This is a genomic window from Tistlia sp. (assembly GCF_040905785.1).
GTDB lineage: Bacteria > Pseudomonadota > Alphaproteobacteria > Kiloniellales > DSM-21159 > Tistlia.
The window spans coordinates 1-55,880 of the sequence record NZ_JBBDQW010000012.1 but is presented as its reverse complement, the minus strand read 5'-3'; the positions used below and the strand labels follow the sequence as shown (position 1 = coordinate 55,880).

The following is a 55,880-nucleotide window of genomic DNA, read 5'->3' as shown; positions in this document are numbered from 1 at the left end:
TTCGTGGTTCGACAGGCTCACCATGAAGCGACGGATGGGTAGGCGCGGGCTTCAGATGGCGCTTCGTGGTGAGCTTGTCGAACCACGAAGCGCCCGGCCCGCTCACTCCACCCGGAACAGCGACGTCATGCCGGCCATCATGTGCTCGGGGATGTGGCAGTGGAAGGCCCAGTCGCCGGGGTTGTCGGCGACGAAGGCGACCTCGACCCGGCTGTCGGCCCGCACCGTCACCGTGTCGTGCCAGATGCCGCGCGTCTCCGGCACGCCGTCGCGGGCGAGCAGCTTGAAGTGGTGGCCGTGCAGGTGCATCGGGTGCGGGAAGGCGGTCCGGTTCTCCATGACCAGCCGGACGCTCTCGCCGAGCTTCAGTGCGGCGAGCAGCGGGTGCTGGTGGTCGCCGGCGACGACGCCGTTGAGCGCCCAGACCTTGCCCTGGCGGGCGAGGTCGCGCAGGCCCATGGTCCGGCCGTGCAGCCGCGCCTCGGCGAGGCCGCCCATGGCGCCGCCCTCCAGGGCGATCTCCAGGGTCCTGGCGGCGTCCAGGTCCGGCTCGGGCAGCGGGTTGGCGGGCAGGCCCGCCGGGTCGGGCGGCGGCGCGGGCCGCAGGGGCGACTCCTCGGCGTACGCGATCTCAAGAAGCTTGTAGGCCGAGCCGGCGTAGGCGTCGTCGGTCACGGTGAAGCGGCTGCCGGGCCGGCCGGGCAGGTCGACGAGCAGGTCGACCCGCCCGGCGGGCGGCAGCCCGACCCCCCCCACGCGGGCCCGGAAGGGCGTGCAGGGCTGGCCATCGACGGCGACCACCCAGGGCTCGTGGGCTTCGAAGCGCAGGGCGAAGAAGCGCGCGTTGGCCGCGTTGATCAGGCGCAGGCGGACCCGTTCGCCGGCGCGCACGGGCCAGGCTTCCGGGATGAAGCCGTTCAGCGTCACCGTGTTGCCGATCCGCCCGGCGTGGCTGAGATCCATCATGGTCGTCATCGGCTCGACGAGCTGCGCCTGCTCGTCCAGGCGCCAGTCGGCCAGCAGCCAGACCTCCTCGCGGTCGATCTGCAGCGGAGCGAGCGCCGCCGGCTCGGCCTCCTCGACGATCAGCGGGCCGGCGAGGCCGCGGGCGCCCTGCTCGGCCGAGGCGGCGTGGGAGTGGTACCAGAAGGTGCCGGCGTCGGGCGCTGCGAAGGCGTAGTCAAAGCCCTGGCCGGGGGCGACGGCCTCCTGTGTCACCCCGGGCACGCCGTCCATCGCGTTGGGCAGGCGCAGGCCGTGCCAGTGCAGCGTCGTCTCCTGCGGCAGGCCGTTGTCCAGCCGCACCGCCAGCCGCTCGCCCTGGCGCAGGCGCAGGGTCGGCCCCGGCACCAGGCCGTCGTACGCCCAGACGGCCGTCTTCGGGTAGGCCGGCCCGACCAGCTGCGCCTCGGCCGGCTGCGGGCGCAGGACGCGCGGCGCGGCGGCGCTCAGCTTCCGCAGGGGCAGGGGCAGGGCGGCGAGCGCGCCGGCGGCGGCAAGGCCCTGCAGGAAACGCCGACGTGGCTGTGACTCGATCATGGCCGCCAGAATAGAGCATGATCGCCGGCAGCTGCAGAGGAACAAGTCCGTGAGCGTCCTGGCCTTCCGCGAGATCCGCGCCCGGGAGGACCCGCCGGTCTTCGATGCCCGCTTCCGGGCCGATTTCGCGGCCCTGCTGCGCTGGCGCCGCGACGTCCGGCGCTTCCGCCGCGACCCGGTGCCGCAGGCGCTGGTCGAGCGGGCGCTCGACCTCGCCTGCCTGGCGCCGTCGGTCGGCAACAGCCAGCCCTGGCGCTTCGTCGCGGTCGACAGCGCAGCCGCGCGCGCGGCGGTGCGCGCCAACTTCCGCGCCGCCAACGCCGAGGCCCTGGCCGCCCAGCCGGAGCAGCGCCGTGCGCTCTACGCCCGGCTGAAGCTGGCCGACCTCGAGGACGCGCCGGTGCAGCTCGCCGTCTTCTGCGACGAGGCGACGGGCCAGGGCCACGGCCTCGGCCAGGCGACCATGCCCGAGACCCGGCGCTATTCCGTGGTGCAGGCGGTGCAGACCCTGTGGCTGGCGCTGCGCGCCGAGGGCGTCGGCCTGGGCTGGGTGTCGATCCTGGAGCCGGGCGCGCTCGCCCGCGACCTCGCGGTGGCGGCGGATTGGCGTTTCGTCGCCTACCTCTGCATCGGCTGGCCCGAGGAGCCGGCCGTCGTGCCCGAGCTCGAGCGCGCCGGCTGGCAGGGCCGGACCGGCGCGGGACGCCGGGTGCTGAGGCGCTGAGAGGGGAGGAGGCGATGGCGCGAGCCGGCGCGGCGGCGCGCATCCGAGGCTACGAGGACCGGGACGCCGAGCCGCTCGCGAGGCTCTACCGGCGCTCGGTCGAGGAGATCGGCGCGCGCCACTACGCGGCCTCTCAGGTCGAGGCCTGGGCGGCGCTCGCGCCCTCGCCGGCGCGGCTGCGGGAACTCGCCGGCGACGGCCGAGTCAGGCTGGTCGCCGTGGACGCCTCGGTTCGCCCGCTCGCCTTCGTCGACCTGGAGCCGGACGGTCACATCCACTTGCTCTACTGCGCACCGGAAGCCGCCGGCCGCGGCGTCGTGTCGGCGCTCTACGAGGTGCTGGAGAGCCTGGCGCGCGAGCGCGGCATCGCCCGGCTCTTCGCCGAGGCGAGCGAGGCGGCGCGGGGCTTCTTCACGAGGCAGGGCTTCGCGGTGACGGCAAGGCGGGAGTTCGAGGTCGCCGGCGTGCCGATCCACAACTACGCCGTCGAGAAGCTCCTGCCGGCGCCCGACCGAGGGGCAACCGGCCCTACTGCATCGCCTTGGGGCCCTTGAGGTCCATCGGGCCGGCCTCGGGCAGAACGCCGAGGCGGCGGGCGACCTCCTGGTAGGCCTGCTCGACGTTGCCGAGGTCGCGGCGGAAGCGGTCCTTGTCGAGCTTCTCGTTGGTCTGGACGTCCCAGATCCGGCAGGAGTCCGGGCTGATCTCGTCGGCCAGGACGATGCGCATCTGCTCGTCCTCCCAGAGCCGGCCGAACTCGACCTTGAAGTCGACCAGCTTGAGGCCGACGCCGAGAAACAGGCCGGTCAGGAAGTCGTTCACGCGCAGCGCCATCTGCAGCATGTCGTCGATGTCCTGGGTCGCCGCCCAGCCGAAGGCGGTGATGTGCTCCTCGGTGACCAGCGGATCGCCGAGCTCGTCGTTCTTGAGGTAGTACTCGACGATCGAGCGGGGCAGGCGCGTGCCCTCCTCCAGCTTGAAGCGCTGGGCCAGCGAGCCGGCGGCGACGTTGCGCACGACGACCTCGATCGGGATGATCTCGACCTCGCGGATCAGCTGCTCGCGCATGTTCAGCCGGCGCACGAAGTGGGTCGGGATGCCGACCTCCTCGAGGCGCAGCATCAGGTACTCGGAGATGCGATTGTTGAGCACGCCCTTGCCGGTGATGATGCCGCGCTTCTGGGCGTTGAAGGCCGTCGCGTCGTCCTTGAAGTACTGCACCAGGGTCCCGGGCTCGGGTCCCTCGAACAGGACCTTCGCCTTGCCTTCGTAGATTCGTCTGCGTCGCATTCCTGTCTCTTTGGGAAGGGGGCGGGAGCGCGCGTTCCGCCGCGCTTGGCTGCAACCGCCGAAAATGGGGATCGGATAGGGCCGGTATATAGCAGGGGGCCGGGCTCAAAACAATGAGGCGCCCCGTCGACCCCGCCCCCCGGCCAGGGTCTTCGCCGCGGGACGTCAGGTCGCCTTGAAGCAGTCCGCGACGTGGTCGTCGACCAGCCCCGCCGCCTGCATGAACGCGTAGACGATGGTCGGCCCGACGAAGCGGAAGCCGGCCTTCTTGAGCCGCTTCGACAGGATCTCGGCCTCGGGCGTGACGGCCGGGACTCCCGCCGAGGTGCCGGGCCGGTTGACCCGCGGCCGGCCCCCGACCGTCTCCCAGACGAAACCCGGGAAGCCGCCCGGGTAGCTCTCCTCCAGCTGCAGGAAGGCGCGGGCGCCGTCGATCGTCGCCGCGATCTTGCCGCGGTGCCGCACGATGCCGGCGTCGGTGAGCAGCGCCTGGACCTCGGGCTCGCCGAAGCGCGCTACCGCGGCGGGATCGAAGCCGGCGAAGCCGGCGCGGAAGGCCTCGCGCTTCCTCAGGATCGTGATCCACGACAGGCCGGACTGGAAGCTCTCGAGGCTCAGCAGCTCCCACAGCGCCCGGGCGTCGTACTCCGGCACGCCCCACTCCTCGTCGTGGTAGGCGACGTAGAGCGGGTCGGTGCCGCACCAGGAGCAGCGCTTCGGCATCGTCTCCCGCCCTCCCGACCTTTCCCCTTCACGAGCCGCTATGCTGGCTGATGTTCTCTTTTTGTTCAAGTAGGATCTCGTCCCGGAGCGGCGCGCTGGCTAGTCGCCGGCGAGCGGCGCGTACCAGTCGGCCGGAAGTCCCGCCTCGGCGCGCCCGGGCTCGTTGAAGGGCCGCTTGAGCTGCCCGCGGAAGTGCTTGCGGACCAGCGCCTGCCAGGTTGCGACCGGCTCCAGGCCGCGACGCTCGCAGAGCCAGGCGAACCAGCGCTTGCCGGTCGCGACGTGGCCGATCTCCTCGTCGTAGATGACCTGCAGGACCGCCGCGGAGTCCGCATCGCCGGCGTCGCGCAGCTTGCCGACCATGGCCGGGGTGACGTCCAGGCCGCGCGCCTCCAGCACCAGCGGCACGACCGCGAGACGCGCCAGCAGGTCGTGGCGGGTCTCGAGGGCGGCCTCCCACAGGCCGTCGTGGGCCGGCAGGTCGCCGTAGGCCGCACCCAGCGCCGCGAGCCGGTCGGAGAGCAGGGCGAAGTGCTTCGCCTCCTCGTCGGCGACCTTGACCCAGTCGTCATAGAAGTCGTGCGGCAGGTCCTCGTGGGTGAAGCGGGCGACGATGTCCCAGGCCAGGTCGACGGCGTTGAGCTCGATGTGGGCGAGCGCGTGCAGCAGCGCGACTCGCCCCGCGAGTCCCGGCCCGATCTTGCGCTTCCTGACCCGGGTCGCCGGCTTCAGCTCGGGCTTTCCGGGCCGCGCCGGACGGTCGGGCGGGGCGGCGCTGCCGATCTCGTGGATGCGCAGGCCGCGCCAGTCCGAGGCGATGGCGTGGCTGCGCCGCACCTTGCGCTCCGGCTCGGCGACGTCGAGCACCGCGAGGGCCGCGCCGGCCAGGGTGAACTGCATCGTCTCTTCCTATCAGGTTCGTCCGGCCGTGCTCCCACATCGTCCGGCGGGCTCAGGATGAAGCGGAGGCCGGCGCGAACGGCCGCCTTCCCGAGCCTGGCGCAGGGCGCGGGCTGCGCCGGCGGCACCGCTCCGGCGCCGCCCTAAAGCGCCTTCGCCGCCTTCAGCACGTCCTCGACGTGGCCGGGCACCTTGACCTTGCGCCAGACGCCGCGCACCACGCCCTCGCGATCGATCAGAAAGGTCGCCCGCTCCATGCCCATGTACTTGCGCCCGTAAATCGATCTCTCGACCCAGGTGCCGTAGGCCTCCGAGGCCTTGCCGTCGGCGTCGGAGGCGAGATGGAACTTCAGGCCGTACTTCTCCTTGAAGCGGTCGTGCTTCTTGACCGGGTCGCGCGAGACGCCGATCACCTTCGCATCGACACCCGAGAAGTCGGGCAGCGCTTCGTTGAAGCCGCAGGCCTGCTTGGTGCAGCCGGGCGTGTCGTCCTTCGGGTAGAAGTAGAGCACGACCGGCCTGCCCTTCAGGTCCCCCAGGGACACCGAGCCGCCGCCGTCCGTGGGCATCGAAAAGTCCGGCGCCTGCTGACCGACCTCGACCGTCATCTGAGCTCTCCTGCTGGCTGTCCCGGGCGGGAAAGGAGTCGCTGGGCGCGGCCCTGTCAAGCGCCGCGGCCAGCGCCCGGCTGCTCATCGCCCGCCTGTTCGTCGCCCGCCTCCTCCTGCGCCGCCTTGGCGCGCCGCGCCGGCTCGGCAACGATCTCGCAGTAGCACTGGGAGACGCCCTCGGCGGTCTCCATGAGGCGCTGCTTGAGCGACTCGAAATCCCCGGTGCCGGCGGCCCGGGCCAGGGCGGCCTTGAGGCCCGGCAGCGCCTTCGCCTCCTCGAAGCGGTCGCCGACGGTCAGGCGCAGGAAGCCCTGGACACGGCGCCAGAGCCGCGTCGCCTCGGCCAGGAAGCCGGCGCTCTCGGGCTTCAGCAGCCCGGCCTCCGCCAGCTGGGAGAAGACCTGGGCGGTCGAGCGGCTGAGCACCTCGGGATGCGCCGCGGCGTGGCGCAACTGCAGGTACTGGGCCAGGAAGTCGAGGTCGTAGAGGGCGCCCCGGAGGTACTTGCTGTCCCACAGCGAGCGGCCGGGGTGCTGCCTGGCGATGCGCTCGCGCATGGTGTCGACGTCGACGACCAGGCGGGAGGGGTCCCGCTCGGCTCTCAGCACCGAACGGATGTCCCGCTCGATCGCTTCGCCCAGCGCCGGCTCGGCGACCACGACCCGGGCCCGCGTCAGGGCCATGTGCTCCCAGGCCCAGGCCTTCTCGCGCTGGTAGCGCAGGAAGCCGTGGCGCGACAGGGCGATCGGGCCGGCGCTGCCCGAGGGCCTGAGCCGGGGGTCGACCTCGTAGAGCCGGCCCTCACCGGTCAGGGCCGACAGCGCGGAGATCAGCCGCTGCGCCAAGCGCCCGTAGTAGAGGCTGGGCGGGATCGGCTTGGCGCCGTCGGACTCCTGCTCCTCGCCGCCTTCGGCCCCGGCCTCGTAGAGGAACACCAGATCGAGGTCGCTGGAGACGGTCATGTCGCGCGCGCCCAGCTTGCCGAGCGCCAGCACCGCCAGGCCCGGCCCGGGCAGCCGCCCGTGCGTGCGTGCCAGCTCCTCGCCGCAGGGGCCGAGCAGGCCGGCGATGCAGGTCTCGGCGATGTCGCTTAGCGCCGCGCCGGCCTCGTCGACCTCGATGCCCTGGCGCAGCAGGGCGATACCGATCAGGAAGCGGCGGTCGTTGGCCCAGCGGCGCACGATGTCGAGGCTGTCCTGGAAGTCCCGGGCCTGGCGCAGCTCCCGCGCCAGTTCCTCCTCCAAGGTCTCCCGTCCGGGGTGCGGCTCCAGGAATCGGCCGTCGATAACCGCCTCCAGCAGGGCGGCGTTGCGGCCGAGGTGCTCGGCCAGCGCCGGCGCGCGACCCATGACCTCGGCGAGCAGGTCGAGCAGGCCGGGGTTCTGATAGAGCAGGCTGAACAGCTGGACGCCCTCGGGCAGCTTGCCGAGGAAGGCGTCGAAGCGGGCCAGTCCCTCGTCGGGCTCGCGGGTCTCGCCGAGCTTCTCCAGCAGCGCCGGCATCAGCTCCGTGAGCAGGCCGCGGGCCCGGCTGGAGCGGGTCGCCCGGTAGCGCCCGTGATGCCAGGCGCGGACGATGTTGAAGACGCGGGCGCCGTCCTTGAAGCCCATTCCGGCCAGGGTATCGAGCGTGCCGGGATCGGGCTCGCCGCCGGTGAACACCAGGTTGCCCGGCCCGGACAGCGGCGGCGCCTCCTCGAACAGCTCGCCGTAGTGGCTCTCGACGCAGCGCAGCGTCGCCAGCAGGCTGCGCCGGAAGCTCCCGGGCTCGTCGTGGCCGAGAAAGGTGCCGATCCGCTCGATGCCCTCGGCGGTGTCGGGCAGGCTGTGGGTCTGGCGGTCGTCGACCATCTGCAGCCGGTGCTCGATGCGGCGCAGCTCGCGGTAGGCCGCGGCCATCTCGTCGGCCGTCGCCTGGGCGATGTGGCCGCTGTCGGCCAGGGCCTGCAGCGCCTGCAGCGTGCGCGGGTCGCGCAGGCGCGGGTCCCGGCCGCCGTAGATCAGCTGTTGGGTCTGGCAGAAGAACTCGATCTCGCGAATGCCGCCGCGCCCCAGCTTGACGTTGTGACCCTCGACCGCGACGGCGGCGCCGCCCTTGACCGACTGGATCTGGCGCTTGATCGAATGGACGTCCTGGATCGCCCAGAAGTCCAGGTGCTTGCGCCAGACGAAGGGCTTGAGGTCGCGCAGAAAGGCTTCGCCCTCCTTGCGATCGCCGGCTGCCACGCGCGCCTTGATCATGGCCGCGCGCTCCCAGTTCTGGCCCGCCGATTCGTAGTAGGCGAGGGCCGCGTCGACGGAGATCGCCAGCGGCGTCGCGCCGGGGTCGGGGCGCAGCCGCAGGTCGGTGCGGAACACGTAGCCCTCGGCGGTCCGCTCGTCCATAAGGCGCGCCAGGTCCTCGGTCAGGCGCACCATGGCTTCCGAGAGCGTGCGCCGGCCGGCATAGGTCACGCGCTCGGGCTCGTAGAAGACGATGAGGTCGATGTCGGAGGAGTAGTTGAGCTCGCGGGCGCCCTGCTTGCCCATCGCCAGCACGAAGTAGCCGCAGCCTTCGAGCGGCGCCGCGGCGCCGCCGGGGAGCTCCAGGTCGCCGCGCTCGATGCGCTGGCGCAGCAGCCAGGCGAGCGCCGCGTCCAGGGCCGCGTCCGCCAGTTCGCTGAGGGCGCCGGTCAGCCTCTCCAGCTCCCAGAGCCCGCCGATGTCGGCCAGCGCGATGGCCAGGGCCGCGCGTCGCTTGGCCCGGCGCAGCCCGGCCGACAGCCGGTCGCGCGGAACTTCCGGCTCGCCCAGCGCCTTCACCTCATCGAGCAGCCCGGCGAGGACGAGGTCCGGCCCGTCGCGCAGCAGATCGAGGGAGAAGACCGGCTCCCGCAGGAGGGCGTCGGTGAGAAAGGGCGAATTGCCGAAGCAGGCCTCGAGCAGTCGAAGAGCGTCGGGATCCTCCGTCAGCCCGACCGCCTCGCGGTCGTCGGGCGGCTCGAGCCGCCGCGCTGCCTCGGCCCAGCGGGCGAGGGCGAGGTCCTTCTGGTGCGCGTCGGCTGGCGACGGCCAGTCTGCGGAGGCGAAATCGGCGTGGAGTTCCATGGTGCCGGCAAGGTCCGCCAGCCGGGATGGTGAGGTCAAGCGCGACCCGGCCTGGCCAGGCGAGGCAATGGACCCTGTCCCGGCCGGCGATCCAGGCTAGGATCGCCCGATGGTGCTCAAGAGCTGTCGGATCGCGCTGGAGTGGCTGGTCGGAATCCTCGCCGGCGTCGCCCTGCTGGCCGGGCTGGCGCTACTGTGGCTGAGCCGCGGGCCGCTGCCGGTCGACTTCATCGCGCCCTATCTCGAGGCCGCGCTGAGCAGGGAGGAGGGCGTCTCCGTCGAGGTCGGCGCGACCCAGCTGGCCTGGGCCGGCTGGGGGTCGCGCATCCAGGTCGAGGCGCAGGACTGGGAGGTCTTCGGCGCCGACGACCGCCGCCTGCTCTCGATCCCGCGCGCCTCTGTCGAGTTGAGCCTGAGCGCCCTGCTGGAGGGCCAGGTCGCGCCGACCCGGATCACGCTGCGCGACCTGCGGATCTCGCTGCTGCGCCGGGCCGACGGCAGCTTTGCCCTCGGCCGCGAGCAGGCCGAGGAAGCCGATGGGCCGGAGGAGGAAAGCGCGCCGGCGGAAGGCGAGGAGCCGGAGCCCGAGGCGACCGAGCAGTCGGTCCTGCGCTTCCTCTTCGCGCCGCTCGCCGACAAGCCGGATCCGAGCAACCCCTTCGCGCAGCTTGCCAACGTCTCGGTCCTTGATGCCTCGGCGGTGATGGTCGACCAGCGCCTTGGCGTGCTCTGGCGGGCGCCCTTCGTGGATCTACAGATCCTGCGCGATCTGGAAGGCGTCGTGGCGACCGGCTCGGCGACCGTCGCGCTCGGCGAGAAGCGGTCCCGCCTGGGCCTGACGATGACGCAGGTCGCAGGCGCCCCCGGCCTCGAGACGGTGGTCGACATCGAATCGCTGGAGCCGGCCGCATTGGCGTCAGTCTTCGAGGGCGCGCAGGCACTGGAGTCGGTCAGCGGGTCGCTGAGCGGGCGGGTCGGCATGACCATCGACGAGGACGGGCGGCCGAGCGCGACGGCGATCGAGATCGCCGGCGAGTCGCTGACGCTCGACCTGCCGGAGCACCTGGAACGGCCGCTGGTTTTCCGGGACCTGCGGGTTGAGGCGCACGGCGAGGGTTTGGACCAGAGCTTCGTGCTGGACCGCCTGAGCGGCTCGGTCGCACCGCTAGACGGCGGACCCGGTCCCACCTTTTCGGCCAGCGCGGTCGTCGAGCCGCGCGAGACGGCCTTCGAGGTCGAGATCGCGGCCGAGCTGGGCAGCGTGCCGGCTGCGGAGCTGGCGCTTTACTGGCCGAAGGGGGTCGGCGGCAACGGGCGGCCCTGGGTCGTCGAGAACGTTACCGGTGGCGCCGCAACCTCCACGACCCTCGCCGGGACCTTCACGGTCGAGCGCGAGGGCTTCGCGCTCCGCGCCATCGAGTCCTTCGGCGGCCGCTTCCTCTACGAGGACCTGGAGGTCCACTATCTTCGCCCGATGCCGCCGCTGACCGGCGCCACCGGCAGCGCCGTCTTCGACCTCGACGGCCTCGACTTCACGATCGCCTCGGCCGCTCAGGACAACATCGCGATCAGCAACGGCGGCATAGCGATCTTCGGCCTTACCGGCGAGGACCACCGCATTTCGATCGTGTTCCAGGCGGCCGGTCCCTTGCGCGAGGCTCTCGGCCTGCTCGACCACGAGCGGCTCGGACTGCTCGACAACATGGGCATCGAGCCGCAGGCGGCGAGCGGCAGCTTCCAGGCCGACGTGGAGTTCGCATTTCCCCTGGTCGGCGAGCTCGGCTTCGACGAGATCCAGATCGGCGTCGAAGGCAAGATCGCGGATGCCGCCCTGGAGAAGGGCGTCGCCGGGTACGATCTCGGGCAGGGGCAGTTCGACCTGGTGCTCGACAGCGCCGGAGTCACCGCGACCGGCACGGCTACCCTGGCCGGCGTCCCGCTGCAGGCGACCTGGAGCGAGAGCTTCGAGTCCGTGGAGTTCCCGACCCGGGTCAAGGCCACGGCGCCGCGCGTAGAGGTCTCCCAGCTCGCCACCTTCGGGCTCGATGCCGGCGAGTATCTCCAAGGGGCGCTATCGGCGACCCTGGACCTGGCCGCGAACTACCAGGGCGACGCGCGGATCGGCGTGACCGCGAACCTGCAGGAGGCACGGGCCGCGCTGCCGCCCCTGGGCTGGGAGAAGCCGGCCGGGCAGCCGGGCGAGCTGGGGGCGGTGCTGACCATCGAGGACGACGCCCTGGTCCGGGTCGAGGAGCTCTCCGCCAGCCTGGGCGACGACGAGTTGCAGGGCGAGGTTCTGATGGCGCCGGGCGGCGGGTTCGAGCGTGTCTCCTTCGAGCGCCTGCGGCTGGGCCGCAACGCGGTCCAGGGCCTGCTGGTGACGCCCTACCTGGAAGGCGGCTACGCAATCTCGGTGCGCAGCGGCCAGCTCGACCTGGCGCCGCTTCTCGGCGATGACGGCAGGGAGCCGGCGCCCGAGGACCCGGCCGCGCCGGCCGAGCGCTCCGGCCCGCCCTACACGCCGCTGCGGCTCGAGGCGCCGGCGCTCTCGCGGGTGCGGCTCGGCGAGGGTCGGGCGCTGGAGAACGTCAGCCTGGATCTGGAGCGCGACGAGCGGGGCTGGCAGCTGATCCGCGCGCAAGCCCAGGTGCCGCGGGAGCTGTGGCGACACGAGAACCGGCAGGTCCCCGAGGATGCCGCCGTGGCCGGGAAGACCCTGAGCGTCTTCTACCGCCCGGAGGGTGGTCTCTACCGCTTCGAGCTTTTCGCCGACGACATCGGCGCGGCCCTGCGCGCGCTCGACTGGGTCGACTCGATCGAGGGCGGCGAGGGCGCGATCGTCGGCACCCTGCCGGGCCCCCTGCCCGATGCGCCGCTCAACGCGCGCTTGGAGACCAGGGGCTTCCGCCTGGTCGACGCGCCGGCCATGGCCAAGCTGCTCACCGTCGCCTCCCTGACCGGCATCGGCAACGTCCTGAGCGGCGAGGGCATCGAGTTCGACCGGGCGGTCGGCGAGTTCGCCCTCGACGACGACATGATCCGCACGCCGCTGTTCCGCGCCTACGGTTCCTCGCTCGGCATCACGGCCAAGGGCCAGATCGACCTCGAGGCCGACCGGACGGACGTCGCCGGCACCCTGGTGCCGGCCTATTCGGTCAACCGCATCCTCGGCGAGATCCCCATCATCGGTCAGCTCCTGACCGGCGGGGAGGGCGAGGGCATCCTCGGCGTGACTTACCGCGTCACCGGCCGCATCGAGGACCCGGAGGTCAGCGTCAACCCGCTTTCGATCCTGGCGCCCGGCTTCCTGCGCGGCCTTTTCGGTGTGGGAACGTCGGACACGGGGGAACCGGAAGTCCTGACGGATGTCTTTCCGTCAGGCGAGGTCGGCCGCTAGCGGCTTGGCCCTCACTTGTGACCTGCGCGATTTCCTCCTAACGTCGGCAGCAGTTGTCGTGGAAGGTAAACATTTCGCCCAGAGGAGCGGATTCTTACATTATGGCCTCGTCCCTCCTCGCGAACCCAGGCGGTCATAGCCGACGGGTCGATCTCTCGCAAAGCGAAGCGCTCTCGCGGGGCGAACGCCGGCTGGTGTTCGAGCACCCCGACGATCCGGCCCTGCTCATCAAGGTCATGCGGCCGGATTTCTGCGGACCGAATGGGCAGCCGCGGCGCCGACGCCGCCGCAAGTTCCGGCGGCGTGAAGGCGTCTTCGTCTATTTCACACGCGAGATCGACGAGTACATCGCGGTGCGGATCAGCAGTGGTCTCGAACCGGCGCAGCTGCCGATCAGCCCGATCCTGGGTGTCGTGGAAACCAGCCTCGGCCTTGGCCTGGTGGTCGAGAAGGTAACCGACGGGCAGGGAGGGCTGGCGCCGACCCTGCGCCACCTGCTCGAGCGGGGCGACTTCGACCAGGGCAAGCGTCGCAAGCTGTCGGAATTCTTCGAGGCGCTGATCGCGCATCACGTCGTGCTCTACGAGCTGACGTCCGAGAATATCGTCTTCGCCGACGACGGGACCAACCCGCCGCGCTTCGTCTGCGTCGATGGCATCGGCTCGCGCACCCTTATCCCCGTCAAGAGCTGGTCGAAGGCGGCCAACACGCGGAAGATCCTGAAGTGCCGCCGGGAGCTCGAGGCCCTGATCGAAACCTCCGGAGCCGGCCTGTCCGGCTCCGCTGTTCCTTCGCGCCGCTGGCTAGCCCGCGCGCACCAGGGCGTGGCGCTTCTTGCCTGCGGACAGCTTGATGACGCCCTCGGGGCCGAGGTCCGCAACAGAGATCAGCCGGTCCTCCAGCTCGATCCTTGCGTCGTTGAGGCGTGCGCCGCCGCCCTTTATCAGGCGTCGCGCTTCGCCGTTTGACGACGCGAGGCCGGCCTCGCGGAGCAGCGCATAGGCCGGAACTCCCTCGGCAAGCCGCTGGCGCTCGAGGGTCAGCGTCGGCAGGCCGTCGCCCAGGCCGCCCTCCTCGAAGGTGCGGCGCGCCGTCTCCGCCGCGGCCTCGGCGGCGGCATGGCCCCGGCACAGCGCGGTCGCCTCGTTGGCCAAGATCTTCTTGGCCTCGTTGATCTCGCTGCCCTGCAGCGCCGCGAGCCGGGCGATCTCCTCGAGCGGCAGCTCGGTGAAGAGCTTCAGGAAGCGCCCGACGTCGGCGTCCTCGGTGTTGCGCCAGTACTGCCAGTAGGCGAAGTCGTCGAGCCGCTCGGGGCTCAGCCAAACGGCGCCGGAAGCGGTCTTGCCCATCTTCTGGCCGGCGGCGGTGGTCAGCAGCGGACAGGTCAGTCCGTAGAGCTCGCGACCCTCGACGCGGCGGGCGAGCTCGATGCCGTTGACGATGTTGCCCCACTGGTCGGAGCCGCCCATCTGCAGGCGGCAGCCGTGGCGCCGGCCCAGCTCCAGGAAATCGTAGGCCTGGAGGATCATGTAGTTGAACTCGAGGAACGTCAGCGGCTGCTCGCGGTCGAGCCGCAGCTTGACCGAATCGAAGGTCAGCATGCGGTTGATCGTGAAGTGCCGCCCGACGTCGCGCAGGAAGGGGATGTAGGCCAGACCGTCCAGCCAGTCGGCGTTGTTGGCCAGGATGCCCTGGCCTGCCCCGAAGCTCAGGAAGTTGTCGAAGGTCGCGCGGATCTTCGCGATGTTGGCGCGGATGTCCTCGTCGGTCAGCAGCTTGCGCGCCTCGTCCTTGCCCGAGGGATCGCCGACCTTGGTGGTGCCGCCGCCCATCAGCGCGATCGGCCTGCCGCCGGCCTTCTGCAGCCAGCGCAGCATCATGATCGAGATCAGGTGGCCGACGTGCAGCGAATCCGCCGTCGCGTCGTAGCCGACGTAGGCGGTCAGCTCGCCGCCCCTCGCCAGGGCGTCGAGGCCCTCGCTGTCCGTGCACTGGTGGACGAAACCGCGCTCGGTCAGCACGCGCAGGAAGTCGGAAGTCGGCTTGCTCATCGCTCTGGACACTGTTCGCTTGCGGGCGGGCGCGTCGCTTACCACACTCACCCGGGCCGACAAAGCGGCTCGGCCGCGCGACGAGGGGAGCGGGTGCGATGGTCCTGGCGGTAGGCCTGATGAGCGGCACCTCGCTCGACGGCATCGACGCGGCGCTGGTCGAGACCGACGGCCTGGCCAAGGTCGAACCCCTGGCCTTCCTCAGCGAAGCCTACGATGCCGGCTTCCGCGCCAGGCTCCAGGGGTTCCTCGGCGGACGCGCCGCGCGCGCGCCATCCGAAGAGGTCGAGGCGGTCGAGGCCGAGCTCACGGACCGCCACGCCGGCCTCGTCGGCCGCCTGCTCGCCGCCGCCGGTCGCCGTCCGGAGGAAATCGCCGTCGTCGGCTTTCACGGGCAGACCGTCCTGCACGAGCCCGAGCGCCGCCGGACCTGGCAGATCGGCGACGGCCAGCGCCTTGCCCTGGCGCTCGACATCCCCGTGGTCGGCGACTTCCGCTCGGCCGACGTCGCCGCCGGCGGCGAGGGCGCGCCCCTGGCGCCGCTCTACCACGCGGCGCGGGCGGCGAGCCTGGAGCGACCGCTCTCGGTGCTCAATCTCGGCGGAGTCGGCAACGTCACCTGGATCGGCGCCCCGCCGGCGGGCGGGGAGGAGCCCGAGCTGCTGGCCTTCGACACCGGCCCGGCGAACGCGCTCCTCGACGACTGGGTGGCGGCGCGCGCCGGCCTCGCCTGCGATCTCGACGGCCGTCTGGCCCTGGCCGGAACCGTCGACCGTGCGATCCTGGCGCGCCTGCTGGACCACCCCTATTTCAGCCGCCGACCGCCCAAGTCGCTCGACCGCGACGCCTGGGACGTCGCGGAGCTGGCGCCGCTGTCGATCGAGGACGGAGCCGCGACTCTGACTGCCTTTACCGCGGGCTCGGTGGCGCTTGCCCAGCGGCTGTTGCCGGAGGCGCCGCGGCGCTGGCTGGTCACGGGCGGCGGGCGACGCAATCCGGCGCTGCTGCAGGCCTTGCGCGAGGAATTGGGGGCGATCGTCGAGCCGGTCGAGGCGGTCGGCTGGAACGGCGACGCGCTGGAGGCCGAGGCCTTCGCGTACCTGGCGGTGCGCAGCCTCGCCGGGCTGCCGCTGTCGCTGCCCGGCACCACCGGCGTGCCGGCGCCGCAGGCCGGGGGACGGCTCTTCCGCCCCCGGCGCGCGGCCTGAGGCGCGGCTGTTGCCCGGCCTCCTCTACTGGGCGGCGGCCTCTACTGGGCGGCGGCTTCGGCCGGGGTCGCGACCGCCTTGCCGACGTAGTCCTCGACCATGCCGATCATCTGCTCCAGGTGATTGGCATAGAAGTGGTTCGCCTCGGGAATGACCCGGTAGTCGATCAGGATGTCGCGCTGGTGCTGCAGCTTGTCGACCAGCTTGCGGACCGACGGCTCGGGCGCCAGCTCGTCCTTGCCGCCGTGGATCACCAGGCCGGAGGAGGGGCAGGGCGCCAGGAAGGAGAAGTCGAAGAGGTTGGCCGGCGGCGAGATCGACACGAAGCCGGCGATCTCCGGCCGGCGCATCAGTAGCTGCATGCCGATCCAGGCGCCGAACGAGAACCCGGCGATCCAGCAGGCCGGGGCGTTGGGGTTGGTCGCCTGCAGCCAGTCGAGCGCCGAGGCGGCATCGCTGAGCTCGCCCTCGCCGCGGTCGTAGACGCCCTGGCTGCGGCCGACGCCGCGGAAGTTGAACCGCAGGACCGAGAAGCCGCGCCGGCCGAAGGCCTGGAAGAGCTGGTAGGCGACCTTGTTGTTCATGGTTCCGCCGTGCTGCGGATGGGGGTGCAGCACCAGCGCGATCGGCGCCTGCTTGGCGGGGTTGTGCTGGTAACGGCCTTCCAGACGACCTTCGGGGCCGTTGATGATCACCTCGGGCATCTCGCCTTCGCTTTCGTTCTTTGTTCCGGCCCGGGATAGGTCGGCTGCCTGCCACGGGCGCGGGGGCCCTGGGCGGCGTGGGGTAAAGTTGACTGAATTAGTCGGGCAACCTATATCCGAGGACCGGCCCCGCGGGTATCAAGTGGCGCCCGCCGACCGGTTCGCTGCCGGGATCGCGGCGCGCGAAGATATCGAAAGGGCACCTCCATGTTCAAGACTTTGCGTGCCGAGATCGACGCGACCATGGCCCGCGACCCTGCCGCCCGCTCGCTCTGGGAGGTAGTGCTTTGCTATCCGGGTTTCCAGGCCGTGCAAATCTACCGCGCCGCGAACTGGGCCTGGCGCCGCGAATGGTACCTGCTCGGCCGGATACTCTCGCAGTTCGGACGCCTGGTGACCGGCATCGAGATTCACCCGGGGGCGAAGATCGGACAGCGCCTGTTCATCGACCATGGCATGGGCGTCGTGATCGGGGAGACCGCGGAGATCGGCAACGACGTCACGCTCTATCACGACGTCACGCTGGGCGGCGTCGCGCCCTCGGTCGATTCCGACAAGCAGCGCAACAGCAAGCGCCACCCGACGCTTCAGGACTTCGCGATCGTCGGCTCGGGAGCCCAGATCCTGGGGCCGATCACGGTGGGCCGCTGCGCGCGGGTCGGCGCCAACGCGGTGGTCACCAAGGACGTGCCGCAGGAGACGACGGTGGTCGGCATCCCGGCGAAGCCGGTGCGCTCGGCCGAGCATCGGGAGACGCCGGCCTTCGTCGCCTACGGCACCCCGACCGGCGACCTCCCCGACCCGGTCGCGCGCACCCTGGAAGGCCTCCTCGACGAGGTCCAGCGCCTGCGCCAACGGGTCAACCAGCTGGAGGAGGGAACGGCGGGGCGGAACCGAAACCTGGGATCGGCTCGGCCCGAGGGCGCCGCCGACGAGGAAGGCGCGACGACGGCCGGCAAGTGTTGAGCGGGCCGGCGCCGACCCGCGAACAGACAGGAGTTGCGACGTGAAGCTCAGCACCAAGGGACGCTACGCGGTGATGGCGATGGTGGACTTGGCCGAGCACAGCCGCGGCAAGCCGATCTCTCTCGCCGAGATCGCCGAGCGGCAGGAAATCTCGCTGTCCTATCTGGAACAGCTCTTCGCCAAGCTCCGCCGCGGCGACCTGGTCCGCTCGGTGCGCGGCCCGGGCGGCGGCTATCTGCTCGCCAGCGCCTCCGGCGAGACGCGCATCTCCGACATCGTGCTCGCGGTCGACGAGCCGATCCGCGCGACGCGCTGCACGCCGGGCCAGCCCTACGGCTGCCGCGGCAACCGCAGCCGCTGCGCGACCCATGACCTGTGGGAGGAGCTGGGCAACCAAATCTACCTCTACCTCAGCTCCGTGACCCTCGCCGACGTGGTCGGGCGGCGGGTTCTCGGCACCAGCGGCGTGATCTTCGCCGACGAGGAGGCGACCCTGCCGGAACCGGTCGCCGCCGAGTAGCGGCGCGCGAGGACCGCCGGTGCTGGATCCGATCTACCTGGACTACAACGCGACGGCACCGGTCCGCCCGGCGGTCGCCCGGGCCATGGCCGAAAGTCTGGGGCGGGTCGGCAACGCTTCCTCCCTGCATCGCTTCGGCCGCGAGGCGCGCGCCGCGGTCGAGGGTGCGCGCGGCGAGGTCGCGGCCCTGGTCGGTGCCGCGCCAGAGGAGGTCCACTTCACCGCCGGCGGCACCGAGGCCGACAACTGGGCGCTGACCGGCTTCGGCGCGCGTCGCCTGCTGGTCTCGGCGGGCGAGCACGAGGCCGTGCTGGAGGCCGCGCCGCAGGCCGAGCGGATTCCGCTGACCGGCGGCGGCCTGGTCGACCTGGCGGCGCTCGAGCGGCTGCTGGCGGCTTCGGACGCGCCGGCGCTGGTCTCCGTGCAGGCCGCGAACAACGAGACAGGGGCGCTGCAGCCGCTCCCCGAGGTCGCGGCGCTGGCGCGGCGTCATGGCGCGCTGCTGCACAGCGACGCAGTTCAGGCGGCCGGAAAGACGCCGCTCGACCGGGCCGCGCTCGGCCTCGACCTGGTCAGCCTCTCGGCGCACAAGCTCGGCGGGCCGCAGGGGGTCGGCGCACTGGTCGTGCGCGCCGGACTGGAGCTGGCGCCGCTGCTGCGCGGCGGCGGCCAGGAACGGCGGCGCCGCGCCGGCACCGAGAACGTCGCCGGTATCGTCGGCTTCGGGCTCGCCGCCCGGCTGGCCGCGGCCGAGCTGGCCGATATGGCGGCGCGCGCGGCTTGGCGCGACGCCTTCGAGGCCGGGCTGCGGGCGCGTTTCCCCGAGGCCGTGGTCTTCGCCGCCGCCGCGCCGCGCCTGCCCAACACTTCCTGCTTCGCGCTGCCGGGGCGGAGCGCCGAAACCCTGCTGATCGCGCTCGATCTCGCCGGCGTCGCGCTGTCCTCCGGCTCGGCCTGCTCGTCGGGCAAGATCGCGCCCTCGCACGTGCTGGCCGCCATGGGCGTGCCCGAGACGCTGGCGCGCTCGGCGCTGCGGCTCTCGTTCGGATGGGCCAGCCGGCGCGAGGACCTCGAAGCCTGCCTTGCGGCGCTGGCGAAGCAGGCAGGCTCTCGCCAGAATGGGGCGGGCAGCAAGCAACGGATCATCGCATGAACGACGGCAACCTTCCGAACCGGCCGGCGCGGCCGATCTATCTGGACTACCAGTCGACGACGCCGACCGATCCGCGCGTCCTCGAGGTCATGCTGCCGCTCTTCACCGAGCAGTTCGGCAACCCGCACAGCGACGAGCACGAGCTCGGCCGCCGCGCCGCCGCAGCGGTGGAGCAGGCCCGGGGCGAGGTCGCCAGCCTGATCGGCGCCGAGGCGCGCGAGCTGATCTTCACCTCGGGCGCCACCGAATCGAACAACCTGGCGATCAAGGGCGCCGCCCGCTTCCGTCGCGCTCATGAGGGCCGCAGCCACCTCGTGACCCTGGCGACGGAGCACAAGTGCGTCCTGGAGTCGGCGAAGGCGCTCGGCCGCGAGGGCTTCGAGGTCGAGATCCTGCCGGTCGGGCAGGACGGCCTGGTCGACCTTGACCGCCTGGCGGCGAGCCTGCGCGAGGACACGGCGCTGGTCTCGGTGATGGCGGTTAACAACGAGATCGGCATCGTCCAGCCGCTCGCCGAGATCGGCGCCCTGACCCGGCCGCGCGGCATCTGGCTGCACAGCGACGCCGCCCAGGCGGCCGGCAAGATCCCCCTCGACGTGGATGCCCTGCAGGTCGACCTGCTGTCGATCTCGGGGCACAAGCTCTACGGGCCCAAGGGGATCGGCGCGCTTTACGTGCGGCGCCGTCCGCGGGTCCGCCTGGAGCCGCTGTTCGACGGCGGCGGCCAGGAGCGGGGCCTGCGCTCCGGCACGCTGCCGGCGCCGCTCTGCGTCGGCCTCGGCGAGGCCTGCCGCCTGGCCGGGCTGGAGATGGCCGAGGAGGCCGAGCGCCTGACCGTGCTGCGCGCGCGCTTCCTGGCCGAGCTGACCGCGCGGGTGCCCGGCGTCGCGCTCAACGGCGATGCCGAGCGCCGGATCCCGGGCAATCTCAACCTCTCCTTCGAGGGGGTCGAGACCCAGGAACTGATCGACCATCTGGTCGGCGTCGCGGCCTCGAGCGGCAGCGCCTGCAGCTCGGCGGCGATCGAGCCGTCCTACGTCGTCCAGGCACTCGGACTGCCCGACTGGCGGACGCGCGGCGCGCTGCGCATCGGCCTCGGGCGCTTCTCCACGGGCGGCGAGATCGACCGGGCGGTGGGCATCCTGGCCGAGACGGTCGCCAGCCTGCGCGCCCGCCGCGGCGCAGGCGGCGGCGAGACTGCCGCGGAATAGCAGGGGCCCGCCGCTACGGCTTGTCGCGGTCGGGGGAGTCTGGTACTGGCGCCCGCAATCTCCTACATGGACGGTGCCGCCGTCATTTTGAGCAACAGAGTCGATCGGGCCCGGCCCGGAGGGAAAAGTTCGTCATGCCGAAAATGGTCTTCATCGAGCGCGACGGGAACCGCAAGGAAGTCGACGCGCCGGTTGGACTGTCCGTGCTGGAGATCGCGCATCGCAACGACATCGACATTGAGGGCGCTTGCGAGGGGTCGCTCGCCTGCTCGACCTGTCACGTCATCGTCGTTCCCGACTGGTACCGGAAGCTGCAGGAGCCGAGCGAGGACGAGGAGGACATGCTCGACCTCGCCTTCGACCTGCAGAAGACCTCCCGCCTCGGCTGCCAGCTGATCATGAGCGACGAGCTCGACGGCCTGACCGTCGCGCTGCCCGGCGAAACCCGCAACATGCTGCTCGAGTAGCGGTGGCCGAAGCGACGCTCTTCGAGGCGCTGACCGCTTCCTGCCGCGAGGACTGGCGGGCCTACGTCGAGCACGGCTTCGTCCGCGGCCTGGCCGACGGCAGCCTGCCCGAGGCCCGCTTCCGCCACTACCTGGCCCAGGACTACCGGTTCCTGCTGCACTACAGCCGGGCCTGGTCGCTGGCGGTCGTCAAGTCGGACCAGCTCGACGACCTGCGCCAGTCGGCCGCCCTCGTCGACCTGCTGCTCAACCACGAGATCGCGCTGCATGTCGAGTTCTGCCGCGGATGGGGCCTGGACGAGGCGGCGCTTGCGGCCACGCCGGAGGCGCCGGCCAACCGGCTCTACACCCGCTACGTGATGGACCGGGGCCTGGCCGGCGACCTGCTCGACCTGCTGGTCGCCCTGGCACCCTGCGGCCTCGGCTATGCCGAAGTCGGCCGCCGCCTGCTCGCCGACCCGGCGACCCGGCTGGAGGGCAACCCCTACCGAGCCTGGATCGAGCTCTACGGCGGGCGGGAGTTCCAGGAGGGCGCCGCCGCCATGGCCGAACAGCTCGACCGGGTCGCCGGCCGCCGCGGCCTGCTCCGGCCCTGGCCGTCGAGCCCGCGTTGGCCCTCCCTGGCCGAGACCTTCGCCACGGCCGTTCGGCTGGAGGTCGGCTTCTGGGACATGGGATTGGCGCCGGGGGTGCTTGAAGCGGAGGGCGCTTGAAGCGGCCGGCCACGGGAGCGACCCTGCCGATCACAGCCTCGAGGTGCCGATGGCGGATGCACGCGACCCCTATGCCCTGCTCGAGGGCGGCCTCGGCGGCCTGCTGCTGCGGCCCTGGTTCGACCGCCTGGCGCTCGGCTGGGTCTCGCGCCTGTACTTCCCGCTGTCGCGCGCCTGGGCGGCGGCGGCCGGCGCCGAGGGCAGCCTGGAGCGGTTCTGGGCCGGCATCGGCGGGCCGCGCGGCCAGCGCCTGGTCGCCGAGCACGGGCTGAGGGCGACGAGGGCGCGCCTCGGCGACTACGAGGCCGCCGAGCGGCGCTTCCAGGCGGCGGCCTTCGGCGGCGAGACCCCCACCGAGGTCCTCGCCAGCCTCACCGACGCGCGCGCGGCGGCGGCGCACCGCTTCATGATGGCGCGCGGCTTCTTCCTGCCGCTGCATCTCGCCCAGGCGATCCCGCCGGTGGCGCTGGAGGTCGCGACGCCGGCCGAGGTGGCGGCACTTCAGGGCGCCCGGCTCGCCGGCAGCGCGCCGCCCTGGCCGTTTCCCGACGATGGCGGCGTCGAGCCGTCGGCGAGCTTCGCGCGCGACGGCTGCCGCATCGGCTGGCTGCGCTTCCGCTCGCCGGCGACGGGCGAGGAGTGCCTGGCGCGCTACGAGGAGCCGGAGGACGCGCCCGCCGTCGGCACCTTGGTCTTCCTGCACGGCCTGGGCATGGAGACCGAGTTCTGGAAGGAGCTCGCCGACCCCTACCGGCCCCTGGTGCGCCGCGGCCTGCGCATCGTGCGCCCCGAGGGGCCGTGGCACGGCCGCCGGCGGCCGGCCGCCCGCTACGGCGGCGCGCCGATGCTCGGCCGCGGCCCGCTCGGCCTGATCGAGGTCTTCCAGGCCTGGGTCGCCGAGACCGCGCTGCTGCTCGCCCATCTGCGCCGGGAGCGGCCGGGGCCGCTTGCCGTCGGCGGCGTCTCGCTCGGCGCGCTGACCGCGCAGCTCGCGCTGACGGCCGCCGCCGGCTGGCCACAGGCGGCACGGCCCGACGCGGCCCTGCTGATCGCGACCAGCGGCGCCCTCGACGATCTGGCAAAGCGCGCCAGCCTGACCCGCGCGCTCGGCCTGCCGGCCTCGATTCGAGCCGCAGGCTGGGACGAGACGGCGCTGCGCCGCGTTCTGCCGCTGATGGCCCCGCTCGGCTTGCCGGCCTTGCCGCCGGAGCGGGTCGTCATGGTGCTCGGCGCCTCCGACGACCTCGTGCCCTACGACGGCGGCGCCGCCCTCGCCGAGCGCTGGGCGGTGCCGGCGGACAACCTCTTCGTGCGGCCCCAGGGTCATTTCTCGGTGTCGCTGGGCATGATGAACGACCCGGCGCCGATCGACCGCCTGCTGGCGCTGCTGGCCGAGGCCAGGCCCTGAGCACGTGGGCTGCCAGGCCATGGCCCTTGTGCCGGGGATGACAAAAATATGACAATCCCGTTACAGCCGGCCGCCCGAGCCGGCAGAACCGAACGGGGTGAGACAATGACGGACTCTCGGAAAAGTACCTGCCTGCGCAGGACGCTGGCTGCGGCTGCGGTCGCCCTCATGGCCGCAGGTGGGCCGGCGCTCGCCGGCACGATCACGGTCTATACCTCCTACGAGGAGGACGAGCTTGCGGCCTTCCTGGAGAAGGCCAAGAAGGACCTGCCGGACGTGCAGGTCGACGTGCTGCGCCTTTCGACCGGCGACCTGCACGCCCGCATGCTGGCAGAAGCCTCCAACCCGAAGCAGGACGTGATCTGGGGCTGGGCCGCGACCTCCATGGTCGATCCGCGCATCCTGGAGCTGGTCGAGCCCTACGAGCCGGCCGGCATCGACAAGGTGCCGGCGCGCTTTCGCGACGCCGACAATCGCTGGTTCGCGACGACCGGCTACATGGGCGCTTTCTGCGTCAACAACGAGATCCTGAAAGCCGACGACCTGCCGATGCCGGCGACCTGGAACGACCTGCTGAAGCCCGAGTACGAGGGCCGGCTGGTCATGCCCAATCCCGCGAGCTCCGGCACCGGCTATCTGCATGTCGCCTCGATCCTGCAGATGATGGGCGAGGAGAAGGGCTGGGAGTTCCTCGACGCCCTCGACAAGAACATGGCGCAGTACATCAAGAGCGGCTCCAAGCCCTGCAACGTCGCCAGCGCCGGCGAGTACGCGATCGGCATCTCCTTCGCGCTGCGCGCCATCAAGAACGTCGAGGAGGGCTATCCCATCACCATGGTCGTGCCCAGCGAGGGCGCCGGCCACGAGCTTGAGGCCTCGGCCCTGATGAAGAGCTCGCAGAACAAGGAGGACGCCAAGAAGTTCCTCGACTGGATCCTCAGCGCCCAGGCGGCCGAGGAGTACAACAACTGGAAGTCGATCGTGACCATGTCCGACCGCGAGATGCCGAAGCGCTTCCTGGAGGCGGGCCTGCCGGCCGACATCTCGACGGTGCTGTTCGACGTCGACTACGCCTGGGCGGCCGAAAATCGCGACCGCATCCTGGCGGAGTGGCAGAAGCGCTACGAGCGCTAGACGCCGGGCCACGACGGGGGCGGGCCGGGATCGACCGGCCCGCCCGACCGGCCCGCGCGCCCGCTCTTCGCTTCGCCTGCCTTCATTCGATCCGGACTGATCCGGGGGGATCATGTTTCTCGAGCTGCGCGGCGTCACCAAGCGCTTCGGCGGCCTCACGGCCGTCGATCACATCGATCTCGACATCGAGGACGGCGAGTTCATCTGCTTCCTCGGCCCTTCCGGCTGCGGCAAGACCACCCTGCTGCGGCTGATCGCGGGGCTGGAGAGCCTGGACGAGGGGGCGATCCGCCTGCGCGGCAGCGACCTGGGGCAGCTGCCGGCGCGCAAGCGCAACTTCGGCGTCGTCTTCCAGTCCTACTCGCTGTTTCCCAGCATGACCGTGGCGCGCAACGTCGCCTACGGCCTGGTCTGCCGGAAGTGGCCGCGCGCGCGCATCGAGCCGCGGGTCGCCGCGCTGCTGGATCTCGTCCATCTGCGCGGCGATGCCGGCAAGTATCCGCACGAGCTGTCGGGCGGCATGCAGCAGCGCGTCGCACTGGCCCGCGCCCTGGCGCCCGAGCCGGAGGTGCTGCTGCTCGACGAGCCGCTGTCGGCACTCGACGCCAAGGTCCGCGAGAGCCTGCGCGGCGAGATTCGCGACCTGCAGAAGCGCCTCGGCATCACCACGGTCATGGTCACCCACGACCAGGACGAGGCGATGGAGATGGCCGACCGGATCCTGGTCATGAACCGGGGCCGGATCGAGCAGGTCGGCCTTGCCCAGGATCTCTACTGGCGGCCCACGACGCGCTTCGTCGGGGAGTTCATCGGCCGGCTCAACGTCCTGGAGCGCGAGCGCTGGCAGGCGCTGCTGCCGGAACTCGGCGGGGATCCGGGCCGGCTCTTCGGCATCCGGCCCGAGCACGTGCGGCTGGTCGGCGCCGGCGAGCCCTCGAACGGGCCGGTCGGCGAGGGCACCGTGCGCAAGGTCGCCTTCCTGGGCAACATGACGCGGCTGATCCTCGAAGCCGGCCCTGGCGTCGTCGAGATCGAGGTGCACGGGCCGCTGCGCGGAGCCGAAGTCGGGGAACGCCTGCGCTTCACCCTGCCCGGCGAGCACCTGAGCCCGATGGCGGCGGACCCGCGATGAGCCTGGCCGACCGCTGGTCGCTGCGCCGCGCGATCGATGGCGACCGGCTGCTGCTGGCCGCCATCGGGGGCGGCGCGACGCTGCTGCTCGTCGTCTTCGTGATCCTGCCGCTGTGGGGGATCCTCAGCTACTCGCTGATCACGCCCGAGGGCATCGGCTTCGGCAACTACGTCCGCTACTTCTCCGATCCCCGCTTCGTCTCGATCATCGGCAACACCTTCGAGGTTTCGGTCAGCGTCACCGTCGCGACCATCCTGCTCGCCTACGGCTTCGCTTACGCCCTGGAGCGGACGCGGGTGCCCTTCAAGCCGCTGCTGCGGATCGCAGCCCTGCTGCCGATCTTCTCGCCCTCGCTGGTCCAGGCCCTGGGCCTGCAGTTCCTGCTCGGCCGCAACGGCCTGATCAACCGGACCTTCGGCACGGAGCTCGACATCTACGGCTTCTGGGGCATCTTCTTCGCCGACCTGCTCTACGCCTTTCCCCACGCCTTCCTGATCCTCTCGACCGCGCTCGCGGTCGGCGACCAGCGGCTCTACGAGTCGGCCCAGGTGCTCGGCGCCTCGGCCTGGCGGACCTTCCGCACGGTGACCCTGCCGGCGACGCGCTACGGCCTGGCCTCCGCCGTCTTCGTGGTCTTCACCATCGTCATCACCGACTTCGGCAACCCGGTCGTGATCGGCGGCAACTACAGCGTCCTGGCGGTCGAGATCTACAACCAGGTCTCCGGCCAGGCCAATTTCTCGATGGGCGCCGTGATCGGCGTGCTGCTGCTGTTCCCGGCGGCGCTCGCGGTCGGCGCCGAGCGCTGGGTCTCGCGCCACCAGCACGCCTCGATCGGCGCCCAGTCGGTGCCGCTCACGCCGCGCGTCAACCGCCGCCGAGACGCGCTGTGGCTGGCCTACTGCCTGGCGATGGCGGCCGCGCTGGTCGCCATTGTCGCCGTCGTCGTCTACGCCAGCTTCGTGCGGCTGTGGCCCTACGACATGTCGCTCAGCCTGCGCCACTACGCCTTCGACGTGCAGAACGGCATCACGCCGCTGTGGACCTCGATCCAGGTCGCCTTCGTCACCGCCGGCATCGCCGTCGTCGTCGTGACGCTGGCGGCCTACGCCAACCAGCAGCTGTCGGAGACCTGGAAGCGGCCGCTCTATTTCCTGTCGATCCTGCCGGCGGCGGTGCCCGGCATGGTGCTCGGCCTCGGCTACATCCTGGCCTTCAACGACCCGGCGCACCCGGTCTATGCGATCTACGGCGGCCTCGCGATCATCGCGCTCTGCAACGTCTACCACTACCACGCCCAGGGCTTCCTGCTGGCCACGACCAACATGAAGCAGATCAGCCGGACCTTCGAGGAGGCCTCCTCGACGCTCGGCGCCAGCCGGTTGGCGACACTGCTGCGCGTCATCCTGCCGATCATCTGGCCGAGCGTGCTGGCGATCGGCGCCTTCTTCTTCATGCGCGCCATGGTGACCCTGTCGGCGGTGATCTTCCTGATCACGCCCTCGACCCAGCTCGCCGCCGTCTCGGTACTCTATCTCGACGACCGCGGCGCGCTCAACCAGGCGGCGGCCTTCGCCGTCTGCATCATGGCGACCGTGGTCGGCTTCCTGCTGCTGACCCAGGCCGTGCTGCGGCTGGCCGGGGTGCGCAACGTCAGCCTGATCCGCTGACCGCCGGCCGGGCCGGTTGCGCGGGTCCGGTTGCGCGGGGCGGCCGGCTGGCTTAAGTGCTGGCCCATGGACGCACCCCTGACCCAGAGCCAGCCCCTGCCCACGATCGACCTCGGCCTGCCGAAGGGCGCGCGCGTGGTCGTCGCCATGTCGGGCGGCGTCGATTCCTCGGTCACGGCGGCGCTGGTCCAGGCCGCCGGCTACGAGGCCGTCGGCATCACCCTGCAGCTCTACGACCACGGCGCCGCGCTGCACAAGGCGGGCGCCTGCTGCGCCGGGCAGGACATCCACGACGCCCGGCGGGTCGCCGACCGGCTTGGCATCCCGCACTACGTCCTCGACTACGAGAGCCGTTTCCGCGCGGCCGTGATCGAGGACTTCGCCGACAGCTATCTCGCCGGCGCGACGCCGATCCCCTGCGTGCGCTGCAACCAGACCGTCAAGTTCCGCGACCTCTTGGAGACGGCCCGCGAGCTCGGCGCCGCGGCGCTGGCGACCGGGCACTACGTGCGGCGGGTCGAGGGACCCGAGGGCGCCGAGCTTCACGCCGGCGCCGAGACGGCGCGCGACCAGAGCTATTTCCTCTTCGCCACCACCCAGGCGCAGCTCGACTTCCTGCGCTTTCCCCTCGGCGAGTTGCCGAAGGAGGCGGTCCGCGCCCTCGCCGGCCGCCTCGGGCTCGCGGTCGCGGCCAAGCCGGACAGCCAGGACATCTGCTTCGTGCCGAACGGCCGCTACGCCGAGGTCGTCGCCAAGCTGCGCCCCGGCGCGATCGAGCCGGGCGAGATCGTCGACGGCAGCGGGCGCGTGCTCGGGCGCCACGAGGGCGTCATCCACTACACCGTCGGCCAGCGCCGCGGCCTCGGCATCGGCGGCACCGAGGAGCCGCTCTACGTCGTCGCCCTCGACGCCGCCAGCCGGCGCGTGGTGGTCGGGCCGAAGCAGGCGCTGGCCCGGGACCTGGTGCGGCTCGAGGCGCTCAACTGGCTGGGCGACGCCCCGCCAGCCGGCGGTCTCGCATGCGCGGTCAAGCTGCGCTCGGCCCAGCCGGCGGCGCCGGCGAGGCTCGACCCGGACGGGCAGGGCGGGGCGTTGCTGCGCCTGGCCGACCCGCAGCACGGCGTGGCCCCGGGCCAGGGCGCCGTCTGCTACGCCGGCAGCCGCCTGCTCGGCGGCGGCTGGATCGCCTCGACGGCGCTGTCAGAGGCCGCGCTGGCTGCCGTCGCCTGACTGCAAAGCTAATTTTCTGCGCAGACCTAAAATTGAGCAGACATCAGATTCGGTGAACGTGAAGGCGCTGCCCGAAGCAGCGCCCGCGCTACCTCTTCGCCTGGCACCAGAACTGGTACATGGCGGCGAAGGTCAGGGGATTCTCCTGCTCGAACAGGTCCCACTTGGCGAGGTCGCGCTGCTCGGCGTCCTCGGGGAAGCGGCGGCGGTAGTTGTAGCGGATGCCGTCGCTCGGCAGCTCGAAGCCGAGGAAGGTCAGCCCCAGGCTGTCCAGCGCGCGCGCGACCCGGGGCAGGGTGAAGCGGTCCTCGCGGACGTGGAAGAAGAGGTCGCGGCAGCCCGACAGGGAGAAGAAGTCCGGCGACTCGGCGAGCAGGCGCGCCGGCGAGCCCTCGGGCAGCGCGCGAATCGCGGCGCGCGCCGCGCGGATGCCCTCGGGCGTCGGCGCCAGGCCCTGCTCCTGGATCAGCCGGCGCGCCTCCTCGACGCCGCCGCGTGCGCTCTCACTGTAGAGCGCGATGCGCATCAGGCCGCCGGGGGCGAGCAGGCCCCGCAGCACGCGCCAGCCCTGCTCGGCACTGGCCAGGTGGTGCAGCACGCCGGAGCATTCGACGATGTCGAACTCCTCGCCCAGGTCGGCCAGCTCCAGGAGGTCGCCCTGCAGGAAGTGCAGGTTGGGTAGCGCGAGGTCGCGGGCACGCTGCACGGCGTAGGCCAGGGAACGGCGCGAGAGATCGACGGCGGCGACCTGGGAGGAGGCGAAGCGCTGCGCCGTCATGCAGGCATGGCGCCCGGTGCCGCAGCCGGCGACCAGGATGCGGACCCGGTTCTGGTCGAAGGGTACCGAAAAGCGCCTGAGGTCCGGCAGCAGCTCGGGGATCAGGCGGGCGACCTGCTGGCCCGGCTTGCGGGCGATGCGGCGCCAGCGCGGATAGGCGTTGACCTCGTACATCGAGCGCACCGACTGGGAGGTGCGGTCGCGGATCGGGGTCGCGCTCGGGATCGTCTCGGCGAAGCGCGCCCGCTCGACGGGCTCGACGAGATGGCGGTAGAGCAGCAGGCCCTGGGGGCCGCCCGCGGGATCTGCGAGCGCCAGGAGCTCGGCGTCCTCCTCGAAGGCGGCCAGCGGCCGGTAGAGCGCGTAGACGAGCAGGGCGAGGCTGGCCTGCCCGTCGAGACGGCGGCCCTCGGGATCCTGCAGCTGCGCCTCCAGCCTGCCGAGGCGCTCGCGCTCAGCGGCGCTCTCCAGCCACGACCACTCCACGGTCTCGAGCTGCAGCGCCAGGGCGGCGAGCAGCTCGGACGACGGCAGCAGTTCCGGCCGGCCTTCGAGCAGCGCCTCGAGCCAGGCCGCGCGCAGCACCGCGAAGAGCGCCTCGAGGCGCGCGTCCGACAGCACCGCCTCGGCCAGCAGGGGTGGCAGCTCCGATTCGGCCAGCGCCGCATAGACCGGCGGCCCGACTTCCTCGAGGGCCGGCGTCCCGCCGCCGGCGAGGGTGTCGAGCACGGCCGCGATGCGCGGGTCCTGGACCAGCAGCGCGACGATGCAGGATTCCAGGGATTGCGGCTCGACCGCCGGGTCGCGGACCAGCCGGCCGAGCGCCTCGCGAACCTTCTCGGGCACGCTCGGCGGCGAGGCCCGGCGCAGCAGGTTGACCAGGCGCCGCGCGGTCACCGGGCGCTCGGGCGCCAGCAGGTAGCCGGTTGCCAGGTGATCGAGCGCGGCCTCGAGCTCGCCGGTCTCGGCCAGGGCGCCGCCGAGGTTGGTGTGCGCCAGTGCATAGTCCGGCATGCGCCTGATCGCTTCGCGGTAGGCGGTGATCGCCTCGTTGCGCTTGCCCGAGGCGCGCAGGGCGGCGCCCAGGTTGTGATGCGCCTCGGCGAAGCCCGGGTCGACGACGATCGCCTGGCGATAGGTCTGGACCGCCGCCGCCAGGTCCCCGGCGCGGTGCAGCTGGGCGGCGCGCGCCAGCAGCGGTGCGGCGGGCGACGAGAGGGCGGCGCTGGCGGCGGCGCTCATCGCCGGGGCGGCGGGCGTCTTGGGCGTGGCTTCGGGTGAATCGGACAAGGGCGCGAAACCGCAGCTTTTGCGAGGGGTCGGGGCGGAACGCCTGTCTAGCGCGTTCGGCCGGACGGGGATAGCCCCGGGGGCGGCCATGCGTGCGCCGAGGGGCCCGCATGCGCAGAGGCGCCGCCCGCAGCGGCCTGCCAGAGGGTAAGAGGGCGCCATGGCCAGCGCCCGAACGATCACCCTCGTCGTCGCCTCGGCGCTGTTCATCGAGAACCTCGACAGCACGGTCATCGCGACCTCGCTGCCGGCGATGGCCGTCGACCTCGGCGTCGATCCCGTCGTGCTCAAGCTGGCCTTCACCGCCTACCTGGTGTCTCTGGCCATCTTCATTCCGATCAGCGGCTGGTGCGCCGACCGCTTCGGCGCGCGCACCGTCTTTCGCGCCGCCATCGGCACCTTCATCGCGGCCTCGATCGGCTGCGCCCTGTCCGAGAGCCTGGAGACGCTGGTCGCCGCGCGCTTCCTCCAGGGTCTCGGCGGCGCCATGATGGTGCCGGTCGGACGCCTCATCATCCTGCGCGCGGTCGAGAAGCGCGAGCTGGTCGACGCCATGATGTGGCTGACCATCCCGGCGCTGATCGCACCGCTGCTGGGGCCCTTCGTCGGCGGCTTCATCACGACCTACTACCATTGGCGCTGGATCTTCTGGCTGAACGTGCCGATCGGCCTGCTCGGGATGGTCCTGGCGAGCCTGGTCATTCCGCAGGTCAGGGCGGCCTCGGTGCCGCCGCTCGACCTGCGCGGCTTCCTGCTGTCCGGCTTCGGGCTGGCCGCCCTGATCTTCGGCTTCACCCTGCTCGGCGCGGCGGTGCTCCCCGGCTACGGCGCCCCGGGCCTGGTCGCGGCCGGGCTGGCGCTGATCGCGCTCTACGTCCGGCACGCGCGGCGCGCGGCGCATCCGATCCTCGACCTCGGCCTGCTACGCATCCCGACCTTCCGGGCCACGGTCACCGGCGGTTCGCTGTTCCGCGTCGGCACCGGCGCCATCCCCTTCCTGCTGCCGCTGATGCTGCAGCTCGGCTTCGGCCTGACGCCCTTCGCCTCGGGCTCGCTGACCTTCGCGACGGCGGCCGGGGCGCTGGTCATGAAGGCGACCGCCGGCCCGATCCTCCGGCGCTTCGGCTTCCGCCGCGTGCTCACCGTCAATGCCGTGGTCAGCGCGCTTCTGCTCGGCGCCGTCGCGCTCTTCACGCCCGAGACGCCGCACCTGGCGATCGTCGTCGTGCTGCTTGCCGGCGGCTTCTTCCGCTCGCTGCAGTTCACCTCGATCAACGCCATCGGCTATGCCGACATCGACCCCGAGCGGATGAGCCGGGCGACCTCCTTCGCCGCCGTCGTGCAGCAGCTCGCCCTGGCCGCCGGCGTCGCCTTCGCGGCCGGCGTGCTCGAGGCCTCGCAGGCGCTGCGCGGCGGCGGGGCCCTGGTGACGGCTGACTTCGCCGTCGGCTTCCTGGCCGTCGCTCTCCTGTCCGGCGCCTCGGCCCTGGTCTTCCGCCGGCTCAGCGGCGACGCCGGCGCCGAGGTCTCGAGCCACAGCCTGGCGACGGCGCCCTCCCAGCCGGAAGGGCGCGGTACGCGGGGCTGAGACGCCGGATGCAACCATCCGGATAATGCAGGGTTACTCCTTCTGAACACGGGGGCGGTGCCGCGCGCGCCGTCGACGAGGGGAGGGCGTGGCGATGGAGAGGGCGCTGCAGCGGCGGCGCGGGGCACGGCCGCCGGGCCGCGGCGGGCTCGCCGGAGCGGCCATGCTGCTGGCGGCCACTTTGCTTTCGCTCGCGCTCGTCCCGCTCGCCGACAGGACTCTTGCCGCAGCGGGCGCGGGCCATCTGACCCGGCACATGACGGTGCACCTGGCGCTGATGGGCCTGGCGGCACCGCTCCTGGCCTTCCTGCTGCTGCGACAGCTCCGCCTCCCGGGCCGCGCGTTGGCGCTGGTCGGTTCCCTCACCTTGGCGAGTACGCTGCAGGTGGTCCTGCTCTGGGGCTGGCACCTCCCGGGGCTGCTCGAGCCCGTGCTGGCGCGCCCGGCCCTGCACCTGCTGATGCAGGGCTCCCTGCTGCTCGGGGCGACCTGGTTCTGGCTGGCGATCCTGTCCTGCCGCGGCGCCGGGCGCTGGCGTTCGATTCTGGCCCTGCTGATCACCGGCAAGCTGTTCTGCCTGCTCGGCGTACTGCTGGTCTTCGCGCCGCGCGCGCTCTACGCCTTCGGCCAGGGTCACCTCGCGCCGGCGCTGGCCGACCAGCAGCTGGCCGGCCTGCTGATGCTGACCTTCTGTCCGCTGACCTACGTGGCGGCCGGCGTCGCGGTGGCGGCACGCTGGCTGAGCGACCTCGGCGCCGCGCCGGCGGCCCTGTCGGCCGCGCCCGCGGACCGCGCGCGGCAGGGCTGGCGGCGGGGCTGATGGCGCTGCCGCTTCTCGCCCGCCTGCCGAGGGGGCGGTCCCTGCTGGCCTGGATCGCCGCCACGATCATGGTGCTGGCGATCGGCGGCTTCCTGCTCGCCAGCTCGGGGCTCTACAACATCGCGGCCAGCGTGCCGCATATCCCGGTCACCCGCTGGTTCCTGCACTACGCGATGCAGCGCTCGGTCTCGACCCAGAGCCTGATCGAGCAGTACCTGGCCGGGCAGCCGGCCTGGCGCCGGGCCCTCGAGGTCGAGGGCGCGGACCGGCTTGGCGCCGCCCACTTCCAGGGCGGCTGCGCCTTCTGCCACGGCGCTCCCGGCGAGCCCCCGGTGCCGGTCACCCAGGGCATGCGGCCGGCGCCGCCCGCGCTCTCCGAGGCGCTGCCCGGATGGGACGATGAGGAGCTGTTCTGGATCGTGCGCCACGGCTTCAAGTACACCGGCATGCCGGCCTGGCCGGCCGTCGAGCGCCAGGACGAGGTCTGGTCCCTCGTCGCCTTCCTGCGCCGGCTGCCGGGGCTCGACGCCGAGGGCTACCGCACCCTGGCGTACGGCAACAGCCCACCGGCGAGCGAGCCCGCCGCGGAGATCCTCGAGGAGGGCGTGCCGCCCGGGCTTGCCTCCTGCGCGCGCTGCCACGACGACGGCTTGGCGCCGGCGGTGAGCCGGCTGGTGCCGCGCCTGGCCGGGCTGTCGCGCGACTATCTCGCGACGGCGCTGACGCACTACGCCGAAGGCCGCCGGCCGAGCGGCATCATGGAGCCGGTCGCCGTCGCCCTCGATCCCGGCGAGATCGCCGCCCTGGCGGACCACTATGCCGGCCTGCCGCGCGCGCCGGCGGCGGACGCCGTCCCGGCGGACCCCGAGAGCCTGGCGCTCGGCGAGCGCATCGCCACGCGCGGCCTGCCCGAGGCACTGGTGCCGGCCTGCCTGGCCTGCCACGGCGAGACCCGCCTGGCCATCTTCCCCAGCCTCGACGGCCAGCCGGCGCCCTACCTGGCGGGGCAGCTGAGGCTATGGCGGGAGGGCGTGCGCGGAGAGACCCCGCAGGACCGCCTGATGGCGCCGATCGCCAAGCGCCTGACTGAAGCGGAGGTCGAGGCGGTCGCCACCTACTTCGAGACGCGCGCCGGCGGGGCGCCTGCGGAGGGGCAACGGCCATGAGCGGCTGGCGCGCGCTCCCGCCCCTGCTGCTCGCAGTCCTGGCTCTCGCCGGCTGCGAGGGCGTGCAATCGGCGCTCGAACCGCAGGGCCCGGAGGCTGCGCGGATCGCGCTGCTCGCCGAGGTTCTCTTTGTCGGCGCGGGCGCGATCCTGCTGCTCGTCGTGGTGCTGACGGCGATAGCGGTCTACGCCCCGGAGGCGCGGCGCCGCTGGCTCGCCCGGCACCGCGTCGTGGTGATCGGCGGCATCCTGTTCCCGGGGGTCACGGTCTCGGTGCTGCTCGTCTACGGCCTGCTGCTGATGGGCGCCGGCGAGGCCGATCCCGGCCGTGCCACGGGGGCCGGCGCGGAGGGCGGGGGCAGCGGCGAGCCGATCCGCATCGCGGTCGTCGGCGAGCAGTGGTGGTGGCGGGTCGTCTACCAGGAGGCCGACGGCTACCGCTTCGAGACCGCGAACGAGATCCGCATCCCGGTCGGCCGTACCGTCGAGCTTGAGCTGACCACGGCGGACGTGATCCACAGCTTCTGGGTGCCCAAGCTGGCCGGCAAGCTCGACATGATCCCCGGGCGCACCAACCGCCTGCGCCTCGCAGCCGACCGGCCGGGGGTCAGCCGCGGCCAGTGCGCCGAGTACTGTGGCGGCGCCCACGCCCTGATGGCCTTCGAGGTCGTTGCCCTCTCCGAGACGGACTTCGCGGAGTGGCTGGAGCTGACCGCCGGGCCGGCGCCGGAGCCGGAGGGCGAACAGGAGCGGCGCGGGCGCAAGCTGTTCCTGGCCGCCGGCTGCGGCGGCTGCCACACGGTGCGCGGCACGCCGGCAGCGGGCACCATCGGCCCGGATCTGACCCACGTCGGCGGCCGGCTGTCGCTGGCCGCGGCGATTCTGCCGAACAGCCCGGAGGCCTTCGCGAGCTGGATCGTCGACAACCAGCACATCAAGCCCGACAACCGGATGCCGCCCTACGGCATATTCGGCGATGCCGAGGTCGAGGCGATCGCCGCCTATCTGGCGAGCCTGAGGTAAGCCATGACCGACACGAGCGACGAGTCCTCCGAAGGCGCCCGGCCCGGCGCGGCGCCGCCGCTGCCCAACGAGGCGCCGCGGCCGGAGGGCGAGCTCGAGGCGCTGAAGCGGATCTGGGCCACGCCCAAGGGCTGGCGCGTGATCAAGGCGGTCAACAACACGCCGGTCGGCCTCTTCTACACCGGCGCGGCCCTCCTGTTCTTCCTGCTGGCCGGCGTGCTCGGCCTGCTGATGCGCGTGCAGCTCGCGGTGCCGGACAACGACTTCCTGGGCCAGGACCTCTTCAACCAGATGTTCACCGTGCACGGCACGACGATGATGTTCCTCTTCGCCGTGCCGGCGGTCGAGGCGCTGGGCGTCCTGCTGCTGCCGCAGATGCTGGCGGCGCGCGACCTGCCGTTCCCGCGGCTCAGCGCCTTTGCGGTCTGGGCCTACGTGATCGGCGGCCTCGTCTTCTTCTCGACGATCCTCTACGACCTGGCGCCGGACGGCGGCTGGTTCATGTACCCGCCCCTGACCCTCACGGAATTCTCTCCCGGCGACAACGCCGACTTCTGGCTGCTCGGCATCGGCTTCATCGAGATCTCGGCGATCGCCGGCGCCATCGAAATCATCGTCGGCACGCTGCGGACGCGGCCGCCCGGCATGTCGCTCGACAAGATGCCGATCTTCGCCTGGGCCATGCTGATCTTCGCCGGCATGATCGTATTCGCCTTTCCGGCGGTCATCCTGGCGACCATGTTCCTGGAGATCGAGCGCGCCTTCGGCTGGCCGATCTTCACGGCGAGCGCCGGCGGCGACCCGCTGCTCTGGCAGCACCTCTTCTGGTTCTTCGGGCACCCCGAGGTCTACATCATCTTCCTGCCCGCGGCCGGGTTGGTCTCGATGATCGTCGCCACGGCGGCGCGCCGGCCCCTGATTGGCCACAACCTGATCGTCGTGGCGCTGATCGCGACCGGCTTCTTCAGCTTCGGCCTATGGGTCCACCACATGTTCACCACCGGCCTGCCGTCGCTCAGCCTCGGCTTCTTCTCGGCCGCCTCGATGGCCGTCGCGATCCCCTCGGGCATCCAGGTCTTCGCCTGGATCGCGACGATCGCCGGCTCGAAGCAGCGCTTCCGGATCACCACGCCCTCGCTGTTCGTGCTGGGCTTCCTGTTCATCTTCACGCTCGGCGGGCTGACCGGGGTGATGGTCGCGATGGTGCCCTTCGACTGGCAGGTCCACGACAGCTACTTCGTGGTCGCGCACTTCCACTACGTGCTGATCGGCGGCATGGTCTTCCCGCTGTTCGCGACCTTCTACCACTGGGCCCCGATGGTGGCGAAGCGGCCGCTTTCCGAACGGCTCGGCCGCTGGTGCTTCTGGCTGATGTTCGGCGGCTTCAACATCGCGTTCTTCCCGATGCACCTCGCCGGGCTGCTCGGCATGCCGCGGCGCGTCTGGACCTACGAGGGCGGCCTGGGCTGGGACGGCTACAACCTGGTCTCGACCATCGGCGCCTTCATCCTGGCCGCCGGCGTGCTGGTCTTCCTGGTCGACCTGATCCGCAACTTCCGACCGGGCGAGAGCGGCAAGCCCAACCCCTGGGACGCGGGGACACTGGAATGGCTGCCCCAGGACGTCTACGCGACCCGCTCGATCCCCTACGTCACCAGCCGCGAGCCGCTGTGGGACCAGCCCGGCCTTGCCCGCGAGGTCGCGGAGGGCCGCCACTACCTGCCCGACGCGCCGACCGGCGGGCGCGAGACGATCCTGACCAGCCCGATCGAGGCCAAGCCGCAGTGCATCCTGCAGATGCCCGGGCCCGGCTGGTCGCAGCTACTGGCCGCGGTCTTCATGGCCGGCTTCTTCCTGCTGCTGACCGTCAAGCTGGTGATCCCGGCGGTCGCCTGCGGCGTCGCCGCCATCGTCGCCTGCCTGGTCTGGGCCTGGGACCTCGATCCCGGCCCGGGCAAGGGGCCGGTCTCGATCGGCGGCGGCATCAAGCTGCCGGTCTACCTGACGGGGCCGGCCTCGCACGGCTGGTGGGCCATGGTCGTGGTGATGTTCGTCGGCGCCTCGCTCTACCTCTCCTACGTCTTCTCCTACCTCTACATCTGGACGGTCTCGCCCGACGTCTGGCCGGCGGGCGGGGTAACGCCGGCGCTGCCCGATGCCAGCTGGCCGCTCGCCTCGGCGGCGCTGCTCGTCGCCGCGGTCGCGCTCTTCGCCGGCACCGGACGGACGCTCGGCGAGCGCGACCGGCCGCGCATCCTGACGCCGCTGCTGCTGGCCGCGGGCGGCACCTGCGTCGTCGGCGCCGTCGCCATCGAGATCCTCGGCCACTGGCAGAGCGGGCTCAGGCCGACCGACAGCAGCTACGCGGCGCTGGTCTACATGGCCAGCGTGCTGACCGGCCAGGTCGTCGCGGCCGCGGTGATCATGACGCTCTACACCCTGGCCCGGCATGTCACCGGCAGGCTCGACAGGGTGCGGCGCGCGAGCTTCGAGAATACGGCGCTGCTGCTCTACTTCGGGGCCGGGCAGGGGTTGATCGGCCTGCTGCTGGTCCACGGCTTCCCGCGCATGACCGGCTGATCCCATGGCACGAGACCCCTCCGAACGACCCACACCGCCCGGCCGGCCCGCCGCCGGCACGATCTTCTACCTGCTGTTCGGGCCGATCGTCTGGAGCCTGCATTTCCTGGCGATCTACGGGCCGCAGTCGCTGCTCTGCGCGCGCGGCCTGCCCGAGGCGGTCGGGCCGACGCTGATGGGGGCGACGCTGGTCTGCGGACTGGCGCTGCTGGCGGCGATCCTGGCGCCGGAGCGGCTCGCCCGGTTGATGAAGGCCGCGCACTGGCCGGCGGAGCGACAGGCCTTCCTGGATACGGTGATGCGGGCGCTCGCAGGGCTCTCGCTCTTCGCCGTGCTTGCGGGCGGCGCCGGGGGACTCATCCTGCCCGCCTGCCCGGGCCTGCGCTGAGGTGACGGCCTCCGGATCAGGCTTCCTGCTGCTGCTCGGCTACGCGCTGCTGCCGGCGATCGGGAATCTGGTCGGCGTGGCCCTGGCCGAGTGGGTGCGCACGCCGCGTTGGGCGATCGGCGCGGCGCTGCACGCCGCCGCCGGCATCGCCATCGCGCTGGTCGCCGTCGACCTGATGCCGCGCGTTCTCGACACGCTGCCGATGTGGGTGACTGTCGCCTGTTTCCTGCTCGGCGCCGCCTTCTCGCTCCTGCTCTGGCTCGGGGTGGGGGCGCTGCGCAGCCGCTTCGGCGGTGCCCGCGGCACGGCGCTGATGGTCTATGTCGCGATCGGCGCCGACCTCTTCAGCGACGGCCTGCTGGTGGGGGCCGGCTCGGCGGTCTCCGGCGGACTCGGCCTGCTGATCGGCGCGACCCAGACGGTCGCCAACATCCCCGGCGGCTTCGCTGCGACCAGGAACATGCAGGAGGAGGGCACCCCGCGCGGCCGACGCTGGCTGCTCGGCCTGCTGCTGTTCTTGCCGGTGCTGGCGAGCGCGAGCATCGGCTACTGGCTGCTCGGCGACCGCAGCACCTTCGTCCAAAGCGCGGCCCTCGCCTTCGTCGTCGGCGTGCTGCTGCTGGCGACCATCGAGGACATGGTGCCGGAGGCAGACCGGCCGCAGGCGGCGCGCTGGGTCTCGACCCTGTCCTTCGCCGCCGGCTTCGCCGGGCTCAGCCTGATCGCGGGCTACGTCGACTAGCCTAGGACTCGGGGCGCTCCGCCACGGCATCTCCCCAGGGCGACAGCGGCTCGGTGGCGCCCCAGCTGCCGGTCGTGTCGCCGAGCACGCCGGCCGGGCAGGCGAAGCCGTAGGGGAAGACCGTCCGCTTCGTCTCGACGACCTCGTGGCCGGCGCGCAGCGCCGCCAGGGTCTCGGCCGGCAGGCTCTCGTCGGCGACCACGGCTGGACCGCCGGAGAAATCGATGCGCGGCTGGTGGAAGGCTTCCTCCAGGGTCATGCCGTAGTCGAGCAGGAAGGAGGAGAGCTGGGCGACCGCCGGCATGATCTTGCGTCCGCCCGAGGCGCCGAGCGCGAAGCGGCGAAGGCCGCCTTCGGACTCGCCGACGACCGGGCAGACGTTCATCAGGCAGCGCTTGGCGGGCGCCAGCGAATTCGGCCGGCCCGGCTCGGGTTCGAACCACATGATGCCATTGTTGAGCAGCAGCCCGGTCGAAGGCGAGACGCAGCGCGCGCCGAAGCTCGACAGCAGGGTCTGGGTCACGGCCGCCATGTTGCCGTGGCGGTCGATCACCGAGAAGTGGGTCGTGCAGGCCGGCGCCTCGGGGCTCTCGCGGTCCCCCATGCCCGCGAGCCGCGCCCGGTAGGCCGCGCCCAGGGCTTCGGCGTAGGCCGTGTAGGCGGCGCCGTCCGGCGCCTCGCCGGGCCGCAGCCGCTCCGACAGGCGGGCCAGGACGTCGGCCAGGGTCGGTCCGGCGGTCAGGCCGGGCGCCGCGAAGACCCGGCCGTCGCGGTAGGGGATCTCCAGCGGCTGCTGGAACTCCGCCCGGTAGGCCCGCAAGTCCTCGGCCGAGAGGCTGCCGCCCTTGTCCCGGACGTCCTGCGCCAGCGCCCGGCCGACCTCGCCGTCGTAGAGCTCGCGCGGTCCCTTGTCTGCGAGCTCGGCCAGGGTGTCGGCCATCCGGGTGAGGTCGATGCGCTTGTCCGATAGGGCCGTCCAGCCGGCGATGGTCGGCCAGCGCCCCTCCTCCAGGAACAGGGCGGCCGCGTCCGGATCCTGGGCCAGGACCCGGCTCGCCGAGGCGATCATGAGGGCGGCGTACCAGTCGACCAGCAGGCCCTGGCGCGCCAGGACCACCGCCGGCTGCAGCAGCTCCTTCCAGGGCAGCCGGCCGAAGCGCCCGTGGGCCTTGCCGATGCCGTCGACCAGCCCGGGCACGGCGACCGCCGTGGCACCGCGCACGTTGCGATCCTCGACGACCGCGGCCCAGGGGAAGAGGTCGTCGGACACCCGGCCGCCCGACAGCGGGTAGTCGACCGGGTCGAGTCCGGCGGGCGCGCGCATGCCATAGAACAGGCAGTGCGCCTTGCGCTCCGCCGCGCGCCAGATCAGCATCGCGCCGCCGCCGGCCGGGCCGCTCATCCAGGGCTCCAGGACGCCCAGCGCGAAGGAGGTCGCGACCGCGGCGTCGATCGCGTCGCCGCCGGCGGCGAGCACCTCGGCGCCCACCTCGGCGGCGCCGCGGTGCTGCGCGGCGACCAGGCCGGCGGCGCCGGCGACGGCCGGCTTGCGCACAACCTGGGAGCGGGAAAAGCTGCTCATGGAGCCAGTACCTCGATCAGTGGCGTGCGCAGTCTGCCCATTTCGGGGCGGCGCGCAAGCTGCCGACAAGTGATATGCCAGGGCCGAACCGCCTGGACGGACCGAGGCAAAGGTGGCAATGATCGGCGATGAACGAGCGGACGACACCCGCCCCTGCGCTGTCGCATCGCGTTCGCGAGGCGCGTGGTCGCCTGTCCGCGGAGCGCGCCGCCGCCACCCTGGGCCTGTCCTCGAGCGCCCTGCTGGAGATCGAGGCCGGGGAGCGCGACGCCACCGTCGGCCAGCTGCTGGGCGCCGCCGGCCTCTACGGCGTGGACCTGCGCAGGCTGCTGTTCGGCGCGCCGGCGGTGGATCCTGCCCTGGCCCACCTCGGCGCGGAGTTGGCCGAGCTGCTGCAGGAGTACCTGCGCGAGCGCCATGGCGCCGAGCGGGTCGAGCAGCTCGACGACGACCAGCTCGCCGATCTCAATCGCGTGGCCGGGCAGGTGCAGCGCTTCGGCGGCCTGGTCGAGGGGCTGCTGCGCCGCGGCGGCGGCGAGAGCCGGCGCACCGACGAGCTGCAGGCGCTGGCCGAGGCGCTGCGCCGGCTCGAGCACCAGGTCCAGCGCGACCCCGCGGTCCTCTCCCGCCGCGCGCTGCCCGAGGCGGTGCCGGGCTTCAGATTCCGCTCGCGGCCCGAGGAGGCGCTGCGCGCCCGTCATGCCATGTTCCGGGCGGGCCTCGACTGGTACCAGCGCACCGACGGGCGGGTGGTCGACGACGAGATCGGCTTTCAGCGGCTGCTGCCCTGGCTGCAGATCGTCGTCCCGACCGACGAGGGCCTGCCGTACCTCTACTGCGGCGAGTGCACGCCGCCCGCCGAGCTGTGGGGCGAGACGCTGGCGCGCTCGATGGTCGGCCGTTTCACCCTGCCGGACGACGCCCTCGACCGGGCGACGGCCCGGGCCTTCCTGGAGGTGCAGGGGCGGACCCGCCCGCTGATCCAGTCGGCTTGCGGACCGGTCGTCGTCGCCGGCCGGACGCTCCAGGATTCCTGGCATCGAGTCGTCATGCCGCTGCAGTTTCAGGGCTTGGCCTGCGTGGCGAGCCTGGCTGTCCGGGATCTGCCGAAGCCCCTCGACTGAAAGGTCTGCCTTTGGCTGGGGCGTCAGGCGGGCCGCTCAGACCGCCGAGAAGCGGTAGACCGTCGTCTGCCGGTAGGTTTCGCCCGGTCGCAGGACGGTCGAGGGGAAGGCCGGCTGGTTCGGTGAAACGGGGAAAAGTGCTGGGCCTCCAGCGTGAAGGCGCCCCAGCGGTCGTAGCGGCGGCCCTGGGGGCCCGGCAGACCGTCGAGGAAATTGGCCGTGTAGAACTGGACGCCGGGCTCGCTGGTGTAGAGCTCGACCCGGCGCCCCGACTCGGGGTCGAGGACTCGCGCGGCCGGCGCCGAGAGCTCGCCGAGTCGAGCGCGCTGCCGGCAACCGCGTGCAGTTCGCCGGTCGGAATCAGCCGCTCGTCGACCGGCGTGATGCGGTCGGCGCGGCCCTCCCGGTCCGGCTGCCGGATCGACTGGACGATCGCGCCAAGGGTTAGGATCGAGACCTCCAGGCCGCGGCCGTCGACGAGCCCGTAGCGCTCGGTCGGGGTGCCGTTGCGCAGGCTGCCGAAGGGAAGTCGGGTTCTGGCGGGAATTTCGTCTCCTCTCCGCCTCAAGCGCCGGTGCACTCACAGGGAGTATCTACTTTTAGGAGAATACCACTTCTGAGAATAGACGAGATTCTTTACATCCGGATGGGTGGCAAGGTCGCGGTGCCTCCGTTTCGTCGAAAATCTTAACGGACCCCTTCGGACGCGCGAATAGCGAGCCCTTGTTTTCTGCCGTAAAGTGCGAGTGGCACGGGAGTTGCACTGCTTCCTCTGCCTGAATTCCCAGGTGCAACTTCTAGACAAGGGGGTACCATGAACATCCTGAACAGGGTTTCCAAGGGTCTGCCCGTCCTCGCGGCGAGCTTCATGCTCGCCGGCGCGGTCCAGGCAGCGCCGATGCTGGACTTCGTCGTCGATGGTGCCAACTCCTCGGTCACCATGACCCAGAGCGGCGGCGGGCTGGCCTGCCTGCTGACGAGCTGCGGCCTCGAGGTCGAGCTCGCCCCGGGGCTCGACGGCCATTCCTTCTCGCTCGGCAACGGCGACACCGAGACTTTCGATTTCCTGGTCTTCACCGCGGACGGCAGCACCGCCTTCTTCGATCGCGACTTCGAGATCACCGCCACGCTGGCCTTCTCGGAGCCGACCGGCGCCGACACCACCGGCACCGGCAGCGGCGGCGCCTTTCTCCTGAACGGCTTCATCATCGCGGGCTCGCTGTTCTGGACCAACCTGCCGACGGTGTTCGAACTTGCCCAGGGCTCGACCATCGGCGTCGACTTCGAGGACGGCATCACCCTGCTGGCCGGCAACAGCGTGACGACCACGGCCTCGGTCAGCGGCGTCAACATCGTGGTGCCCGAGCCGGCGACCCTGGCCCTGCTCGGCGTCGGCCTGCTCGGCCTCGGTGCGGCGGCGCGCCGTCGCCAGCACACGGACGCCTGAAGCCACGGCACGCGAGGCGGCGGGCGTCAGCTCGGCCCGGTCGGGTCCTTGTGGATCGGATCGACCCAGTAGACCGCTTCCGGTTTCTCCACCGGATCGACATCGGTGATGTTGACGACCACCGCCTCGTTGTCCGAGCGCACCAGCACGCATTCCAGCGGATTGTCGGGATCGGCATTGATTTCCTGGTGCGGCACGTAGGGCGGCACGTAGATGAAATCGCCCGGCCCGGCTTCGGCGACGAACTCCAGCCTCTCCCCCCAGCGCATGCGCGCCTTGCCGCGCACCACGTAGATCACGCTCTCCAGGGCGCCGTGGTGGTGGACGCCGGTCTTGGCGTCCGGCTCAATCGCCACCGTGCCGGCCCAGATCTTTTGGGCGCCGACGCGGGCGTGGTTGACCGCCGCCTGGCGGAACATGCCCGGCGTCTGCGGCGTGTTGGAATCAAGGCGGTCGCCGGGGATGACCCGCACGCCGTCGTGCTTCCAGCGCGGCGAGTCCGCGCTTTCCTCCGGATGATGGTGGTCCTGATCCGCCATGAGCGGCGCTCCCTCGGTATTGATTGGCTGGGCGCCAGGATCGGCCAGCGCCGAGGGTTTGTCAGCCCCCGGGTTCGCCGCCCATTGCAGCTCAGCGAAACTTCGGTGGACGCTTCTCCATGAAGGCGGTCACGCCCTCGCGCGATTCCTCGGTGCCGTAGAACAGCTTGAGGGTCTCCATGCCAAGCGCGCCGATGCCGCGGATCGACTCCGAATCGGCGTTGAAGGAGCGCTTGGCGATGGCGATGGCGGTCGGGCTCAGCGCCGCGATCTCCTGGCACCAGCGCTCGACCTCCCCATCCAACGCCTCGGCCGGCACCACCGCGTTGACCAGGCCCATGGCCAGGGCCTCCGCGGCCGGATAGCGGCGGCACAGCATCCACATCTCGCGCGCCTTCTTCTCGCCGACCACGCGGGCGAGCAGGGCGGTGCCGAAACCGGGATCGACCGAGCCGACCTTGGGGCCGACCTGGCCGAAGACGGCGCTGTCGGCGGCGATCGCCAGGTCGCAGCAAGTGACCAGGACGTTGCCGCCGCCGATGGCGTAGCCGTTGACGCGCGCGATGACCGGCTTGGGTACGTCGCGGATCGCGCTCTGCAGCTCCTCGATCGGCAGCCCGATGGTGCCGCGGCCGTCATAGGCGCCGTCGTGGGCCGACTGGTCGCCGCCGGTGCAGAAGGCGCGGGTGCCGGCGCCGGTCAGCACGATGGCGGCGATCGCCTTGTCCCAGCCGGCGCGCTGCACGGCGTGGATCAGCTCCTCGCAGGTGACGCCGCGGAAGGCGTTGTACTTGTCGGGGCGGTTGATCGTGATCCAGGCGGCGGCGCCGCGGACCTCGAAGAGGATGTCCTGATAGTCCATGTCCACCTTCATCCGTGCATGGTCAGTCCGCCGGAGACGCTGATCACCTGGCCGGTGATGAAGTTCGCGTCGTCGCTGGCCAGGAAAGCGACGATGCCGGGAAGGTCCTCGGGCTGGCCCAGTCGCTTCATCGGGATCGCGTTCCTGAGACCCTCGTAGATCTTCTGCCCGAACTCGCCTTCGCCGGCGAAGGAGCGCAGCAGCGCGGTGTCGGTCGGACCCGGGCAGACCGCGTTGACCTGGACGTTCCTACGCGCGCACTCCCGTGCCAGCGTCTTCGAGAAGGCGATGAGTCCGCCCTTGCAGGCCGAGTAGACCGACTCTCCCGAGGAGCCGACGCGGCCCGCGTCGGAGGCGATGTTGACGACCTTGCCGCCGCCGCCGGCGATCATGTGCGGGACCACGGTCCGGTGCAGGTTGAGCGGGCCGCGCAGGTTGACCGCGATGACTTGGTCCCAGAACTCGGGCGTCGTCTCCAGGAAGGGCTTGGCGACGTCCCAGCCGGCGTTGTTGACCAGGATGTCGATCCGCCCGAGGTCGGCGGCGACCTCCTCGACGGCGGCGGCGACCGCCGCGTAGTCGGTGATGTCGAGCAGCAGCGGGCGGACCTCACCGCCCTGGACGCGCAGCGCCGCCACGAGCTCCTCGAGCGGCGCCTCGGCGATGTCGGCGGCGACGAGCCGCACGCCCTCCTCGACGAAGCGCGTGCACAGCGCCCGGCCGATGCCGCCTGCCGCGCCGGTCACGACCGCGACGCGGCCTCTCAGTCCTCTCATGGCGATACTCCGGGGCAGGGGGCGGTCAAAGCAGGTTTCCCACGCGCGCGCCCTCGTCGATGGCACGCTTGGCGTCGAGCTCGCCGGCCAGTCGCGCGCCGCCGACGACCTGCACCGACTGGCCCCTGGCCGCCAGCGCGTCGGCGAGGCCCTGCTCGGATTCCTGGCCGGCGCAGACCACGAAGGTGTCGGCCGCCAGCACCTCGGGGACGCCTTCGACCTCGATGTGCAGGCCTTGCGCGTCGATCTTGCGGTAAATGGCGCCCGCGACCTGGCGGACCCCGAGCTCGCGCAGCTCCTGGCGCAGGATCCAGCCGGTGCTCTTGCCGAGCTGCCGGCCGAAGGGGCCGGGCGAGCGCTTGACCATGGTCACGGCGCGCTTCGGCGCAGGCGGGGTGCGCTCGGTACCGATGCCCCAGCGCCGCTCGAAGGCGGCGACGTCCTGGGCGTCGCCCTGGACGCCGTGGGCGAGCAGCAGCGCGATGTCGTGGCCGATGCCGCCGCCGCCGATCACCACGACGCGCTCGCCGGCGACGGCGGTGCCGTCGAGGATGCTGGCGTAGCCGACGACCCGCGGATCCTCGGCGCCGGGCAGGTCGAGGAGGCGCGGACGCACCCCGGTGGCGACGATCACCTCGTCGAAGTTCTCCCGGGCCAGGGCCTCGACCTCGATGCGCTGGCCGGTGCGGATCTCCACGCCGAGCTCCGTCAGCTGGTTGGCGAAGCCGGCGACGGCGCGGGCGTAGTCCTCCTTGCCGGGAATCTGCGCGGCCAGCTGGAGCTGCCCGCCGACCTCTCTGCCGGCCTCGTAGACCGTCACCGCGTGGCCGCGGCGCGCCGCCTCGAGCGCGGCCGCGAGACCGGCGACGCCGGCGCCGATCACGGCGACGCGCTTGACGCTGTCGGCCGGCGCGTCCTCGAACTCCAGCTCGCGCGCGGCCCGCGGGTTGACCAGGCAGGTGATCGCCCGGCCGGTGAAATAGTGATCGAGGCAGGCCTGGTTGCAGGCGATGCAGATGTTGATCAGGTCCGCTCGGCCGCGGCTCATCTTCTCGACGAAGGCGGGATCGGCGAGGAACGGCCGTGCCATGGAGACGAGGTCGGCGCGGCCGCTCGCCACCAGCTGCTCGGCGTCTTCGGGCAGGTTGATCCGGTTGCTCGCCGTGACCGGGATCGCCACGGCCGCCTTCAGGCGCGCCGTCGCCCCGGCGAAGGCGGCGTGCGGGACCGTGCCGGCGATGGTCGGAACCTGCGCCTCGTGCCAGCCGATGCCGGTGCTCAGGCAGTCCGCGCCGGCCTCCTCGATGCGCTTGGCCAGCCAGGTCGTCTCCTCGTCGGTGAGGCCGCCCTCGATCAGCTCGAGCGCCGAGATGCGATAGGAGATCAGGAAGTCGGGACCGAGCGCCTGGCGGACCGCGCCGACCACGGCGACCGGGAAGCGCGCGCGGTTCTCCAGGGCGCCGCCCCAGCCGTCGGTCCGCTGGTTGGTGCGCGGCGCCAGGAACTGGCTGATCAGGTAGCCCTCGGAGCCCATGATCTCGACGCCGTCGTAGCCGGCCTCCCCGGCTAGGCGGGCGCAGGCGACGTAGTCGCGAATCGTCTGCTCGATCTCCGCCTCGCTCAGCGCCGCCGGCGTGTCGCGGTTGATCGGCGACTTGATCGCCGACGCCGAGACGATGTCCGCGTGGTAGCCGTAGCGGCCGGCGTGCAGGATCTGCAGCAGCACCCGCCCGCCGTGGGCGTGGACCGCCTCGGCGATCTTGCGGTGGGCCGGCACCTGCCCGGGACTGTCGAGCGTGCTCGGCTCCTCCTTCAGGCGGCCGGCGCGGTTCGGGGAGAAGCCGCCGGTGACGATCAGCGCGACGCCGCCGCGGGCGCGCTCGCCGTAGAAGCGGGCCAGCTCGTCGAAGCGCTCGAGGTCGCCCTCCAGGCCGGTGTGCATGGACCCCATGACCACGCGGTTCGGCAGCCGGTGGCTGCCGACCTGCACCGGTTGCAGCAGAGCCGAGCGCTCCTGCTCCATCGATCGCTTCTCCCTCTAGCTGCCCGGACCCGTCGCTTGTCCTATTGGACTTATAGCGCGATTCCTGGCGTCAGGCAGGGTCGTAGTAGTGGATTTCGAGCAGCAGGCAGCCGCCCTCGGACTTGAAGGGGCCGTGCGGCGCACCGGGAGGGCGGCAGGCGTAGGTGTTGGGCTCGAAGGCGGTGCCGCCGGCGCCGGTCGCGTCGTTGCCGACGGTCAGGTCGCCCGAGACCAGATAGACCTCCTCCCAGTAGTCGTGGACGAAGGGTGCGGTCGTGTAGACGCCGGCATGGAAGCGCAGCAGGCGGGTGCGGCTGCCGCGCCGACCGGCCTCGTCCAGGCTGCCCGACAGGATCTTCTGCTCGATGCCCGCGGGATAGCCCGGCGGCACCTGCCAGCCTGCCTCGAGATCGAGAGCGTGGAACTCGCGGTGCTGCTTGGTCACGGCCATCGGTTTTGCTCCTGCGATGCTGTTGGGCACTTCATCCCGCCTCCTCTGCCAGGCGCCGGTAGCCGCTGCGATAGTAGAGCAGCGGCGCGCCGTCGCGGCAGTCGCACTCCTCGACCCGACCGAAGACGATCAGGTGGTCGCCGACAGGCTGCACCGTCTCGACGAGGCAGGCCATGCGGCCGAGCGTCCCGGCAATCGCCGGCAGGCCGTCGGCCCGCGGCTCCAGCGCGATGTCGCGGAAGCGGTCGTCGATCTTGGCAACGAACTGCCGCGAGATCCGCTCCTGCGAGGCCTCCAGCAGGTTGACCAGGAAACGGCCGCGCGCGAGCACCGCCTCCGCGGTCAGGCTGCCCTTGGCCAGGCAGACCAGCAGGGTCAGCGGGTCCAGCGATACCGAGGTCAGCGAGTTGATGGTCATGCCGTAGCGGGTGCCGCCGGCTTCCGTGGTCACCACCGCGACGCCGGTGACGAAGCGTCCCATGGCGGCGCGGAAGCCCTCGACGTCGGCCTCCGGGCGGCTCCCGGTCTGCGCCATTCGCCTCGCTCCTCCTGCAGCCGGGTTCAATGCCGGGCCGTGGCGAAGTCCTGGGTGACGTTGGAGCGCGCCACCCGGACGTCGCGCAGCGGCGCCGGAGAGTTGCGGCTGCGCCCGACGAAGCGCGGCACGCCGTCGGTGACGACCGCGCCGACGGCGGCGATGTCGCCGTGCCGGATCGCGGAGAGGGCGTCCTGGCCGGTGCCGCCGGCGGGGGCGTCGATCACCACCACGTCGGCGTCGCGCCCTGGCTGCAGGAAGCCGCTGTTGAGGCCATAGATGCGGGCGTTGCTGCCGCTCGCCGCGCAGAGGAACCACTCGGGCGGCAGGTCGGTCAGGCTGGCGCAGTGGGCGATGGTGTAGAGCATGCCGAGCGGCATCACGCCGCTGCCCGTCGGCGTGTCGGTGGCGATGATGAAGCGGTCGAAGGCGCCGTGCCGGTCGGCCAGGCGGGCGCACAGCAGCGTCGTGCGCAGGTTGCCGGCGGTGCAGACCTGCAGCGCGATCTCGCTTTCCAGGATGACCCGCTCGAAGTCGGCGTCGGGCATCGCCGTCGGGCCGCCGTTGATGTGGAAGGAGACGTCGGGCTGCATGGCCAGCAGGTGGTCGCCGGTGATCGCGCCCGAGCCGGGGATCGAGGGGCCGCCGGTGTGGACGGTGGTGATCAGGCCGTGGCGCTTGGCCGCCTGGACGAGCGGGGCGTAGTCGAAGGGCGTCTCGAAGGCCCCGAAGCCCGCCTTGGCCAGCCATACGCCCTTGGCCCGGATCTCGGCGAAGTCGGCCTCGACCAGGCCCGGCTCCAGGATGATCGAGCCGGCATGGACGCGCATGCCGCCGGGCCGGTAGTGCTCGAAGCACTTGAGCGCGGCGACAGCCAGGGCCTTGACCCCCTCGGGGTCCTTGGGCCGCCCGGGCACGTGGACCTCGGAGGCGCTGATCGAGGTGGTGACGCCGCCGTGGACAGCGCTCTCGAGGAAGCCGACCGTGCGTTGGCGCGGCGTGTAGTCGCCGAAAGTGACATGCACCTGGGAGTCGATCAGGCCCGGCATGGCGGTCGCACCGCCGGCGTCGATGACGACGTCGCAGGATTCGACCGCCGCCGCCGAGGCGGTGCCGACGCTGACGATGCTGCCGCCCTCGGTGATGACGGTGTCGCCCTCGGCGAAGGGCGCGCGCCAGTCGCCGGTGACGATGCGGCCGAGGTTGACGATCGCGGTCTTCATGGCGTGCTGCCTCCGCTGGTCTAGTGCGTAGGGCGCGCGCGGACGGCCGGCGCCTCGTAGCCGGCCATCAGGCGCTCGACCATGCCGCTGGCGCCGGCCCAGTCGTAGGTGCGGAAGCTGTGGCCGCGGGTGACGAACTGGGCGCCGGCGTAGAACATCTCGTATTGGGTGTGGCGCGAGCCGAACTCTGAGCCGACGGCGTCCCAGGCCGCCTTCAGGAACTTGACGCGCGAGATCGGGTCGCCGGCCGGCGAGCGCTGGGTCTTCTCGACGATCGCGCGCAGGTCCGGATCCTCCAGGTCGGCGAAGGAGGAGGGCAGCATGATCAGCGCGCCGCCGGCCAGCTCGCGGATCTTGTTGACGATCTGGGGGTAGAGCTCCTGGGTCAGGACCTGCGCGGCATAGAGGAAATGCTTGTGCGGCAGGTACCACTCGCCCTGCAGGCCGCCGGCGACCTCCATGCCGTGCAGCATGGCCTCGACCATCGCCGCCTGGGCCGCGAGGTGGCCGAGCTGCTCGCTGACCTGCGGCATCCCCGTGGTGCCGATCGTGTCGGCGAGCTTGCGCGCCAGTCCGACCAGGAAGCGGATCTTCACCGCCAGGCGGATCTGCGCCTGGTAGTTCTGAAAGGTGTGGCCGGGCGTGTCGTGGAACTGGGCGCGGCACATGTCGGGGTCGCGGTAGACGAAGACCCGCTCCCAGGGCACCTTCACGTCGTCGAAGTACATCAGCGCGTCGTTCTCGTCGAAGCGCGAGGACAGCGGGTTGTCGAAGACCGAGGCCGCCGCGGCCTCGTAGGAGCGGCGCGACAGCACGGTCAGTCCCTTGGCGTTCATCGGCACCGCGAAGGAGATCGCCAGGTCCTGCTCGTCGGGCTTCAAGGGCTGCAGGTTGGCGACGAAGACCTCGTTGGCCATGATCGAGCTGGTGCCGAGCATCTTGGCGCCGCGCACCGTGATGCCCTCGGAATCCTCGTCGACGACGCGCGCGACCAGGTCCTCGTCCTGCTCGCCCCAGGCGGCCGAGCGGTTGCCCTGGGGGTTGATGATCACGTAGGTGAGGAAGAGGTCGCCGCGCCGCGCGTAGTCGACGTAGTCGAGCAGGGCCTGGGCCCGCGCCTCGCCGTGCCGGCGGAAGACCTCGGGGCCGAGCGACTGGCCGAGCAGCGCCGAGGCGACGTGGTCGGGCGAGCGCCCGAGGAAGCCGAAGCTGCATTCCGCCCAGGCCGTCAGCGCCTTGCGCCGGGCCACCAGGTCCTCGTAGGAGCGCGGCGGCTGCCAGCAGCGGTTGACCCGGCGGTTGGCGCCCTCGAGCTGATAGGTCATCAGCTCGACGTTCTCGGGGCGAGCCTGGAAGTCGTAGAGCGCAGCGGCCGAGGCCACCGAGTTGCGGAAGGCCGGATGGGTCGTCACGTCCTCGACCCGTTTGCCCTCGAGGAACACCGTGCGGCCGTCCTGCAGCGACTTCAGGTGCTCGGCTCCGCTCTTGCAGACGCTCATCCTCTCTCCTCCCCGTTCGGGCGACCCTGCGAGGGGTCAGGTCAGTCCGTCGCGTCCCTCGATGGCGCCGGCGGCGAGACCGCCGACGCGGGCATTCGGCCGGCCGCTGCTGGCATAGGCGCAGATCACCGCGATCTCGTCCGGCAGCGGCGCGTCGTGCAGCGTCAGGGTCATGCCGTCGTAGTGGGAGCGCACGTAGAGTGCGTCCTTGTGGGCGAGCGGCACGTCGATCGTGGTGCCCGGGGCCGCCCGCTTGGTCATTGAGGAGATCCAGGCCTTGCCGCCGCCCGCGGCCTCGCGCAGCACGTTGCCGAACACCGTGGTCAGTAGCGCCACGCCGTGCTCCTGCTCGCCGGCGAGGCCGACGACGGCGGCCTTGCCGTAGCTCTCGGCCTGGAACGGCGCGAGCAGCTGCATCGCCAGCCCGGCGATCTCGCGGCCGATGCCGGCGCTCGCCTCGACCAGCTGCGAGAGGTCCTCCTGGTAGCCGCCGACGAGCGGATTGCCGATCACGGCCACCACCGCGACCTTGCGCAGGGGCGGCACGGCCGCCCTGGCCGCTTCGCTGCGCACCTCCTCGACGAAGCTGCTGACGCGCCGTATCTCCATGGCCTTCCCCTGAATTCGGCCGTCTTGGCGTTGTCTTGCCGCGGCCCTTGCTTTGCATATTACCTAATATTATTAGCTAATCAACGGGCTTCGGGCGAGTCGGCGGAGCGGCCGCGAAGCCGCCGACCGGCGGGACAGGGAAGAGAGAGCGAGACATGGCGCGAGACGTGGCGGATCCTTCGACCTCGGCCAGGCCGCCGCTCCAGGAGCCGACGGTCGGGCGCGACGAACTGCTGGTCGAAGGCTCCGACCGCGAGTTCCGGCGCCTCGTCCACGGCCTTTTCGCCTTCTTCGCGCGCCACGAGGCGATCCGCGACGGCCACGCCCGCCGGATCGGCCTCGCCGGCGTCGAGTACACCGTGCTGATCGCCATCGCGCGCCTGTCGCTGGACGGCGAGGTCAGCGTCAAGCGCGTGGGCGAGCACCTGCACGTCAGCGGTGCCTTCATCACCACCGTCTCCGGCAAGCTCGCCCGCAAGGGCCTGATCAGCAAGCGGCCGAGCGAGACCGACCGGCGGCGCGTGCGCCTGGAGGTCACGCGCGCCGGCTACGAGTTGCTGAACGAGCTCGCGCCCTACCAGCGCCGCGTCAACGACGTCGAGTTCGGCTCGGTCACGCGCGCCGAGTTCCGCCAGCTGGTCGGGCTGGTCGAGCGACTGATCGTCTCGGGCGACGAGGCCATCGCGCTGCAGCGCTACCTGGCGCGCGAGCGGTCGGTGCCACGCGGGCGGCGCGCAGGGCGATCCTGAGCGACCGGGCGCGGCGCCGCGAACATGGACTAGGCGCGCCGGGTTATAACTTGCACAATTAGACCTGACTGGCTTATCCTTCCGGCAACGAAGGATCTGAAGACTAGTCTGACCCGCAAAGCGGGCCTGCCAAGAAGCCGGCAAGCAGGTGGAGACACCTCCGCGGAAAACCGGCCGACACTAGGGTTCGGACATAAGCGACAGGTGCGCCCGTGCCTGTCGGAACAGAACCGGGAGGGTGGAAATGAGCATCAAGAGGCTTTTGTTGGTTGCAACGGTGCTGGGGCTGTCCGCGGGCGCCGCGGCAGCCCAGGACACCTACAAGGTCGGGATCCTGACCCCGAACTCGGGCACCTTCGCGAAGCTCGGGCAGCAGCAGACCTGGGCCTACCAGATCGCCGCCGACGAGATCAACGAGGCGGGCGGCATCCTGGGCAAGAAGATCGAGTTCGTCATCGAGGACACCGAGGCCAACCCGAAGGTCGCGACCCAGAAGGCCGAGAAGATGGCCCAGGTCGACAAGGTCGGCCTGATCATCGGCACCGTCAGCTCGGGCGTCACCTTGGCGACGGGTCCGCTGGCCGAGCGGCACGGCGTCAACGTCATCACCTCGACCTCCTGGTCGGACGCCATCACCATGGACAAGTGCTCGCCAAACGTCTTCCGGGTGAACGCCCGCGCCAGCCAGATGGCCAACGCCCTGGCCCAGTGGCTGGGCCAGAACTTCGAGGGTAAGCGCATCACCTACGTCGGGCCCGACTACGAGATGGGCCGCAATACGGTCAGTGCCTTCAAGGAGCTGGCGGAGCGCGAGGGGCTGGTCAGCGCGACGGAGATCTTCGCGCCCCTCGAGACCCCGGACTTCTCGCCCTTCTTCGGGCAGATCCGCGCCAGCCAGGCCGACGTCCTGTTCGCGCCGATGGCCGGCGAGGACTCGGTGCGCTTCTTCACGCAGCTCGCCGACTTCGGGCTCAACACCCAGTACCGCCTGACGGGCGGCTCGGGTACGATCACGCCTGCCGAGCTGCCGGCGATCGGCGACGCGGCGGAGGGCTTCACCTTCGCGACGGGCTACACGGCCTCGCTCGACACGCCGGAGAACCAGGAGTTCGTCGCCAAGTACAAGCAGCGCAGCGACGGTCAGGACCCGACGCTCTACGCGGCCGACGCCTACGGCATTCTCTACCTGGTCAAGGCCGCCGCCGAGAAGTCCGGCTCGCTCGAGCCCGCCGCGGTGCGCGAGGGCATGGCCGACATGACCTGGGACACGCCCCAGGGCCCCAAGACGATGCGCGCCGGCGACAACCAGGCGATCATGCCGATGTACGTGGTCCAGATCACCGACGGCGCCTTCGAGGTGATCGACACGGTCGACGGCGAGATCGCCATCGGCGAGGACCTCTGCACACGCTGGTAGGTCGGCCGCGGCGATTTCAGGAGGGGCCGGCAGCCCGCCGGTCCCTCCGTCGCATCCACGCCTGAACGGCTTCTCCCACCTGCTGGCGAGCGATGGTCGATCTCTTCACCTATCTGCAGTTCGTGCTGGCGCCGCAGATGGTTACCGGCTTGGTCATCGGGGTCGCCGTGATCCTGATGGCGCTGGGCCTGACCATCATCTTCGGGCTGCTCGACGTCATCAATCTCGCCCACGGCGCCTTCTACGCGCTCGGTGGCTTCGTGCTCATCACGCTGCTCGGCCTCGGTCTCGACTTCTGGGTCGCCATGGTGCTGGTGCCGCTGCTGGTGCTGCCGGCGGGACTGGTCACGGAGCGCCTGCTGATCCAGCGGGTCTTCCACTCCGGCGACCGGCACACGCTGACGCTGCTGCTGACCTTCGGGCTCAGCCTGGTCATGGAAGACCTCTTCAAGATCATCTACGGCCCCGATCCGCACCGGCCGCAGCCGCCGATCTCCGGCGCCGTCGAGCTGCTCGGCATGTACCTGCCGACCTACCGGGTGTTCCTGATCTTCTTCGGCGCCCTGCTGATCGCGGCCCTGTCCTTGTTCCTGTTCCGCAGCGACTTCGGCGCGCGGATCCGCGCCGCGGCCTACGACCGCCACATGGCGGCCTCGCTGGGCATCCAGGTCAAGTCGGTCTACAGCTGGACCTTCGCCCTCGGGCTGGCCGTGGCGGCGCTCTCGGGGGTGCTGCTGTCGCCGATCTACGGCGTCTATCCGGACATGGGCCACGGCTTCATCTTCCTGGCCTTCGCGGTCGTCATCGTCGGCGGGTTGGGCAGCATCAAGGGCGCGGTCGTCGCCGGGTTGCTGCTGACCCAGGTCTTCGTCCTCGCCAGCCTGGTCATGTCCCCGGTCTGGGCGGACGTGCTGGTCTTCGCGACAATGGTGCTGGTGCTGCTGTTCCGTCCGCAGGGCCTGTTCGGGAGCCTTGCCCATGGTTGAGCGCGAGCTGACGGCGGCGACCCCGCCGGTGTCCCGCCGGGGCCTGTCCTCGCTCAACAAGGTGGCGCTGACGGCGTTCCTGGGCGCGCTGCTGTTCGCGGTCTGGGCGGTCGTCTTCGAGCAGCCCTTCTACCTGGGGCTGGCCACGGAAGCGCTGATCCTGGGCGGCCTGGCGATGAGCGTCGACCTGCTGCTCGGCTACTGCGGCCTGCTCAGCCTCGGCCATGCCCTGTTCTTCGGCCTGGGCGCCTACATGGGCGGTCTGCTGCTGCTGCACTACACCGGCTCTTTCTGGCTGACCTGCCTGCTGGTCGTGCCGGCCTCGGCGGCGATCGGGCTGGTCGGCGGGCTCATCGCCCTGCGCTCGAGCGGGGTCTACTTCGCCCTCATCACCTTCGCGATGGCCCAGGTCGTCGAGAAGGTGGTGTTCGTGACCAACGAGATCGGCCTGGAGTCGCCGCGCGGCGCCGTCGACGTCGGCGGCTCCGACGGCTTCCAGGGCGTGCCGGGGGTCGAGGTCGACCTGCTGCTGTTCAGCCTCGACCTGCGCGACCCGCTCAGCTTCTTCCTGCTCACCCTGACCCTGGTCTCGGTCACCTACCTCGGCCTCTACTGGCTGATGAGCACGCCCTTCGGGCGCACCCTGCGGGCCCTGCGCACCAACGAGCGCCGCCTGCCGCACCTCGGCTACGCGCCGCGCCGCTTCAAGCTGGCCGCCTTCGTGCTGTCGGCGGTGATCGCGGGCTTCTTCGGCGCGCTCTACCCGATGCTGCGCGGCGGCGCCTTCCCGGAGCTGCTGACCTTCGGCATGTCGGGCGACGCCGTGATCAGCGTCATCATCGGCGGCACCGGCACCCTGATCGGCCCGCTGATCGGCACCGCGCTGCTGGTCTTCATGCGCTCGGTGGTCGGCAGCGAGCTCGGCGACCTGCACGTCATCATCGTCGGGCTGGTCTTCATCGCCGCCGTCATCTTCTTCCCCAAGGGCATCGTCGGCTACGCGCGCGCCTACCTGGATCGCCCGAAGCCGGACAGGGGGCGCACCGACAATGACGGGTGACGTGCTGCTGGAGGTGCGCGGCGTGTCGATCAGCTTCGGCGCGCTGCGAGCCGTGCAGGGGATCGACCTCGAGGTCCGGCGCGGCCAGGTGACCTCGGTGATCGGCCCGAACGGGGCGGGCAAGAGCACCCTGTTCAACCTGATCTCCGGCAACCTCTCGCCCAGCGCCGGCTACGTCGCCCTCGAAGGCCGGCGGCTGAGCGGGCGGCCGGTGCACGAGATCAGCGTGCTCGGGCTCGGGCGCTCCTTCCAGATCACCAACCTCTTCTTCGACCTGACGGTGATGGAGAACCTGCTGGTCGCCGCCCAGGTGCTGGAGCCGCGCCAGCGCCTTCTGCGCGATCCCCGCTTCAGCGGCCGCGCCCAGGCGCGCGCCGAGCAGCTTCTCCACCAGTTCGGCCTCGCGGCCAAGGAGCGGGAGCTGGCGGGGCACCTGTCCCACGGCGAGCAGCGCCGCCTGGAGATCGCCGTCAGCCTGGCCGCAGAGCCGCGTCTGCTGCTGCTCGACGAGCCGACCCAGGGCATGGCCCACGAGGACACCGCCGAGACCGCGGCGCTGATCCGACGCCTCGCCGAGGACATCACGATCCTGCTGATCGAGCACGACGTCGGGCTGGTCATGGACATCTCGGACCACGTCATGGTGATGCACATGGGCAGGAAGCTGGCGGAGGGCACGCCGTCGCAGATCCGGGCCGACGAGCGGGTGCTCGACGCCTACCTGGGCCGAGGTTAGCCTGGATTTCTCATACTGGAAGGGGTCGTCACGTGGGTTATCGGCGGACAG

General features: G+C 71.5%; 49 protein-coding genes and 1 pseudogene. 30 read left to right on the top strand and 20 right to left on the bottom strand.

Going from position 1 to position 55,880, the window contains the following annotated elements; translation table 11 throughout:
* Window positions 1-102: 102 nt before the first annotated feature.
* Window positions 103-1,539 carry a multicopper oxidase family protein gene (locus tag WD341_RS03600; protein WP_368424051.1) on the bottom strand — a complete coding sequence of 479 codons (1,437 nt, stop codon included), beginning with the start codon at window positions 1,537-1,539 and terminating at the stop codon, window positions 103-105.
* Between the two features lie 49 nt (window positions 1,540-1,588).
* Between WD341_RS03600 and bluB the strand changes: the two genes are divergently transcribed.
* Both bluB and WD341_RS03590 read left to right on the top strand, forming a co-directional pair.
* Complete coding sequence (gene bluB / locus WD341_RS03595; RefSeq protein WP_368424050.1) at window positions 1,589-2,263, top strand: 5,6-dimethylbenzimidazole synthase; 675 nt, start codon at window positions 1,589-1,591, stop codon at window positions 2,261-2,263.
* 14 nt (window positions 2,264-2,277) lie between these two features.
* A complete protein-coding gene (locus WD341_RS03590) occupies window positions 2,278-2,817 on the top strand; it encodes a GNAT family N-acetyltransferase (RefSeq protein WP_368424049.1) in 540 nt (179 codons plus the stop codon).
* Here WD341_RS03590 and purC read toward each other — a convergent pair.
* The 5 genes from purC to WD341_RS03565 form a co-directional block, all read right to left on the bottom strand.
* The gene (gene purC, locus WD341_RS03585; RefSeq protein ID WP_368424048.1) at window positions 2,792-3,553 is read right to left on the bottom strand and encodes a phosphoribosylaminoimidazolesuccinocarboxamide synthase; all 762 of its coding nucleotides are present in this window, start codon (window positions 3,551-3,553) and stop codon (window positions 2,792-2,794) included. The two genes, WD341_RS03590 and purC, sit on opposite strands and share 26 nt — an antisense overlap.
* Before the next feature lie 165 nt (window positions 3,554-3,718).
* Complete coding sequence (locus WD341_RS03580; protein ID WP_368424047.1) at window positions 3,719-4,276, bottom strand: DNA-3-methyladenine glycosylase I; 558 nt, start codon at window positions 4,274-4,276, stop codon at window positions 3,719-3,721.
* A 99-nt stretch (window positions 4,277-4,375) separates the two neighbouring features.
* Complete coding sequence (locus tag WD341_RS03575) at window positions 4,376-5,176, bottom strand: ferritin-like domain-containing protein (RefSeq protein WP_368424046.1); 801 nt, start codon at window positions 5,174-5,176, stop codon at window positions 4,376-4,378.
* Between the two features lie 143 nt (window positions 5,177-5,319).
* Window positions 5,320-5,784, bottom strand: a complete 465-nt coding sequence (bcp, locus tag WD341_RS03570) for a thioredoxin-dependent thiol peroxidase (protein WP_368424045.1) — start codon at window positions 5,782-5,784, stop codon at window positions 5,320-5,322.
* 56 nt (window positions 5,785-5,840) lie between these two features.
* On the bottom strand, window positions 5,841-8,912 hold the full coding sequence (locus WD341_RS03565) for a bifunctional [glutamine synthetase] adenylyltransferase/[glutamine synthetase]-adenylyl-L-tyrosine phosphorylase (RefSeq protein WP_368424044.1): 3,072 nt from the start codon (window positions 8,910-8,912) through the stop codon (window positions 5,841-5,843).
* A gap of 70 nt (window positions 8,913-8,982) precedes the next feature.
* Here WD341_RS03565 and WD341_RS03560 point away from each other — a divergent pair, with 70 nt between their 5' ends.
* The gene (locus WD341_RS03560) at window positions 8,983-12,270 is read left to right on the top strand and encodes an AsmA-like C-terminal domain-containing protein (RefSeq protein ID WP_368424043.1); all 3,288 of its coding nucleotides are present in this window, start codon (window positions 8,983-8,985) and stop codon (window positions 12,268-12,270) included.
* A 101-nt stretch (window positions 12,271-12,371) separates the two neighbouring features.
* A pseudogene (locus WD341_RS03555) lies at window positions 12,372-12,998 on the top strand (YrbL family protein); the annotation flags it as partial.
* Window positions 12,999-13,073: 75 nt separating this feature from the next.
* Here the strand turns inward: WD341_RS03555 and tyrS are convergent.
* Complete coding sequence (gene tyrS / locus WD341_RS03550) at window positions 13,074-14,321, bottom strand: tyrosine--tRNA ligase (RefSeq protein WP_368424042.1); 1,248 nt, start codon at window positions 14,319-14,321, stop codon at window positions 13,074-13,076.
* Window positions 14,322-14,419: 98 nt separating this feature from the next.
* Between tyrS and WD341_RS03545 the strand changes: the two genes are divergently transcribed.
* A complete protein-coding gene (locus tag WD341_RS03545) occupies window positions 14,420-15,529 on the top strand; it encodes an anhydro-N-acetylmuramic acid kinase (protein ID WP_368424041.1) in 1,110 nt (369 codons plus the stop codon).
* Window positions 15,530-15,570: 41 nt separating this feature from the next.
* Here WD341_RS03545 and WD341_RS03540 read toward each other — a convergent pair whose 3' ends face one another.
* A complete protein-coding gene (locus tag WD341_RS03540) occupies window positions 15,571-16,233 on the bottom strand; it encodes an alpha/beta hydrolase (RefSeq protein WP_368424040.1) in 663 nt (220 codons plus the stop codon).
* A gap of 96 nt (window positions 16,234-16,329) precedes the next feature.
* Between WD341_RS03540 and cysE the strand changes: the two genes are divergently transcribed.
* From cysE to mnmA, 11 genes are all read left to right on the top strand, one after another.
* Window positions 16,330-17,199 (top strand): serine O-acetyltransferase, encoded by an 870-nt coding sequence (cysE, locus tag WD341_RS03535; protein ID WP_368424052.1) that lies wholly within the window; start codon window positions 16,330-16,332, stop codon window positions 17,197-17,199.
* Between the two features lie 40 nt (window positions 17,200-17,239).
* Window positions 17,240-17,719, top strand: a complete 480-nt coding sequence (locus WD341_RS03530) for an Rrf2 family transcriptional regulator (RefSeq protein ID WP_368424039.1) — start codon at window positions 17,240-17,242, stop codon at window positions 17,717-17,719.
* A 19-nt stretch (window positions 17,720-17,738) separates the two neighbouring features.
* Window positions 17,739-18,872 (top strand): cysteine desulfurase family protein, encoded by a 1,134-nt coding sequence (locus tag WD341_RS03525; protein ID WP_368424038.1) that lies wholly within the window; start codon window positions 17,739-17,741, stop codon window positions 18,870-18,872.
* Window positions 18,869-20,083: a cysteine desulfurase family protein gene (locus tag WD341_RS03520; RefSeq protein WP_368424037.1), complete on the top strand. Its 1,215-nt coding sequence runs from the start codon at window positions 18,869-18,871 to the stop codon at window positions 20,081-20,083. The genes WD341_RS03525 and WD341_RS03520 overlap by 4 nt, the downstream gene beginning before the upstream one ends.
* A 134-nt stretch (window positions 20,084-20,217) precedes the next feature.
* The gene (locus tag WD341_RS03515) at window positions 20,218-20,550 is read left to right on the top strand and encodes a ferredoxin family 2Fe-2S iron-sulfur cluster binding protein (RefSeq protein WP_368424036.1); all 333 of its coding nucleotides are present in this window, start codon (window positions 20,218-20,220) and stop codon (window positions 20,548-20,550) included.
* A 2-nt stretch (window positions 20,551-20,552) separates the two neighbouring features.
* Complete coding sequence (locus WD341_RS03510) at window positions 20,553-21,263, top strand: TenA family protein (RefSeq protein ID WP_368424035.1); 711 nt, start codon at window positions 20,553-20,555, stop codon at window positions 21,261-21,263.
* A gap of 49 nt (window positions 21,264-21,312) precedes the next feature.
* A complete protein-coding gene (locus WD341_RS03505) occupies window positions 21,313-22,671 on the top strand; it encodes an alpha/beta hydrolase (RefSeq protein ID WP_368424034.1) in 1,359 nt (452 codons plus the stop codon).
* Window positions 22,672-22,776: 105 nt separating this feature from the next.
* Window positions 22,777-23,805 (top strand): ABC transporter substrate-binding protein, encoded by a 1,029-nt coding sequence (locus WD341_RS03500; RefSeq protein ID WP_368424033.1) that lies wholly within the window; start codon window positions 22,777-22,779, stop codon window positions 23,803-23,805.
* A gap of 112 nt (window positions 23,806-23,917) precedes the next feature.
* Entirely contained in the window at window positions 23,918-24,937 is a 1,020-nt protein-coding gene (locus WD341_RS03495; RefSeq protein ID WP_368424032.1) for an ABC transporter ATP-binding protein, read from the top strand.
* On the top strand, window positions 24,934-26,607 hold the full coding sequence (locus tag WD341_RS03490) for an ABC transporter permease subunit (protein WP_368424031.1): 1,674 nt from the start codon (window positions 24,934-24,936) through the stop codon (window positions 26,605-26,607). Before WD341_RS03495 ends, WD341_RS03490 begins: the two co-directional genes overlap by 4 nt.
* 66 nt (window positions 26,608-26,673) lie before the next feature.
* The gene (gene mnmA / locus WD341_RS03485; RefSeq protein ID WP_368424030.1) at window positions 26,674-27,837 is read left to right on the top strand and encodes a tRNA 2-thiouridine(34) synthase MnmA; all 1,164 of its coding nucleotides are present in this window, start codon (window positions 26,674-26,676) and stop codon (window positions 27,835-27,837) included.
* Between the two features lie 88 nt (window positions 27,838-27,925).
* Here mnmA and WD341_RS03480 read toward each other — a convergent pair whose 3' ends face one another.
* A complete protein-coding gene (locus WD341_RS03480; protein ID WP_368424029.1) occupies window positions 27,926-29,905 on the bottom strand; it encodes a tetratricopeptide repeat protein in 1,980 nt (659 codons plus the stop codon).
* Window positions 29,906-30,065: 160 nt separating this feature from the next.
* Here WD341_RS03480 and WD341_RS03475 point away from each other — a divergent pair, with 160 nt between their 5' ends.
* The 7 genes from WD341_RS03475 to WD341_RS03445 all read left to right on the top strand — a co-directional run bounded on the left by WD341_RS03475 (window position 30,066) and on the right by WD341_RS03445 (window position 38,211).
* Entirely contained in the window at window positions 30,066-31,493 is a 1,428-nt protein-coding gene (locus WD341_RS03475) for an MFS transporter (protein ID WP_368424028.1), read from the top strand.
* A gap of 94 nt (window positions 31,494-31,587) precedes the next feature.
* Complete coding sequence (locus WD341_RS03470; RefSeq protein ID WP_368424027.1) at window positions 31,588-32,313, top strand: cytochrome c oxidase assembly protein; 726 nt, start codon at window positions 31,588-31,590, stop codon at window positions 32,311-32,313.
* Complete coding sequence (locus WD341_RS03465; RefSeq protein WP_368424026.1) at window positions 32,313-33,479, top strand: c-type cytochrome; 1,167 nt, start codon at window positions 32,313-32,315, stop codon at window positions 33,477-33,479. Before WD341_RS03470 ends, WD341_RS03465 begins: the two co-directional genes overlap by 1 nt.
* The gene (locus WD341_RS03460) at window positions 33,476-34,501 is read left to right on the top strand and encodes a c-type cytochrome (RefSeq protein WP_368424025.1); all 1,026 of its coding nucleotides are present in this window, start codon (window positions 33,476-33,478) and stop codon (window positions 34,499-34,501) included. The genes WD341_RS03465 and WD341_RS03460 overlap by 4 nt, the downstream gene beginning before the upstream one ends.
* 3 nt (window positions 34,502-34,504) lie before the next feature.
* Complete coding sequence (gene ctaD, locus WD341_RS03455; RefSeq protein ID WP_368424024.1) at window positions 34,505-37,081, top strand: cytochrome c oxidase subunit I; 2,577 nt, start codon at window positions 34,505-34,507, stop codon at window positions 37,079-37,081.
* Window positions 37,082-37,085: 4 nt separating this feature from the next.
* Complete coding sequence (locus WD341_RS03450; RefSeq protein ID WP_368424023.1) at window positions 37,086-37,469, top strand: hypothetical protein; 384 nt, start codon at window positions 37,086-37,088, stop codon at window positions 37,467-37,469.
* A gap of 1 nt (window position 37,470) precedes the next feature.
* Entirely contained in the window at window positions 37,471-38,211 is a 741-nt protein-coding gene (locus tag WD341_RS03445) for a ZIP family metal transporter (protein WP_368424022.1), read from the top strand.
* Window position 38,212: 1 nt separating this feature from the next.
* Here the strand turns inward: WD341_RS03445 and WD341_RS03440 are convergent, their stop codons facing one another.
* Window positions 38,213-39,793: a gamma-glutamyltransferase gene (locus tag WD341_RS03440; protein WP_368424021.1), complete on the bottom strand. Its 1,581-nt coding sequence runs from the start codon at window positions 39,791-39,793 to the stop codon at window positions 38,213-38,215.
* Window positions 39,794-39,921: 128 nt separating this feature from the next.
* On the opposite strand from WD341_RS03440, the gene WD341_RS03435 reads away from it, so the two are divergent.
* The gene (locus tag WD341_RS03435) at window positions 39,922-40,917 is read left to right on the top strand and encodes a helix-turn-helix domain-containing protein (RefSeq protein WP_368424020.1); all 996 of its coding nucleotides are present in this window, start codon (window positions 39,922-39,924) and stop codon (window positions 40,915-40,917) included.
* 23 nt (window positions 40,918-40,940) lie between these two features.
* Here WD341_RS03435 and WD341_RS03430 read toward each other — a convergent pair whose 3' ends face one another.
* Window positions 40,941-41,501, bottom strand: coding sequence for a hypothetical protein (locus WD341_RS03430; protein WP_368424019.1), 561 nt, complete (start codon window positions 41,499-41,501; stop codon window positions 40,941-40,943).
* 230 nt (window positions 41,502-41,731) lie between these two features.
* On the opposite strand from WD341_RS03430, the gene WD341_RS03425 reads away from it, so the two are divergent.
* The gene (locus tag WD341_RS03425; RefSeq protein WP_368424018.1) at window positions 41,732-42,364 is read left to right on the top strand and encodes a PEP-CTERM sorting domain-containing protein; all 633 of its coding nucleotides are present in this window, start codon (window positions 41,732-41,734) and stop codon (window positions 42,362-42,364) included.
* 26 nt (window positions 42,365-42,390) lie between these two features.
* On the opposite strand, the gene WD341_RS03420 is transcribed toward WD341_RS03425, so the two are convergent.
* From WD341_RS03420 to WD341_RS03380, 9 genes are all read right to left on the bottom strand, one after another.
* The gene (locus WD341_RS03420) at window positions 42,391-42,903 is read right to left on the bottom strand and encodes a cupin domain-containing protein (RefSeq protein ID WP_368424017.1); all 513 of its coding nucleotides are present in this window, start codon (window positions 42,901-42,903) and stop codon (window positions 42,391-42,393) included.
* 91 nt (window positions 42,904-42,994) lie between these two features.
* Window positions 42,995-43,765: an enoyl-CoA hydratase-related protein gene (locus WD341_RS03415; protein ID WP_368424016.1), complete on the bottom strand. Its 771-nt coding sequence runs from the start codon at window positions 43,763-43,765 to the stop codon at window positions 42,995-42,997.
* An 8-nt stretch (window positions 43,766-43,773) separates the two neighbouring features.
* On the bottom strand, window positions 43,774-44,541 hold the full coding sequence (locus WD341_RS03410) for a glucose 1-dehydrogenase (protein WP_368424015.1): 768 nt from the start codon (window positions 44,539-44,541) through the stop codon (window positions 43,774-43,776).
* A gap of 25 nt (window positions 44,542-44,566) precedes the next feature.
* Window positions 44,567-46,564: an FAD-dependent oxidoreductase gene (locus tag WD341_RS03405; protein ID WP_368424014.1), complete on the bottom strand. Its 1,998-nt coding sequence runs from the start codon at window positions 46,562-46,564 to the stop codon at window positions 44,567-44,569.
* Window positions 46,565-46,634: 70 nt separating this feature from the next.
* Window positions 46,635-47,015, bottom strand: coding sequence for a hypothetical protein (locus WD341_RS03400; RefSeq protein ID WP_368424013.1), 381 nt, complete (start codon window positions 47,013-47,015; stop codon window positions 46,635-46,637).
* A gap of 31 nt (window positions 47,016-47,046) precedes the next feature.
* On the bottom strand, window positions 47,047-47,550 hold the full coding sequence (locus WD341_RS03395; protein WP_368424012.1) for a flavin reductase family protein: 504 nt from the start codon (window positions 47,548-47,550) through the stop codon (window positions 47,047-47,049).
* A 26-nt stretch (window positions 47,551-47,576) separates the two neighbouring features.
* The gene (locus tag WD341_RS03390; protein ID WP_368424011.1) at window positions 47,577-48,773 is read right to left on the bottom strand and encodes an amidohydrolase family protein; all 1,197 of its coding nucleotides are present in this window, start codon (window positions 48,771-48,773) and stop codon (window positions 47,577-47,579) included.
* A gap of 20 nt (window positions 48,774-48,793) precedes the next feature.
* A complete protein-coding gene (locus WD341_RS03385; protein ID WP_368424010.1) occupies window positions 48,794-50,272 on the bottom strand; it encodes a 4-hydroxyphenylacetate 3-hydroxylase family protein in 1,479 nt (492 codons plus the stop codon).
* 36 nt (window positions 50,273-50,308) lie between these two features.
* Complete coding sequence (locus WD341_RS03380) at window positions 50,309-50,881, bottom strand: amino acid synthesis family protein (RefSeq protein ID WP_368424009.1); 573 nt, start codon at window positions 50,879-50,881, stop codon at window positions 50,309-50,311.
* Window positions 50,882-51,036: 155 nt separating this feature from the next.
* On the opposite strand from WD341_RS03380, the gene WD341_RS03375 reads away from it, so the two are divergent.
* The 5 genes from WD341_RS03375 (at window position 51,037) to WD341_RS03355 (ending at window position 55,829) form a co-directional block, all read left to right on the top strand.
* On the top strand, window positions 51,037-51,630 hold the full coding sequence (locus WD341_RS03375; RefSeq protein WP_368424008.1) for a MarR family winged helix-turn-helix transcriptional regulator: 594 nt from the start codon (window positions 51,037-51,039) through the stop codon (window positions 51,628-51,630).
* Between the two features lie 244 nt (window positions 51,631-51,874).
* Window positions 51,875-53,047 carry an ABC transporter substrate-binding protein gene (locus WD341_RS03370; RefSeq protein ID WP_368424007.1) on the top strand — a complete coding sequence of 391 codons (1,173 nt, stop codon included), beginning with the start codon at window positions 51,875-51,877 and terminating at the stop codon, window positions 53,045-53,047.
* A gap of 92 nt (window positions 53,048-53,139) precedes the next feature.
* The gene (locus WD341_RS03365; protein ID WP_368424006.1) at window positions 53,140-54,033 is read left to right on the top strand and encodes a branched-chain amino acid ABC transporter permease; all 894 of its coding nucleotides are present in this window, start codon (window positions 53,140-53,142) and stop codon (window positions 54,031-54,033) included.
* The gene (locus WD341_RS03360) at window positions 54,026-55,093 is read left to right on the top strand and encodes a branched-chain amino acid ABC transporter permease (RefSeq protein ID WP_368424005.1); all 1,068 of its coding nucleotides are present in this window, start codon (window positions 54,026-54,028) and stop codon (window positions 55,091-55,093) included. The genes WD341_RS03365 and WD341_RS03360 overlap by 8 nt, the downstream gene beginning before the upstream one ends.
* Complete coding sequence (locus tag WD341_RS03355) at window positions 55,083-55,829, top strand: ABC transporter ATP-binding protein (RefSeq protein ID WP_368424004.1); 747 nt, start codon at window positions 55,083-55,085, stop codon at window positions 55,827-55,829. Before WD341_RS03360 ends, WD341_RS03355 begins: the two co-directional genes overlap by 11 nt.
* The last annotated feature ends 51 nt before the right edge of the window (window positions 55,830-55,880 follow it).

Excerpts from the sequence above, each read along its gene's own strand:
- WD341_RS03600 (WP_368424051.1), bottom strand. The coding sequence starts at position 1,539 with ATGATCGAGTCACAGCCACGTCGGCGTTTCCTGCAGGGCCTTGCCGCC.
- WD341_RS03590 (WP_368424049.1), top strand. The coding sequence starts at position 2,278 with ATGGCGCGAGCCGGCGCGGCGGCGCGCATCCGAGGCTACGAGGACCGG.
- purC (WP_368424048.1), bottom strand. The coding sequence starts at position 3,553 with ATGCGACGCAGACGAATCTACGAAGGCAAGGCGAAGGTCCTGTTCGAG.
- WD341_RS03580 (WP_368424047.1), bottom strand. The coding sequence starts at position 4,276 with ATGCCGAAGCGCTGCTCCTGGTGCGGCACCGACCCGCTCTACGTCGCC.
- WD341_RS03575 (WP_368424046.1), bottom strand. The coding sequence starts at position 5,176 with ATGCAGTTCACCCTGGCCGGCGCGGCCCTCGCGGTGCTCGACGTCGCC.
- bcp (WP_368424045.1), bottom strand. The coding sequence starts at position 5,784 with ATGACGGTCGAGGTCGGTCAGCAGGCGCCGGACTTTTCGATGCCCACG.
- WD341_RS03560 (WP_368424043.1), top strand. The coding sequence starts at position 8,983 with ATGGTGCTCAAGAGCTGTCGGATCGCGCTGGAGTGGCTGGTCGGAATC.
- tyrS (WP_368424042.1), bottom strand. The coding sequence starts at position 14,321 with ATGAGCAAGCCGACTTCCGACTTCCTGCGCGTGCTGACCGAGCGCGGT.
- WD341_RS03545 (WP_368424041.1), top strand. The coding sequence starts at position 14,420 with ATGGTCCTGGCGGTAGGCCTGATGAGCGGCACCTCGCTCGACGGCATC.
- WD341_RS03540 (WP_368424040.1), bottom strand. The coding sequence starts at position 16,233 with ATGCCCGAGGTGATCATCAACGGCCCCGAAGGTCGTCTGGAAGGCCGT.
- WD341_RS03520 (WP_368424037.1), top strand. The coding sequence starts at position 18,869 with ATGAACGACGGCAACCTTCCGAACCGGCCGGCGCGGCCGATCTATCTG.
- WD341_RS03515 (WP_368424036.1), top strand. The coding sequence starts at position 20,218 with ATGCCGAAAATGGTCTTCATCGAGCGCGACGGGAACCGCAAGGAAGTC.
- WD341_RS03505 (WP_368424034.1), top strand. The coding sequence starts at position 21,313 with ATGGCGGATGCACGCGACCCCTATGCCCTGCTCGAGGGCGGCCTCGGC.
- WD341_RS03500 (WP_368424033.1), top strand. The coding sequence starts at position 22,777 with ATGACGGACTCTCGGAAAAGTACCTGCCTGCGCAGGACGCTGGCTGCG.
- WD341_RS03495 (WP_368424032.1), top strand. The coding sequence starts at position 23,918 with ATGTTTCTCGAGCTGCGCGGCGTCACCAAGCGCTTCGGCGGCCTCACG.
- WD341_RS03490 (WP_368424031.1), top strand. The coding sequence starts at position 24,934 with ATGAGCCTGGCCGACCGCTGGTCGCTGCGCCGCGCGATCGATGGCGAC.
- mnmA (WP_368424030.1), top strand. The coding sequence starts at position 26,674 with ATGGACGCACCCCTGACCCAGAGCCAGCCCCTGCCCACGATCGACCTC.
- WD341_RS03475 (WP_368424028.1), top strand. The coding sequence starts at position 30,066 with ATGGCCAGCGCCCGAACGATCACCCTCGTCGTCGCCTCGGCGCTGTTC.
- WD341_RS03470 (WP_368424027.1), top strand. The coding sequence starts at position 31,588 with ATGGAGAGGGCGCTGCAGCGGCGGCGCGGGGCACGGCCGCCGGGCCGC.
- WD341_RS03465 (WP_368424026.1), top strand. The coding sequence starts at position 32,313 with ATGGCGCTGCCGCTTCTCGCCCGCCTGCCGAGGGGGCGGTCCCTGCTG.
- WD341_RS03460 (WP_368424025.1), top strand. The coding sequence starts at position 33,476 with ATGAGCGGCTGGCGCGCGCTCCCGCCCCTGCTGCTCGCAGTCCTGGCT.
- ctaD (WP_368424024.1), top strand. The coding sequence starts at position 34,505 with ATGACCGACACGAGCGACGAGTCCTCCGAAGGCGCCCGGCCCGGCGCG.
- WD341_RS03450 (WP_368424023.1), top strand. The coding sequence starts at position 37,086 with ATGGCACGAGACCCCTCCGAACGACCCACACCGCCCGGCCGGCCCGCC.
- WD341_RS03440 (WP_368424021.1), bottom strand. The coding sequence starts at position 39,793 with ATGAGCAGCTTTTCCCGCTCCCAGGTTGTGCGCAAGCCGGCCGTCGCC.
- WD341_RS03435 (WP_368424020.1), top strand. The coding sequence starts at position 39,922 with ATGAACGAGCGGACGACACCCGCCCCTGCGCTGTCGCATCGCGTTCGC.
- WD341_RS03425 (WP_368424018.1), top strand. The coding sequence starts at position 41,732 with ATGAACATCCTGAACAGGGTTTCCAAGGGTCTGCCCGTCCTCGCGGCG.
- WD341_RS03420 (WP_368424017.1), bottom strand. The coding sequence starts at position 42,903 with ATGGCGGATCAGGACCACCATCATCCGGAGGAAAGCGCGGACTCGCCG.
- WD341_RS03415 (WP_368424016.1), bottom strand. The coding sequence starts at position 43,765 with ATGGACTATCAGGACATCCTCTTCGAGGTCCGCGGCGCCGCCGCCTGG.
- WD341_RS03410 (WP_368424015.1), bottom strand. The coding sequence starts at position 44,541 with ATGAGAGGACTGAGAGGCCGCGTCGCGGTCGTGACCGGCGCGGCAGGC.
- WD341_RS03405 (WP_368424014.1), bottom strand. The coding sequence starts at position 46,564 with ATGGAGCAGGAGCGCTCGGCTCTGCTGCAACCGGTGCAGGTCGGCAGC.
- WD341_RS03400 (WP_368424013.1), bottom strand. The coding sequence starts at position 47,015 with ATGGCCGTGACCAAGCAGCACCGCGAGTTCCACGCTCTCGATCTCGAG.
- WD341_RS03395 (WP_368424012.1), bottom strand. The coding sequence starts at position 47,550 with ATGGCGCAGACCGGGAGCCGCCCGGAGGCCGACGTCGAGGGCTTCCGC.
- WD341_RS03390 (WP_368424011.1), bottom strand. The coding sequence starts at position 48,773 with ATGAAGACCGCGATCGTCAACCTCGGCCGCATCGTCACCGGCGACTGG.
- WD341_RS03385 (WP_368424010.1), bottom strand. The coding sequence starts at position 50,272 with ATGAGCGTCTGCAAGAGCGGAGCCGAGCACCTGAAGTCGCTGCAGGAC.
- WD341_RS03380 (WP_368424009.1), bottom strand. The coding sequence starts at position 50,881 with ATGGAGATACGGCGCGTCAGCAGCTTCGTCGAGGAGGTGCGCAGCGAA.
- WD341_RS03375 (WP_368424008.1), top strand. The coding sequence starts at position 51,037 with ATGGCGCGAGACGTGGCGGATCCTTCGACCTCGGCCAGGCCGCCGCTC.
- WD341_RS03370 (WP_368424007.1), top strand. The coding sequence starts at position 51,875 with ATGAGCATCAAGAGGCTTTTGTTGGTTGCAACGGTGCTGGGGCTGTCC.
- WD341_RS03365 (WP_368424006.1), top strand. The coding sequence starts at position 53,140 with ATGGTCGATCTCTTCACCTATCTGCAGTTCGTGCTGGCGCCGCAGATG.
- WD341_RS03360 (WP_368424005.1), top strand. The coding sequence starts at position 54,026 with ATGGTTGAGCGCGAGCTGACGGCGGCGACCCCGCCGGTGTCCCGCCGG.
- WD341_RS03355 (WP_368424004.1), top strand. The coding sequence starts at position 55,083 with ATGACGGGTGACGTGCTGCTGGAGGTGCGCGGCGTGTCGATCAGCTTC.